Source organism: Deinococcus aquatilis DSM 23025 (assembly GCF_000378445.1).
GTDB classification, from domain to species: domain Bacteria; phylum Deinococcota; class Deinococci; order Deinococcales; family Deinococcaceae; genus Deinococcus; species Deinococcus aquatilis.
The window spans coordinates 113,883-166,461 of sequence record NZ_KB899698.1 but is presented as its reverse complement, the minus strand read 5'-3'; the positions used below and the strand labels follow the sequence as shown (position 1 = coordinate 166,461).

51 protein-coding genes (1 of these 51 running past the window's edge) are annotated in these 52,579 nt (G+C 62.6%); 34 read left to right on the top strand and 17 right to left on the bottom strand.

Annotation, left to right across the window (positions count from 1 at the left end):
- The 10 genes from F561_RS0104070 to F561_RS0104025 form a co-directional block, all read right to left on the bottom strand.
- Positions 1 to 1,125, bottom strand: a 1,125-nt coding sequence (locus tag F561_RS0104070; protein WP_019008670.1) for a peptidylprolyl isomerase, incomplete at its 3' end; no start/stop codon positions are given.
- Between the two features lie 348 nt (positions 1,126 to 1,473).
- The gene (locus F561_RS0104065; protein WP_019008669.1) at positions 1,474 to 1,896 is read right to left on the bottom strand and encodes a hypothetical protein; all 423 of its coding nucleotides are present in this window, start codon (positions 1,894 to 1,896) and stop codon (positions 1,474 to 1,476) included.
- Positions 1,893 to 2,267 carry an ArsR/SmtB family transcription factor gene (locus F561_RS0104060; RefSeq protein ID WP_019008668.1) on the bottom strand — a complete coding sequence of 125 codons (375 nt, stop codon included), beginning with the start codon at positions 2,265 to 2,267 and terminating at the stop codon, positions 1,893 to 1,895. Before F561_RS0104060 ends, F561_RS0104065 begins: the two co-directional genes overlap by 4 nt.
- Before the next feature lie 17 nt (positions 2,268 to 2,284).
- A complete protein-coding gene (locus tag F561_RS0104055; RefSeq protein ID WP_019008667.1) occupies positions 2,285 to 2,857 on the bottom strand; it encodes an SCO family protein in 573 nt (190 codons plus the stop codon).
- A gap of 84 nt (positions 2,858 to 2,941) precedes the next feature.
- Positions 2,942 to 3,829 (bottom strand): cation diffusion facilitator family transporter, encoded by an 888-nt coding sequence (locus F561_RS0104050; RefSeq protein WP_019008666.1) that lies wholly within the window; start codon positions 3,827 to 3,829, stop codon positions 2,942 to 2,944.
- The gene (locus F561_RS0104045; protein ID WP_040379740.1) at positions 3,822 to 4,409 is read right to left on the bottom strand and encodes a DUF305 domain-containing protein; all 588 of its coding nucleotides are present in this window, start codon (positions 4,407 to 4,409) and stop codon (positions 3,822 to 3,824) included. The genes F561_RS0104050 and F561_RS0104045 overlap by 8 nt, the downstream gene beginning before the upstream one ends.
- A gap of 11 nt (positions 4,410 to 4,420) precedes the next feature.
- Positions 4,421 to 4,921 (bottom strand): thioredoxin-like domain-containing protein, encoded by a 501-nt coding sequence (locus tag F561_RS0104040; protein ID WP_019008664.1) that lies wholly within the window; start codon positions 4,919 to 4,921, stop codon positions 4,421 to 4,423.
- Positions 4,921 to 5,418 carry a signal peptidase II gene (locus tag F561_RS0104035; RefSeq protein WP_019008663.1) on the bottom strand — a complete coding sequence of 166 codons (498 nt, stop codon included), beginning with the start codon at positions 5,416 to 5,418 and terminating at the stop codon, positions 4,921 to 4,923. The genes F561_RS0104040 and F561_RS0104035 overlap by 1 nt, the downstream gene beginning before the upstream one ends.
- A 62-nt stretch (positions 5,419 to 5,480) precedes the next feature.
- Positions 5,481 to 5,747, bottom strand: a complete 267-nt coding sequence (locus F561_RS27730; RefSeq protein WP_019008662.1) for a glutaredoxin family protein — start codon at positions 5,745 to 5,747, stop codon at positions 5,481 to 5,483.
- Positions 5,744 to 8,032 carry a heavy metal translocating P-type ATPase gene (locus F561_RS0104025; RefSeq protein WP_019008661.1) on the bottom strand — a complete coding sequence of 763 codons (2,289 nt, stop codon included), beginning with the start codon at positions 8,030 to 8,032 and terminating at the stop codon, positions 5,744 to 5,746. The genes F561_RS27730 and F561_RS0104025 overlap by 4 nt, the downstream gene beginning before the upstream one ends.
- 106 nt (positions 8,033 to 8,138) lie before the next feature.
- On the opposite strand from F561_RS0104025, the gene F561_RS0104020 reads away from it, so the two are divergent.
- Positions 8,139 to 8,384, top strand: coding sequence for a DUF2171 domain-containing protein (locus F561_RS0104020; RefSeq protein ID WP_019008660.1), 246 nt, complete (start codon positions 8,139 to 8,141; stop codon positions 8,382 to 8,384).
- 592 nt (positions 8,385 to 8,976) lie between these two features.
- Positions 8,977 to 10,539 (top strand): bifunctional metallophosphatase/5'-nucleotidase, encoded by a 1,563-nt coding sequence (locus tag F561_RS0104015; protein WP_019008659.1) that lies wholly within the window; start codon positions 8,977 to 8,979, stop codon positions 10,537 to 10,539.
- A 412-nt stretch (positions 10,540 to 10,951) separates the two neighbouring features.
- On the opposite strand, the gene F561_RS0104010 is transcribed toward F561_RS0104015, so the two are convergent.
- Complete coding sequence (locus F561_RS0104010; protein WP_019008658.1) at positions 10,952 to 11,377, bottom strand: response regulator; 426 nt, start codon at positions 11,375 to 11,377, stop codon at positions 10,952 to 10,954.
- Positions 11,378 to 11,583: 206 nt separating this feature from the next.
- Entirely contained in the window at positions 11,584 to 11,844 is a 261-nt protein-coding gene (locus tag F561_RS24740) for an HU family DNA-binding protein (protein ID WP_019008657.1), read from the bottom strand.
- Between the two features lie 170 nt (positions 11,845 to 12,014).
- Here F561_RS24740 and F561_RS24735 point away from each other — a divergent pair, with 170 nt between their 5' ends.
- The 5 genes from F561_RS24735 (at position 12,015) to F561_RS0103980 (ending at position 16,395) form a co-directional block, all read left to right on the top strand.
- Positions 12,015 to 14,033, top strand: coding sequence for an AAA family ATPase (locus tag F561_RS24735; RefSeq protein ID WP_019008656.1), 2,019 nt, complete (start codon positions 12,015 to 12,017; stop codon positions 14,031 to 14,033).
- A 71-nt stretch (positions 14,034 to 14,104) separates the two neighbouring features.
- Positions 14,105 to 14,773, top strand: a complete 669-nt coding sequence (locus F561_RS0103995) for a hypothetical protein (RefSeq protein WP_019008655.1) — start codon at positions 14,105 to 14,107, stop codon at positions 14,771 to 14,773.
- An 87-nt stretch (positions 14,774 to 14,860) separates the two neighbouring features.
- Positions 14,861 to 15,301: a type II secretion system protein gene (locus tag F561_RS29860; RefSeq protein WP_019008654.1), complete on the top strand. Its 441-nt coding sequence runs from the start codon at positions 14,861 to 14,863 to the stop codon at positions 15,299 to 15,301.
- 39 nt (positions 15,302 to 15,340) lie between these two features.
- Positions 15,341 to 15,814 (top strand): prepilin-type N-terminal cleavage/methylation domain-containing protein, encoded by a 474-nt coding sequence (locus tag F561_RS0103985; protein WP_026298582.1) that lies wholly within the window; start codon positions 15,341 to 15,343, stop codon positions 15,812 to 15,814.
- A gap of 119 nt (positions 15,815 to 15,933) precedes the next feature.
- On the top strand, positions 15,934 to 16,395 hold the full coding sequence (locus F561_RS0103980) for a type II secretion system protein (protein ID WP_157451542.1): 462 nt from the start codon (positions 15,934 to 15,936) through the stop codon (positions 16,393 to 16,395).
- Positions 16,396 to 16,888: 493 nt separating this feature from the next.
- On the opposite strand, the gene F561_RS0103970 is transcribed toward F561_RS0103980, so the two are convergent.
- Positions 16,889 to 17,842 carry a hypothetical protein gene (locus F561_RS0103970; RefSeq protein ID WP_019008650.1) on the bottom strand — a complete coding sequence of 318 codons (954 nt, stop codon included), beginning with the start codon at positions 17,840 to 17,842 and terminating at the stop codon, positions 16,889 to 16,891.
- Between the two features lie 201 nt (positions 17,843 to 18,043).
- Here F561_RS0103970 and F561_RS0103965 point away from each other — a divergent pair, with 201 nt between their 5' ends.
- From F561_RS0103965 to F561_RS0103945, 5 genes are all read left to right on the top strand, one after another.
- Complete coding sequence (locus tag F561_RS0103965; RefSeq protein ID WP_019008649.1) at positions 18,044 to 18,235, top strand: hypothetical protein; 192 nt, start codon at positions 18,044 to 18,046, stop codon at positions 18,233 to 18,235.
- Positions 18,236 to 18,420: 185 nt separating this feature from the next.
- Positions 18,421 to 18,675, top strand: coding sequence for a hypothetical protein (locus F561_RS0103960; RefSeq protein ID WP_019008648.1), 255 nt, complete (start codon positions 18,421 to 18,423; stop codon positions 18,673 to 18,675).
- A 298-nt stretch (positions 18,676 to 18,973) separates the two neighbouring features.
- Positions 18,974 to 19,351 carry a type II secretion system protein gene (locus tag F561_RS24725; RefSeq protein WP_019008647.1) on the top strand — a complete coding sequence of 126 codons (378 nt, stop codon included), beginning with the start codon at positions 18,974 to 18,976 and terminating at the stop codon, positions 19,349 to 19,351.
- Positions 19,348 to 20,010: a hypothetical protein gene (locus tag F561_RS0103950; RefSeq protein ID WP_019008646.1), complete on the top strand. Its 663-nt coding sequence runs from the start codon at positions 19,348 to 19,350 to the stop codon at positions 20,008 to 20,010. Before F561_RS24725 ends, F561_RS0103950 begins: the two co-directional genes overlap by 4 nt.
- Before the next feature lie 37 nt (positions 20,011 to 20,047).
- Positions 20,048 to 20,515 (top strand): DUF2227 family putative metal-binding protein, encoded by a 468-nt coding sequence (locus tag F561_RS0103945; RefSeq protein WP_019008645.1) that lies wholly within the window; start codon positions 20,048 to 20,050, stop codon positions 20,513 to 20,515.
- A 151-nt stretch (positions 20,516 to 20,666) separates the two neighbouring features.
- Here the strand turns inward: F561_RS0103945 and F561_RS24720 are convergent, their stop codons facing one another.
- Positions 20,667 to 21,215 (bottom strand): HD-GYP domain-containing protein, encoded by a 549-nt coding sequence (locus F561_RS24720; protein ID WP_169389487.1) that lies wholly within the window; start codon positions 21,213 to 21,215, stop codon positions 20,667 to 20,669.
- Between the two features lie 121 nt (positions 21,216 to 21,336).
- On the opposite strand from F561_RS24720, the gene F561_RS0103935 reads away from it, so the two are divergent.
- The 6 genes from F561_RS0103935 to pilO are packed head-to-tail and all read left to right on the top strand — an operon-like array spanning position 21,337 to position 27,815.
- Entirely contained in the window at positions 21,337 to 21,876 is a 540-nt protein-coding gene (locus tag F561_RS0103935) for a hypothetical protein (protein ID WP_019008643.1), read from the top strand.
- Entirely contained in the window at positions 21,863 to 22,774 is a 912-nt protein-coding gene (locus F561_RS28630; RefSeq protein WP_157451541.1) for a hypothetical protein, read from the top strand. The genes F561_RS0103935 and F561_RS28630 overlap by 14 nt, the downstream gene beginning before the upstream one ends.
- Positions 22,737 to 24,788 carry a GspE/PulE family protein gene (locus tag F561_RS0103920; RefSeq protein ID WP_019008640.1) on the top strand — a complete coding sequence of 684 codons (2,052 nt, stop codon included), beginning with the start codon at positions 22,737 to 22,739 and terminating at the stop codon, positions 24,786 to 24,788. Before F561_RS28630 ends, F561_RS0103920 begins: the two co-directional genes overlap by 38 nt.
- Positions 24,785 to 25,921: a type IV pilus twitching motility protein PilT gene (locus F561_RS0103915; RefSeq protein ID WP_019008639.1), complete on the top strand. Its 1,137-nt coding sequence runs from the start codon at positions 24,785 to 24,787 to the stop codon at positions 25,919 to 25,921. Before F561_RS0103920 ends, F561_RS0103915 begins: the two co-directional genes overlap by 4 nt.
- Positions 25,918 to 27,243: a hypothetical protein gene (locus tag F561_RS29445; RefSeq protein ID WP_019008638.1), complete on the top strand. Its 1,326-nt coding sequence runs from the start codon at positions 25,918 to 25,920 to the stop codon at positions 27,241 to 27,243. Before F561_RS0103915 ends, F561_RS29445 begins: the two co-directional genes overlap by 4 nt.
- On the top strand, positions 27,240 to 27,815 hold the full coding sequence (pilO, locus tag F561_RS0103905) for a type 4a pilus biogenesis protein PilO (RefSeq protein WP_019008637.1): 576 nt from the start codon (positions 27,240 to 27,242) through the stop codon (positions 27,813 to 27,815). The genes F561_RS29445 and pilO overlap by 4 nt, the downstream gene beginning before the upstream one ends.
- An 18-nt stretch (positions 27,816 to 27,833) precedes the next feature.
- Here pilO and F561_RS30290 read toward each other — a convergent pair whose 3' ends face one another.
- Positions 27,834 to 27,962 (bottom strand): hypothetical protein, encoded by a 129-nt coding sequence (locus F561_RS30290; protein WP_281166572.1) that lies wholly within the window; start codon positions 27,960 to 27,962, stop codon positions 27,834 to 27,836.
- A gap of 16 nt (positions 27,963 to 27,978) precedes the next feature.
- Complete coding sequence (locus tag F561_RS28625) at positions 27,979 to 28,122, bottom strand: hypothetical protein (RefSeq protein ID WP_157451540.1); 144 nt, start codon at positions 28,120 to 28,122, stop codon at positions 27,979 to 27,981.
- 436 nt (positions 28,123 to 28,558) lie between these two features.
- On the opposite strand from F561_RS28625, the gene F561_RS28620 reads away from it, so the two are divergent.
- The 12 genes from F561_RS28620 (at position 28,559) to F561_RS0103830 (ending at position 48,187) form a co-directional block, all read left to right on the top strand.
- Positions 28,559 to 29,749 (top strand): hypothetical protein, encoded by a 1,191-nt coding sequence (locus F561_RS28620; RefSeq protein ID WP_157451539.1) that lies wholly within the window; start codon positions 28,559 to 28,561, stop codon positions 29,747 to 29,749.
- Positions 29,746 to 32,067, top strand: coding sequence for a type II secretion system protein GspD (locus tag F561_RS0103890; protein WP_019008634.1), 2,322 nt, complete (start codon positions 29,746 to 29,748; stop codon positions 32,065 to 32,067). Before F561_RS28620 ends, F561_RS0103890 begins: the two co-directional genes overlap by 4 nt.
- Before the next feature lie 60 nt (positions 32,068 to 32,127).
- Positions 32,128 to 32,919 carry a hypothetical protein gene (locus F561_RS0103885; protein ID WP_026298580.1) on the top strand — a complete coding sequence of 264 codons (792 nt, stop codon included), beginning with the start codon at positions 32,128 to 32,130 and terminating at the stop codon, positions 32,917 to 32,919.
- Between the two features lie 117 nt (positions 32,920 to 33,036).
- Entirely contained in the window at positions 33,037 to 34,254 is a 1,218-nt protein-coding gene (locus F561_RS0103875) for a type II secretion system F family protein (protein ID WP_019008632.1), read from the top strand.
- A 475-nt stretch (positions 34,255 to 34,729) separates the two neighbouring features.
- Positions 34,730 to 35,050, top strand: coding sequence for a hypothetical protein (locus F561_RS0103870; RefSeq protein WP_157451538.1), 321 nt, complete (start codon positions 34,730 to 34,732; stop codon positions 35,048 to 35,050).
- An 11-nt stretch (positions 35,051 to 35,061) separates the two neighbouring features.
- Positions 35,062 to 35,361 (top strand): hypothetical protein, encoded by a 300-nt coding sequence (locus tag F561_RS0103865; protein ID WP_019008630.1) that lies wholly within the window; start codon positions 35,062 to 35,064, stop codon positions 35,359 to 35,361.
- Between the two features lie 392 nt (positions 35,362 to 35,753).
- Complete coding sequence (locus F561_RS0103855) at positions 35,754 to 37,814, top strand: hypothetical protein (RefSeq protein WP_019008628.1); 2,061 nt, start codon at positions 35,754 to 35,756, stop codon at positions 37,812 to 37,814.
- Positions 37,815 to 37,819: 5 nt separating this feature from the next.
- The gene (locus tag F561_RS0103850; protein ID WP_157451537.1) at positions 37,820 to 40,129 is read left to right on the top strand and encodes a hypothetical protein; all 2,310 of its coding nucleotides are present in this window, start codon (positions 37,820 to 37,822) and stop codon (positions 40,127 to 40,129) included.
- 41 nt (positions 40,130 to 40,170) lie between these two features.
- On the top strand, positions 40,171 to 43,818 hold the full coding sequence (locus F561_RS24715; protein WP_019008626.1) for a C-terminal helicase domain-containing protein: 3,648 nt from the start codon (positions 40,171 to 40,173) through the stop codon (positions 43,816 to 43,818).
- 65 nt (positions 43,819 to 43,883) lie between these two features.
- Positions 43,884 to 45,785: a hypothetical protein gene (locus tag F561_RS0103840; RefSeq protein WP_019008625.1), complete on the top strand. Its 1,902-nt coding sequence runs from the start codon at positions 43,884 to 43,886 to the stop codon at positions 45,783 to 45,785.
- Positions 45,786 to 45,790: 5 nt separating this feature from the next.
- Positions 45,791 to 46,525: a phospholipase D-like domain-containing protein gene (locus F561_RS0103835; protein ID WP_019008624.1), complete on the top strand. Its 735-nt coding sequence runs from the start codon at positions 45,791 to 45,793 to the stop codon at positions 46,523 to 46,525.
- A 219-nt stretch (positions 46,526 to 46,744) separates the two neighbouring features.
- The gene (locus F561_RS0103830; RefSeq protein WP_019008623.1) at positions 46,745 to 48,187 is read left to right on the top strand and encodes an ATP-binding protein; all 1,443 of its coding nucleotides are present in this window, start codon (positions 46,745 to 46,747) and stop codon (positions 48,185 to 48,187) included.
- A gap of 71 nt (positions 48,188 to 48,258) precedes the next feature.
- Here F561_RS0103830 and F561_RS0103825 read toward each other — a convergent pair whose 3' ends face one another.
- A complete protein-coding gene (locus tag F561_RS0103825) occupies positions 48,259 to 48,807 on the bottom strand; it encodes a hypothetical protein (protein WP_019008622.1) in 549 nt (182 codons plus the stop codon).
- A 291-nt stretch (positions 48,808 to 49,098) separates the two neighbouring features.
- Between F561_RS0103825 and F561_RS24705 the strand changes: the two genes are divergently transcribed.
- The 4 genes from F561_RS24705 to F561_RS0103790 form a co-directional block, all read left to right on the top strand.
- A complete protein-coding gene (locus F561_RS24705) occupies positions 49,099 to 49,995 on the top strand; it encodes a hypothetical protein (RefSeq protein WP_019008621.1) in 897 nt (298 codons plus the stop codon).
- Positions 49,996 to 51,225: 1,230 nt separating this feature from the next.
- Positions 51,226 to 51,615 (top strand): type IV pilin protein, encoded by a 390-nt coding sequence (locus tag F561_RS0103800; protein WP_019008617.1) that lies wholly within the window; start codon positions 51,226 to 51,228, stop codon positions 51,613 to 51,615.
- Positions 51,612 to 52,214, top strand: a complete 603-nt coding sequence (locus tag F561_RS0103795; protein WP_019008616.1) for a pilus assembly FimT family protein — start codon at positions 51,612 to 51,614, stop codon at positions 52,212 to 52,214. Before F561_RS0103800 ends, F561_RS0103795 begins: the two co-directional genes overlap by 4 nt.
- On the top strand, positions 52,214 to 52,579 hold the 5' portion of the coding sequence (locus tag F561_RS0103790; protein WP_019008615.1) for a hypothetical protein. The gene runs 21 nt beyond the window's last position; the window shows 366 of its 387 coding nt (coding positions 1–366); the start codon lies at positions 52,214 to 52,216; its stop codon lies beyond the right edge, outside the window. Before F561_RS0103795 ends, F561_RS0103790 begins: the two co-directional genes overlap by 1 nt.

Sequence of the window (52,579 nt, the reverse complement as noted above, 5' to 3'; positions counted from 1 at the left end):
GATACCGTTCACCAGTTGCGCGGCCTGATCGGCAGGAACCTGCTGCAAGAGTCCGGTGAATTGCTGGTTGCCCACCACCTGTCCGATCACTTCCGAGTAGGGAATGTTCTGGCCCGCGACCTTGGCGACGGTGGGGTCTTCGGCCTTCCAGTTCAGGTCGATGTATTCCAGTTTCATATCGGCGGCCAGCTTGTCGCCCCACGCTTCCACGGCAGCGTTCTTCTTCTGCTCGTTCACGGCGGTCAGGACGTCGGTCTTGGCCTCGGCAAATGGCTTGGGCGTGGGCGCGAGGTACTTCTCGACTTTCACGATGTAGAACTTGCCGCCGCTCTTGATCACGTCGGTCACGCCGCCGCTGGTGAGGGCAAAGGCCGCCGTTCCTACCTCTGCGGGCAAAGCGACCTGCGCCACAGGGCGGGGTGCGCCGTTCTCGATGGGGCCGAGTGCGCCGCCCCGGTCTTTGCCTTCGCTGCTGTTGGCCGTTGCCAGCGCCGCAAAGTCGCCGCCCGCCTTCACCTGGGCCAGCAGGCTTTTCGCCTTGTCTTCATCGGCCACCACGATCTGACGGCCCACGATCCGGGCGTCGCTCAGAAAGTTGGTCTGGTTCAGCGTGTAATAAAGCTGCGCTTCGGCGTCGGTGGCGGGCGCGGCAGTTTTTTGGATGGATTCCACTTTGCGCTGTACGGCCAAGCCGTCACGCACCTGCTTACGGAAGGCCGCGTCGGTCAGGCCCGCACCTTGCAGGGCGTCTGTCCACTTTTTGTTGTCGGTGAGCTGGTTTTGCTCACGCACTTTGGTCACTTCGGCATTCACGTCGTTCTTGCTCACGTCAATGTCTTTGGCGGCCTGAATGTAGAGCACCTGACGGGCCTTCTGGGCCACCACGTAGGTCTTGAAATCGTCGCCCAGCAGTCCGGTGTCGGTGCTGCTCAGCACGGGGTTGCCGCGCCTCAGGGCTTCCAGGTCTTCCACGGTCACGGTCTCGCCGTTGACCTTCAGGGCGGGCGTTCCGGTCTGGCGGTTAAACAGGCTGCCGAGGTTCGGCGTGAACTGGTAGGCCATGCCCACCACCAACATCAATGCCAGAACGCCCAGCAGGACGTTCACGAACTTCTTGTTCTTCACTTGATCTCCTTCAAGAACGGATAATGACCTTCGTGTATGTTCTGTACGGTGTTCGTTCTTCAACCAGCGCAGCAAGGCTTTAGAGTCCAATTGGACTGAAGTTTCTCGGATCGCCCATTGTTTGATGAGGGCAGGCATTCCATAAGAGCTCCAATCTATCGATAGAGGTGTAAATTTGAGGTGTGGGATCAAGTCAGCTCTTGTGCTGGAGGTGTCCTAGCGTGCTGCCTCGACCTGAAGGCAAGTCTGATTTCTACCGGAATCAATAATCTTAGAGTCTCCAATTCATTGGGTCAGAGAAGAAAGACCTGCTGAAAAAACTTTTCCTCCAGTCTCTCAGGCATAGGGTCACGGTTTCCCGCTGATGGTGATCAATGTTGTTGTCCCTTCCTGGGTGGCCAGATACTGCAGCTCCGCTGTTCCCCGTCCCAGAAAGGCCGCGTAATTGCCCGGCGCGATGGGATCGTCGGTGAGTTGCCGGTACCCTGCGGCGCGGAACAGGGGCAGTAGGGCTTGAGGCTGCCACCCCGGCACCCGGTACATCTCCACCCGGCTGAAACCCGACCGAATTTCATCCCGGTAGCTGGCGCTGTAGGTGGGGCATTCTGGGATGAACCCTTCGGGCAGCGGGGTCATGCCGTTCCACAACGTTCCAGGACGCTCGATACAAAACAGGGGACTTTGCCAGCGACGTTCATTGAGGAACCACCAGCTGCCGAGCGCAGCCAAGGCGGTGGCGGCAGCAGCCACCAGGATCAGCACCGACTTCATTCCCGGGCGTGTTCCAGAGCATTCTGGATGAGTCCAGTGACGTGGTCATCCAGCAGGCGGTAATACACCACCCGGCCTTCTTTCCGAAAGGTCACCAGCCGCTGGGTACGCAGCAGGCGCAGCTGATGGCTAACCGCGCTTTCAGACAGTCCGATCACGGCCGCGAGATCACCGACACACAACTCCTGAACATGCAGGGCGCTCAACAACTGCAGGCGAGTGGGATCGGCGACCATTTTGAGCAGTGCGCTGGCGTCGGCGACGCACATGGGGTCGGGCAACTGTTGACGCAGTTGCTCCACCGCACTGGGCGGCAGGCGACCGTCTTCAACAGATTGAGAATTGGTTCTCACCTGCACACCATAGCGCACGGGCCAACAGTTCAAAGTCACTCCATTACCGCCCGAACATCGCGCGCCACGCGCTCGACGTCCGTGAGCTGGGTGTAATCCCAGACCACCCGGCGCTGACCGGCGGCGTCAATGAGATAGACCCCTGTGGTGTGATTGATCTGGTAATCGGTCGCGCTCTTGACGTCTGTTTTCTGGAAGCCCACGCCCCAGGCAGCGGCCACGTCGTACAGAGCAGGTTGAGGCACAAAGACGCCCTGGGCCGACGGACTGAAAAACCGGACGTACTCGCGTAGCCGCTTCACATCATCCCGGGCCGGATCAAGGGTCACCAGGACGCTGCGAAACCGTTCCCGCTGATCAACGGGCAGGGCAAGTCTGACCCGTTCCAAAGCGGCCAGGGTGGTTGGACAGACATTGGGACACTGCAAAAAACCGAAGAAAACCGCGACAGTTTGCCCTCTGAGGGTGCTGAGATCGAAAGGGCGCCCGTCTTGCCCTGTTCCTGCCAAGGCAGGCGCAGAGGTGTTTGGATCGTAAGTGGTGCCGTAAAACGCAACAGGACTCTTCCAGCGGGTGTACCCCCAGGCGCCGCCGAGCAGCAGGGTCACTGCGACGACGCTCCATAAGAGTGAACGCCACCAGGGCCGGGCAACAGGGGCGGTCGATGAGCACTCAGTCATACAACAATTCCTTTAAGGATGAAGGTGGGCCGCGTGATCTCCATGGCGGTTGGCCTCCTCCAGTTGAAGCGTTACGTGCTCGATGCCGTAGCGCTCAGCGATGGTTTCTACTGCGTCCTGAACGCCTGCGGCTGGAGGGGGAACCACCAGGTGGACAGTGAGATTGTGCTCGCCCGTCGTCACGCTCCAGACATGCAGGTCGTGAAGTTCGGTGATGCCGGGCACCCTGGCGAGTTCGGTTCGTAGGGCGTCAAGGTCCAGGCCTTCCGGCACGCCTTCAAGCAGCACATTCACGCTAGCTTTGAGCAGGGCCCACGTCCGGGGGAGCACCCACAAGCCGATCAAGGCCCCCAGAACAGGGTCAAGCCACGTCAGGCCGGTGAAGCGGATCAGCAGGGCGCCGACAATGACGGCCACCGACCCCAACAGGTCGCCCATGACTTCCAGGTAGGCGGACTTCATGTTGAGGCTGTCCCCGCTGCCGCTCACCAAGATGCGGGCACTGATCAGGTTCACGATCAATCCCAACACAGCCACAATCAGCATGGGTATGGTCTGCACGTCCACCGGTTCTTGCAGGCGCCGGTACGCCTCCACCAGGATATAAATACCGATGGCGAACAACGCCCCTGCATTCACGGCGGCGGCCAAAACCTCAGTTCGTCGGTAACCGAAGGTGCGCTGGCGGTCGGCAGGGCGGGCCCCAATGCGGATGGCGAAGAGCGAGAGCGCCAGCGCCATCACGTCGGTCAGCATATGGCCAGCATCAGAAAGCAAGGCCAGACTGCCAGAGATGAACCCGTAAATCACCTCCACCACCAAGAAACTACCGGTCAAGGCCAGAGCGGCGGTCAGTTGCCGGGCGTTGGCCTGCCGTCCATGGCTGTGGGCATCAGTCATGGTTCATCTGGTCCATCGGAGCAGGGTCGGCAGGCAAGGGGACAGTGGGCCGCTCACCCCGCTGGGCCAACAGGGCGTCAATGGCCCGCAACTCGCTGGTCTGAGCCACCACTGTTCGCTCAGCAAAGGCCCGAACTTCAGGCCGTTTTACGCGGTTGAGAGCAGATTGGGCCATCGCCACCCCTCCCTGGTGGTGCTGACGCATCAGAGTCAAGTACTGACGTTCAGCAAGGGCCACAGGCACGCTGTTCAGCTGCCGCACCTCATCTGGACTGGCCAATCCCATCTCTTTCGGGTTCATACCGGCCATTGGCGCCTCTGACCCAGAGAGCGGCTGTCCCCAAGCCATCAGCCAACCGCTCATTTGCCCAATTTGGGCTTGCTGGGTCAAAGCGACATCCTGGGCCAGCAATTTCACCGCTGGATCCGCCGCCCGCTTGAGGAGGGTCACGCTCATGGTCACGGCCTGGGTATGGTGGGCACTCATATCCCGAGCAAATTGCACGTCTGGGCTGGTTGAACTGGGCCACTTCGGCCAGGTTGCGGCAGCGGCAGCCACCAGCACGAGACCTGAGAGCACAGCGTACGAGACTAGACTGTACCGTTGTACGCGCCGCTGCACGAGGCTCCGATCTCTGGGGCGTCCCCACCTTGTTCATATTTCGCGAGAAAGGTCTTGATCCGGGGGTCAGAAGCATCGTTGAGTGCTAGTTGTTTATTCCACGCAGTGACCACAACCGGCGACTGCTGACTTTCGTGTGGCGACACCAGCGTATGTGTGCGGCCATCGGCCAACTGCTTGAGCTGTGCGACCTGATCGCCAGCGAGACTGGATTGGTAGGTGATCCAGACAGCGCCGTGCTCCAAGCTGTGGACGGCATACTCGTTGTAGAGTGCCCGGTCGTAGACCCCGCAGTTTTGCCAGGCGGGATTGTGGGTGCCTCCAGTGGGTGGGGTCTGGGCATATTTGAGCTGCCCCTCTTGATGTTCCCCTTTGTTCTCAAACGACTTCACGCCTTCAATCTCTTTCTCGCCCTGGGAACACGCAGCCAGCACCAGGGGCAACAGAACAACCATCCAACGTTTTTTCATCATGACTCCTTGGAAATATCACGGCGGGCAGAGGCCAGATGTCCGGCTTTCCGATCCTGCCAGAGCGTCTGCACCGCCAACCAAAAGACTCCAGCACATACCAACACGTCGGACAGGTTGAAAATCGGAAAAGGACGGCCTGTCAAGACGCGAGAACCCACATCCAGCAGCGGTGAGGTGAGGTAATCCACCACCGCTCCCCGCAGGAGGCCATCTAAACCATTGCCCAGCGCACCGGTCGCAATGAACGAGAGCGGCCACCACAGCTGACGGGTCACCCGGCGTTTGAGCAGGCCCCACAGCAGGCCCGTCCCCACGGCCACTCGCAACAAGGCCAAAGGCAGGGTCAAGCTGCCCAGGAGTCCCCAGGCCATGCCAGTGTTCAAGGTAAACCCCAGATGCAGCAGACCCGGCAGAACCACACGGTCAGCCCCTGGAGAGAGCGTTTGAACTGCCCAGTACTTCAGCCCGGCCTCTAAGCTTAGTAGGGCCACCATGCAGGCCACGACAGGCCAGAGATGTACATCTCTGGACGAAATTTTCCGTGGTGACGTGCCGCTCACGGACTCGCCGTCCGCCGTGCCAAGGCCGCGAGCACTTGAGGCCGTTGCTGCTCAAACGGTCCGAACAGTACTTGACCATCAATGACGGTCACTGGGGCAATTCTCAAATCGAAGCGGCGCTGTAATTCAGGAAGGGCCGTCGGATCGGTGCGGAGATTTCGTTCTATAAAGGCTGCTCCCTGCTGGGCCAAGAGCCGCTTCATCGCTTCGCAATCCGCGCAGTTGGGCACGGTGTATACCAGCAGTTCAGGGACAGCGGTCATGCGCGGAGAGGGGCAGCCACGGCGGGTGGCGCGGCCTGGCCTTCCGGGGTTCCTTTCCAGCGCAACAGCCTCAGGGCATTCGCAGTCACCAAGACAGTGGCCCCCGTATCCGCCAGAATCGCCATCCACAGGTCGGTGTACCCCAGCAAGGTGGTGACGAGGAAGATGGCTTTCAGTCCCAGAGCGAAGGCAATGTTGGCCTTGATGTTGCCCATCGTGGCGCGGGAAAGGGCGACCAGATCAGCCACGCCCATCACGCGTTCACGCAGCAGAGCGGCGTCAGCAGTCTCCAGCGCCACATCGGTACCGCCCCCCATCGCGATGCCCACGTCGCTCTGCGCCAGGGCAGGGGCATCATTGATGCCGTCACCGACCATGGCAATGCCCCCCTGAGCTTTGAGGCCGGCGATGATCTTCAGCTTGTCTTCGGGCAGCAGGTCGGCTTGCACGTCGAGTCCGAGGTCACGGCCAATGGCCTGCCCGGTGCGGGCGTTGTCGCCGGTCAGCATCAGGGTGTTGACGCCCAAGCGTTGAAGCTGGGCCAGGGCGGCTCTGGCATCGGGGCGAGGCTCATCCCGAATGGCGATCAGGCCCAAGGCGCGGGTGTCGTGCAGCACCACGACGGTTCGGCCCTCGTTTTCTAGCGCGGCAATCTGGGCTTGGAGCGTCTCGTCGAGCGTCACCAGCGTTTGGGCGTAACGCGGTGAACTGACGTGGACGGTCTGGCCGTTCACCGTGGCGGTCACGGCCTTGCCCGGCAGCGCCTGCGCGTCCGTGATGGAAAGAGGCGTGATGCCGCGCGTCTTGGCCTCATTCAGGATGGCTTTGGCGAGGGGGTGGCTGCTGCCTGACTCCACGCTGGCCGCGAGTTGCAAGACGTCCATTTCGGAGCCTTGGAGCGGTACGATCCCCGTGACCCGGGGCTTGCCGGCAGTGAGGGTGCCCGTCTTATCAAACGCTACGGTTTTCACGTTGCCGATGCTTTCCAGAGCCGCGCCGCCCTTGATCAGCAGACCACGGCGCGCCCCAGCGCTGATGCCGCTGGTGATGGAGGCAGGCACACTGAGCACCAGGGCACAGGGACAGCCGATCAGCAGCAGGCTGATGCCCTTGTAGATCCAGGGGTACCATTCGGCACCGAAGAGGAGGGGTGGCACGACCGCGACCAGGGCAGCGACCGCGACGACGCCTGGCGTGTAGTAACGGCTGAAGCGGTCAATAAAGCGGGCGGTGGGCGCCTTGCTGCCCTCGGCTTCCTCCACCAGATGGATGATGCGGGCGATGGTGTTGTCGCTCGCGCCCTTGTCCACGCGCACGGTCAGCACTCCATCGGTATTGATGCTGCCAGCAAAGACGGAGTCACCTACTGTCTTCACGACGGGGACGCTCTCCCCAGTGACCGGGCTGTCATCCAGGTTAGAGGTGCCGGTCAGGATGGTGCCGTCAGCAGGCAGGCGGGCACCGGGATTGACTTGAACCGTCTGGCCCACCTGCAGGGCGTCGGCGGGCACTTCGCGGGTCTGGGTGCCTTCGAGCAGCAGGGCCGTTTTGGGAGCCAAAGCGGCGAGGGCCTGAATGCCAGCGCGGGCCCGACCTGCCGCCACGCCTTCGAGCAACTCACCGATGGCGAAGAAGAACACGACGACGGCGCCTTCGGCTGCTTCCCCGATCAGGACTGCACCGATGGCCGCGATGCTAACCAGAGTGTTGATGCTAAAAGGGTCGCCCAGCCTCGCGCTCGCATAGGCTTTCCGAGCCAGCGGCCAGACGCCCAGCAGGGTGGCAGCCACGTACCCGTAGACCGACCACTGAGGTTCAATAAACCCGAACAGCCAGGCCAGGGCGAGCAGCAGGCCAGAGGTAACGACCAGCTTGCCCTGTCCGGTGCGGTACCACGGGGTGCCTGCTGGCACGGGCTCATGGGTATGGCCGGGCGCATCATGATCGTGGTCGTGGCCCGGTGCCGAGTGATCATGGTCAGGGGCAGCTCTGGATGGGGTGACGGCTCCGGGGACAGCGGGCGAGGGGGCAGGAATCAGTGAGGGCGTGTAGCCCAGCAACTTCAGGTTGCGCTCAATGGTGGCCCGGGGGGTCTGGGTTTCGTCCAGCGCCAACGTGAGGGTCTGCTTGCTGAAGCTGGTTTTGACCTCTGCCGTTCCCGGCAGGGTGGCGATCATGCGCTCGACCTTCTGGACGCAGGAAGCGCAGTCCATGCCGTCGACAAAGTAGGTCAAGGGCAGGTCGTCGGTGTGGGGAGGCGAGGCAGTCATAGGAAAAGTATACATGAGTACTTACTCATATGAAAGTCCATTCAGAGATGAAGATGAATTGTGCTTCTGTTCACGGAGGATGGTCCATGGGCTTCTAGGCTGAACTCTCAGGAGGCAAAACATGACGATGCAATCCCAGATCAAAGAACACATGCCCGTGATTTGCGCAGAGGGCCACACCCACGGCCAGGTGGATCACTTGGACGGCGACTATCTCAAACTCACCAAAGACGATGCGGGCCAGCATCACTGGCTGCCACTGAGCGCCGTGGATCATGTAGACGAGCATGTCCATCTCAACCTCAAGCATGACCAAGTGCAGCAGCAGTGGCTGAGTGAGGATCCGCATCCAGAGCACCGGCAATAACGAGGATTGACCGGGGGTCCATGATGGGCCCCCTTTCTTGTTGTCCCCAGTGGCAGGAACTCTAGGAGGCTACGGAAGGTGACAGTGCGTGCTGAAACTGTTCAATCCTCGTTCAAGCGCGGTGTTTTCCTGAATTCCCTCATCCTTCCCAGTGGATAACCCTAGGCATGTCCAGAGTTATTCTCATCCTGAGCCGCACCGTCTGAGTTTCTCACGATTTCTTGGTGTCGAGAGTTGTGATCCATTCAGGGTATGGGTATGTGGCCGCCGGTGCCCTCAACGCAACGCGGGTGGTCTTGCCTCAGGTGGTGACCACCCTCAGGGAACGGGGCCGGACCTTGGCGAATTGGATACGGACTGCAGGAAAGGTTGCCGCCTCAACCCGGCAAGTCCAGAGCAGAACGCAGATGACATCCGTAGGGGGTAGATTGGGCAGTGGGCCTTGCTCAACAGGGGCTCGTTTTCATTCAGGGGCGTCCATTGGGGACGCCCTTTCTTCATGCACGCTGCGGCATACCCGTCGCGAGAACGGATTTTGGTACACCGGACGGACAGATCTCTAGTTGACATCGCACAGGTTAAACTGTGGCCTATGACCCTCACTCGTTTGTTCTTCCTGACAGCCAGCTTGTTAGTGACGGCCTCAGCTGCGCCCTTGACCCTCACAGTGCTGCACACCGACGACCTGCATGGCCGGCTGGAACCCACTACCATCGGGCAAACGACCTACGGCGGCTATGCCCGGCAAGCCACCTTGGTCAAGCAATTCAGCGCCCAGGACCCCAATCCCCTGGTGTTGTCGGGCGGCGACACCTTTCAGGGCACGTTGTTCTACAACGTGTATCAGGGACTCGCGGACGTCTTGTTCATGAACCTAATGGGGTACAAGGCGATGGCCGTGGGAAACCATGAGTTCGATAATGGCCCGGAAGCGCTGGCCAAATTTGCCCAGAAGGCGAGCTTTCCACTCCTGGCCGCCAACATCGATATCAGTGCTGAGCCGCTGCTCAAGGATCTGGTCAAACCGTACGCCGTGCTGGCCGTTGGTGGAGAGAAAATTGGTGTGGTGGGCGCCGTCACGCCCGACCTCCCCCTGATTAGCAGTCCCGGAGCGAACGTCAAGATGCTGGAACTGATGGACAGCCTCAAGAGTAGCGTCACGGCGTTGCAGGGGCAGGGCATCAACAAGATCATCTTGGTTTCTCACCTCGGCTACACACTGGAGCAGGAGGTGGCCCGCAGCGTGCCTGGCATCGACTTGATCGTGGGCGGGCACAGCCACACGCTGCTGGGCACCTTCACCAACAAGGATTTCCCCGCCAGCGAAGGGCCGTACCCCACCATCGTCAATAATCCGGACGGCAACCGCACGCTGCTGGTGGCCGCGTGGGAGTGGGGCAAAGTGCTGGGCCGCCTGAAGGTCACGTTCAGTGACGCCGGAGCGGTTGAGGCGTGGGAGGGCAACCCGGTCCCGGTGACGGCTGACATTGCCGAAGACCCCACGGCCAAGCGCATGATCGAAACGTTGAGCGTGCCGATTGCCAACTTGCGCGGCCAAGTGATTGGACAGACTGTAGCTGGACTGAACGGCAACCGCGAAATCGTGCGCAAGCGAGAGAGCACGATGGCTAATGTTCTCGCCGATGCCAGCCTCGCCGCCGCCCAGCGTGCTGGAGCCACCATCGCGTTCGTGAACGGCGGCGGTGTGCGGGCTGGCATCAACCCCGGCCCGATCACGTTTGAAGAAGCTATCACCGTGCAGCCTTTCGGCAACTCGCTGTCCGTCCTAGACTTGACGGGCGCTCAGATCCGGGCGGCACTGGAACACGGCGTGGCGACTTGGAGTGAGAACAAGGGGCAGTTCCTGCACGTCTCGAAGGGGGTGAGCTACACCTTTGACCTCGCCAAACCCGCGGGCAGCCGCGTGACTGCTCTGACGCTGAACGGGCAGTCCTTGGTTGACACCCAGGTCTATAAAGTCGCCATGAACAACTTCACGGCAGGTGGCGGCGACGGCTTCACCATGTTCAAAGACGCCAAACGCCTCGACACAGGAACGCTGGACGTGGATATTCTGGTCAACTATCTGAAGGCCACTCCAACCGTTGATGTGCAAAACGAAGGCCGCATCGTGATTGTGAATGAACCCAAGTGAGCGCTGACTGACGAGGGAAATTCTAAAAGGTGTCGCGCCTGAAGTGGGCTTGAAGCAATTTGCGGGCAGGGCTGGCCTGTGATTAGGTCACCCTGCCCTCTTTTGCAGTCGTTCACTCCGTTTGGGACATGAAGTTCTGACTGGTCGTCACTGTCGATTAAGCTGGGCATCTTCCCAAGCACAGTGCCTGCATAAGGCGACCTAAGGACACTTTGGGAGATCTGGGTCGCACCTTCTTTCTCTAGGCACACAGAACCTGTACTGGAGAATAAGACTGTGCAAACTTCACAACTCAGCGCAAGGAACTCGATAGGTGTTGATCATTGGGTGATGGAGTGCAGGCCAGCGGGCCAGCTGGCGCCGGTTTCATCCGACTGGAACGGTTGAGCTTTCACCTTCAGAGCTTGATTATTTACAAGCGGGTGGCCAACTGGGCCTTGACCCAGAATTCGACGAAACTCTTGACCTGTGCCAAGAAGGCCTCAAAGGTCACCGCCTTCGTCAAATAGGCACTCGCCCGCTGCTGGTAAGCCTGCTGAACATCTTGCTCACTCTGTGAGGTGGTCAGCATGATCACGGGAATGTATTGGACGAGCTCTTGCTCTTTGAGCACTTTCAAAACCTCGAACCCGTCCATGCCCGGCATCTGTAAATCCAGCAAGATCACATCCGGCAAAACGACGCCTGGGAGATGGAGTGCCGTCAGCGTGTCTAATCCACTGGCAAAGGTGGTCAGATTGCAATCTGCACGGCACTGCACGAACGCTTCTTCGGCCAAGGCCCGGTCAGCAGGACTGTCATCTATCAGCCACACCTGCAGCTTCCGCGGGTAAATCATTGTGCGCAATCCAGGCTGAACTGGTGACGCCTAGAAGTCATTTGAAACATGCCGGGAGTGTACACCCACGCTTTTGGCCGCATGAGTCGATTTGCCCGGGCACACTTGACTCTCAGCGAGACTGACTCGATTCCCCAGAGGAAGAGACCTCGAATGGACAGGGCAGAGGCGGGGATCTTGAATCCTCGCCCTTTCCCCAACTGGACTTACAGACGAGTTTTTAAGGTGGCGGCTACTTTAAACGCCACTTTCTTCTCCGCTGGAATCTGGATTGCTTCACCCGTACTGGGATTCCGCCCTGTTCGAGCCGCCGTCGCTTTCACACTGAACGTTCCCAAGTCCGGCAAACTCACCGTGTACTCTTGTGTCAACGCCTCTACCACCGCCTGCAGCAGGGCGTTCACCACACCGTTACTCTGCGCTCTGGTCAGCCTCGCCTGTGCCGCCACCTGCTCAATCAACTGCACTTTGGTCCGTTTTCCCCTTTCCGTACCTCCGTCAGAAGGGGAGACTTGCGCGGCATCTGAGGCTTTGAGGGCACGCTTTGGTTGGCTGTTTCGTCATGCCTGCAGTGCGCCCGCCGTAAGCGTTCTGACGCAACCTCCCCGCGTCACCCCCAGCCCGACCATCCTGAAGCATGACCCTGCCCGACTCGCCCGTCACGCACACGGGCCGCGTCCTGCGTTCCTGGCACACCCCCACCTCCACCGGCGCTGAACTCTTGCTCAGCAGTCTCACTCATCTCCTCGTCTACGGCCCTCTGCCGCCCGTCACGCGGGGCGCCACCCTGAAGGTCACTGGCACCTTGAACCGCAACGGCAGCCTGGATCTTCAGCACGCCGAACGCTTGATTCCCGCCCGCGAGATCGCCTTCACGTTCTATACCCGTGCCCCCGGCTTGGGTGGCGCTGCTGCAGCTGCCGCCGTTGCCGCGTTCGGCGACGACACGCATGACACCATCCGCACCCATCCCGGGGTGTTGCGACACACCAAAGGTGTCTCGCCCAGCGCGGCCCGGTCACTGAGCAAATTCGCGCGCAATAAACACCGCCTGTATGTCGCTATGACCCAGCTCGCTGTCCAAGGCTTGCCACCAGAACACGCGTGGCCGCTGCTGTACCGACATGGGGCCGCCGCGCCAACCTTCCTGGCTGCCCACCCGTATCACGCCGTTTTACTCGGCACCCCGTTACCCGTCCTCGATGACGCGGCCAAACGCGCGGGCCTGAGCCTCTTCAATCCCAGAAGAAATGCCGCCCTCGTCGGGGTGACGCTGCAGCAGGCCGCCACTCAGCACGGGCACACCTGCCTGAGTCGCCGTGACCTCGCCGGCGTCCTGCGCGACGAACATGCCCTAGATGAAATGGAGATTGAGACCGCTTGCCTGGAGGCCGTCAACTCCAACATGGCTGTTCCGGTGGGGAACGCGCTCTACCACCCCGCTTGGTACCAGGTTGAACGCCGCCTCGCCCGCGATGTCGCTCGGCTCTTAGCCACCGATGTCGCCCCCCTCCCAGCCCAGGTTCCCGCACACCTCACCGCCGAACAAGCGCACGCCGTTCACCACGCTTTACGTTCCGGCCTGATGGTGCTGACTGGCGGCCCCGGAACAGGGAAGACCACCACGCTCAAAGCCATCATCGACTCCTTTGAACAGGCTGGGCTCACCCCGATCCTCTGCGCACCCACCGGGAAGGCAGCCTTTCGCATGACCCAAAGCACGGGCCGCCCCGCCACCACCCTGCACCGCTTATTGAAGTCAGACGGCAAGACCTTTCACCGCAAGGGCTTGCTCGGGCAAGTCTTCATCCTGGATGAAATCAGCATGTGCAGTAGCGAACTCTTGAGCGCCTTCCTGCACTGCCTTGAAGCCGGTACTCGCGTCATTCTCGTCGGCGACGAAGACCAATTGCCCCCGATTGATCCGGGCTTTCCCCTCGCTGCCCTCATTCAAACTGTCCCCACCGCTCGGTTGACCCAAACCCAACGGCAGGCCGCAGGCAGTCCCATCCTCAAGCTCGCACAACAGCTCATCAGTGGGGAAGCCCCAAATCGAACCGGCGTGCCCTTTCATGCCGCTCAGGGAGCAGATGACGTCGCCCAGCTCGCTAGCAGGGGCGCCCGACCCATGGTGCTCACCGCAGGCAAAACCGGGCCGCTCGGGGTCATCGCCCTCAACGCTGCTTTACAAGCGGCCCTGAATCCCGGCGAAGGTGGCCTCAAGACCCCAGGTGGCCTCTTGCGTGTCGGTGATCCACTCCTGATCACCAAGAACAACCACGCCAGCGGCCTGATGAACGGCATGACCGGACAGGTCGAACACATCGTCCCCGCCAACGCGAAAAAGAAACAAGCCCTCGAAGTGCACTGCTTGGTCGAAGGTGAACCCCGCCTGTTCAGCACGCTGGATCTGCCCTTCCTCACCCCCGCGTATGCCATCACCATCCACCGCGCCCAAGGCAGTGAATGGCCGCACGTCATCGTCGTCCTCAGCGAAGACCACGAACTCCTGCTCACCCGGCAACTCGCGTACACCGCTGTCACCCGCGCCAAGGAGAGTCTGATCGCGTGCGGTTCCCGGCAGGCCTGGGGGTGGGCCGCCGAAACCCCCACACCCCCAAAGCACTCCCGGTTGCTTGACCTCTTGCGGGCTTGACCACAAGCCGCGTCACCCCCAGCCCCCTCACTCTGAAGACCGGGCCACACCCGAAGGAGACGACACCCACCATGACTTCACCCCTGTTCCCCGCTGACCCCCTCACTGCCGCCCTCGATCACCTCTGGCCTGTCCAGCAGTACGCCCAGTTCCACACCAACACGCATACCCTCACCCTCAGCGCCCCCGACCTCCGTTCAGCGCTGGACGGCCAGCCGGTCACCGCCGGCGTTTCGCCCCGCCTCACCCTCGGGGCATCCCAAGCCACCATCGTCTCGCAGCGCCTCCCCGCCACCGCCATTCCCCTCACCGCTCGCCTGGGCACGCACTTCATCCAGTTCTGGCCGACGTCCGAACCCGGTGACACTTCTCAGCCACCCACGCAGTCCTTCGGTGAACTGCCCATCGGGATCGTGAACGGCCTCTTGCGCGACCTGGACGGCCTCCGCCAGCAAGAATGCCGCACCTTCTTGCAAGGCTGGACGGTGCGCCTGAACGACCTCCCCAATCAGGCCGGCGCCCTGCTCTCTACCTTCAGGCAGGCCCAGTTCCCAGAAGCCGTCAAGAGTGTCATCGCGGCCATCAGCTCAGGCCAACCCTTCTTGCAGACCGTCTGTCTCGGTCCCGAGCTGCTGATGATCGGCGGCACTCGGGGTTACCTGACGGCCACCACCTCGGCGGATCACCTGCCCTTGACCGGGCCTTCCAACGAATTACGGCGGTTGTTCAGCCTGCCGTAATTACCCCCAGCGGGGGGATGGACACCCGCGTCACCCCCAGCCCCTTCACCGTACAAGCACGGCTCAACCGCCGACAAGGAGTTCCGTATGATCCAGTCTCGCCCCCCATCCACCCAGCACACGTCCGGCTTCACGCTGATCGAATTATTGATCGTGATCGCCATTATTGCCGTCCTCGCCGCCGTCCTCATCCCTACGTTCTCCGGCGCGCAAAAACGCCCTCGGGATGTGGCCGCTATCCAATGCGCCCGCGCCATTCTGACCGCCGTGGGCCCGTACCGTCTTCAAGCCGGCACGTCTCCCAACAACGTCAGCTTGCTGGGCGAGGACGTCTCAGAAGTGTGTGCGGGCCAAGGCGTGCAGGTCCGCCAGTACGCGGGCGCTACCCCAAAAGCCGCCACTGTTGGCGACGGCACCATCACCGCGAACGGCAACAGCGTCGCGTACTGGGTATGGCATCCCGGGGGCACGGCTGCGTACTACACCAGCCCCCTCGACGGCATCAAGTTCGGCAAAAACCCGTACTGAAATCCATTCCGACCCTGAGTTGCCCTTGAAGGAGCCCGCATGACCCCCCTACACTGTTCCAGACCAGTCACCTCGACTCAAGGCTTCACGTTGATCGAATTATTGATCGTGATCGCCATTATTGCTGTCCTGGCGGCGATTCTCATTCCCACCTTCGCGGGGGCACAAAAGCGCCCGTACGATGTAGCCGCGTTGCAATGCGGGCGCGCCATTGTGACGGCGCAGCAGACCTCCAAGCTGGAGCGCGGCACCTACAGCACCACGCTCCCGGCGCTGGGTGAGGACGTGCAGGAGGTCTGTCAGACTGCCGGTCTTCGCATTGATATTCACAGTGGGATCGTGTCAGATCCGGCGGCGACGACCCCCATGGTGATGAGCGGGAACGTCGACGACTTTGCGTTCCGGGTCTACCATCCGAATGGCAGTGGGTTTTACCGCTACTGGCGGAATTCCCCGACGCCACAGACGGGAGGCGACCGCTTGAATCGCCTGTTCAAATGGAACGGGAGCTGAGGATGAGGCTCGTGCAGCCTGTCATTCGAGCAAGCCCCAGTCACGCAGTGTGGACACTGCGTGACGAATACTGCTCACCGCCCCACGTCAGCCTATTTCAATTTCCCCCAGGAGTGCTCATGCTATCCCCATCCCGTCGTACACCACCCGTCCACACTCAAGGGTTTACCTTGATTGAACTCTTAATCGTGATCGCCATTATTGCTGTCTTGGCGACTATTTTGATTCCCACGTTTGCAGGGGCTCAGAAGCGTCCCTTCGATCTCGCCGCGGCACAATGCGGCCGCGCCATCGTGACCGCTCAATTGTCGCTCAAAGCCGAAGGTGGGGCCTACATCAGCCCCGTCGCCAGCCTCGGCGAAGACGTGCAAGAAGCCTGCACCGCCCAAAACGTCAAAGTCGCCATTGATTCGGCCCCAGCCAACAATCCCGCCGCCACCGTCGGGAATGGCGTCTCCGTGGCTGCAGACAATTTTGCCTTTCAGGTGTTTCATCCCAGTGGCACAGGCTACTTGCTCTACAACAAGAAAGACGGAACAGCGGCGAGCGGCTCACGGCTGAACCGCGTCTTCAAATGGTGAGCAACGCCCAGTGGGCTGAGTGAGTACGTTGATGCCATGAAGAAGCCGCCCCTAAGGGCGGCTTCTTCATGGCATAGCCAGGCGCGCCTCTTCAAGGAAGGACGCAGTCGAATCCAGGAATACCCAACTGGACCACCCTGGAGGCTGCGTGCGGTCTGGAGTGGAGTGCCTGCGCGCCCGCGGATGCTCAGGATGCTCTAGCGCCGCAACGACGTGAGGTGGAGTTGGAAGTGGCCGAGCCGCAGGTGAGTCTGGAGCGCTTACGTGCGTTCACGCAGGGGTTGAAGGTGGCGGGCGCTCGGCACTGAGTTGTTGGTTCCTGTTGAGTTGACGCGGTGGGGGGTGGCGCGTGGCTTGGGGGTAATTAGAACTAAACAAGATTAGTACCACGGGATAGAGAAAAATTCGGGCCAAAATTGGGAGCTGGGAAGGCGTCGCTTAGCTAAAAGTCAACCTATCTCCGTTTCGAGATCCCTCTTTTGCTCTGTATCCTCTATCGCCTTAGCACCCTGAATTTGACTGGAGCGGGCAAGAGATAGGGCTGAGGAGAGCCGACCCCAAAGAGCGCTCCAAAGGTCGCACGGAGTTCATATTCACCTGGCGGCAGCGTCTTCCAATCCATTGTCTCCACCTTCCATTGACCCGAAGCTAACGTCTTGCTCTGCCCCGGTTGAAAGCTCGCTTGGTAGCCAATGGAGATACAGACCTCCATTGAAGGTACGGGGAGAACAATCTCCTTCGTGGCAAGCCTCCGAATCTCCATGTGGAAGTCGCAGGCACCATGTTCAAACGCCACCACGCTTGAGCCAGTGTTCCGTACGATCAGTGAGATCGGCAGGTGTTGACCTTGCCGAACGGTGGCAGGGAGGCTCAGCTTCGCTTCCAGAGGTGCGTTCAAGGCTGGTCCCGTGGGCAAAGCGTGAGGAGGCACGGTCACGATCACCACCGCATCGAGCGGCACACCAGCAGCGCGAAAGACGGCTTCGGCTTCATCCCGTTGAGAAGGATCCCGTAACCCAAAGACCAACCGTTCAAGTCTGGATCCTGACTGAGAGAAGGTCTGGCCTCGGACAGCCTTAAGCGCCTCATAGGCTACCGCCAGAAACTCCACCCGGCTGCCCTGAAGGAAGCGAACCTGACCTGGCTGTGCACCGAGCACCTGAAGAAATGAGGCGTGACCCGCCTGAACTGCCCTCAGAATCTGGAGACGAACCACAGGATCAGTGGAGTTGACCGCTAGGTACAGCGTGCCACCGTAGACCTCGAAGCCGATGTACTCCGGATACCTTTCATGCAACTGCTCTTCAGTCCCTGGGAACGGGTTGATGTCTTGGGGTTGAGTGCGCAGGGAGGAAACAGCCGGAGGAGCAGCGAGAGACTGGGCCGAGGCCGTCAGTCCCTGACACATCAGGACAAGACTAGTCTGAATGACGACGGACTTCAGCATGCTTCAGGGTGGGGCTTGGATGCTGACGTGGGATGAGCAGGGAAAGCGAAGTGCGAGAGGTCTTAAAAAACTTGATATGCGGAGAGGATCTTTCCTAATCGGTTTAGTACTAAAAAAAGAAGGGGGAAAAGCGCCCACACCCCCCGCATTCTTGAGACTGACTGAAGGGTAGATTTTGCCTCCAGACCTCACACTGAGAGCATGAACGTGCTCCCTTCTGTCTTGATGGGCAGCGCCGGCGCGCTGAGCGTGGTGACGTTGCTGCTGCTGTTTACTGGCAACCTTTTGGCCATGGCGGCCACCGCCGTTGCCGCCATCCTGCTGGCCGCTCTGGCCATCCCCAAACTTGACCAGCTACAAGAAGACGAGTTCCCTCTGCCTCTTGACGGCTAGACCGACGCCAATACTTGGGCCAAGAAGTGCGCGTGCTGGCGCGTCATGCTCAATCACTCGCCAGACAGATCATTGGCGCTGTGGCCTTAGCGTGCCGAAACAATGGGGGCACAAACCCCCCATTCCGTGAGCACCCTGCCTCATTTCTGCCCACACCAGCCCTGATCTTTTTCTAGGCTGCAGCGATGCGCGCCCTCCTTGAAGTGTTCACTGATGTCCCTGGAAAATCCGTGCTTCAGCGCCTGGCTGAACGCCGCCTCAAGAGCCAAATGGAGTACTGGCCCGAAATTCACGGCCCGCTGTTCCCCGACATGGTGGCCGCCTACATCGAGGGCTTCAAGAACGGCAAAGTCCCCACCGAATTCGACACGCCGGTCGCCGTCGCCTTGGCCTTCATGATCGGCGACGGTGACCGAATCAAAGACAAGAGCCTGGACTAGAAAAGGGAGCCGCATAGGCTCCCTTTCTGCTGCTCTGGATCTGTTCGTTAGATCTCCTGCAGCACCCAACCCAGAAAGTGCGTGGGCTGGCGCTCGATGATCAAGCATTCCCAGGTGTTCTAACCCTCAAGCCCCCTTACCCACCCCTTCACGGCCTTCCTGTGACCACGCCCGTTTTTTGCCGTCTAGCACGGCGTCATTTTCCATGCCTTTCTGAATTAGGCGAACTCTAACCCCGTGTACTGCTCACAACAGAACACGCCCCCCGCGTCACCCCCAGCCCCCTCACCATTCAGGTATGCCCCCACCTCGCCACACCCAAGCCTTCACCCTCATTGAACTTCTGATGATCCTCGCCATCATCGGCATCCTCGCCGTCGTCCTCATCCCCAACCTCCTGAACGCTCGACGCCCCGCTTACGACGCCGCTGCCCTCATCTGCGCCCGCACCCTCTGGCAATACGCCATCGCCGACCACCTCGACACCCCCGCCGCACCCTTCGCCACCGCCCAAACCCTCATCCCCCGCGCCCCCGCCTGCCTCGCCACCCCACAACTCACCATCCAGACCCAGACCACGCTTCCCACTACCTTCGAGTACACCGTCTTCCATCCCGGCGGCCGCAACCTTGTCACCGCTACCCGGCAAGGCATCCAGGTCACCCGGCGCCCATGATCGCCCAACGCCACACCGACGCCTTCCTGGCCTCTCCCTTTCTCGACCTCGTGCATCTGCATGCGCGGCACTTCATCCCACCTGTTCGCCTTCAGTTCACCACCCCGCACGGCGCGCTCACCCTGAATCCACGACAATTCCGGCAAGGATTGGCGCTCGCGCGGCCCACGGTGCCCGCTCGCCTCGGCACCACCCCAGTCCACGTCCAGCTCACCCTCTCCACCAAGCACGTCACCCTCACGCCACATCCTCACGTTGCCCCCTGGCTTTCTATTTCCCACCGGGAACTCACGGCCCACCTCCACGCCCTCGATCAGGCTGTCTTGCAGGCCTTCATCACTTACTTGACCAGCACCTGGAATATCACTGCCACGCTCTTCAGGCAGCATTACCCGAGTCCACACGCTCTCCCACACCTGCTCCACGCCTGCGAACACGCCCTGATCCACGAAGCCTTGCCTACCCTGTTCGCCTTGCTGTTTCACCCCGGCTCTGTCCCTTTCGTAACGCAGATGTGTCTGGGCCCTGACTTCTTGGTTCTGGGTGGCCACCCGCTGCAACGACAGCTCCACTTCACGCTCAGCCCGGAAGTCCACATGCTGGACGCCCCCATCCAAGCCCTTCGGCAGCGCTACCCGAACGCTCACCCCGGCATGTGAACCCCCGCGTCACCCCCAGCCACGGCATCCTGAACGCATGCATGGCTGGCAACATACTTCAGTGAACCTCAGCGCCCTGCTGCCCAGCACGGGCGCACTCCTGTGGCTCGGTCACCCCGATACGGCCCTGGCCTTCAGTGCCGCCTTCCTGTTCGGCACGCTCCTCGTCACGCCAGATCTCGATTTGCACCTCAACGACGCCCGACGCCGCTGGGGGCCCTTGCGCTTCATCTGGGCTCCGTATGCCGCCCTCAGTCGGCACCGAGGAACCAGTCATACCTATCTTTCTGGCCCGCTGATTCGCCTAGCTTACCTCGCGCTCTGGGCCTTACCGGTGGTTGCCCTGATGCTTAGCCTCCAGCTCGACGGCTTCCCACCCGTCATCCCGCTCACGTGGGTGATCACGGCCTTGCTCGGTTACTTCACCAGCCAATGGCTGCACCTGCTCTGTGACGGCATTTTGCCTTTCCAATCCCGTAACCCGAAGCGGCGCAGGCGCTCGTGAGATGCGCTCGTGTTCGGCGTCTGGCCTTGCATGGCCTCCCCCGACGCCCGTTCGTGCAGCTGCTCGATCGACACTTCGCCGCGCTTGACCGAGGCCAGGTCTTCACGGCCAGATGCCTGGAATGGCGTCTGGCGCTGCTCTTGTTAGCCCCTCACCAGCCTTGCTCGGCCACGATGCGCCGCACTGCTGCTTTCACCTGATTCGGCAAGGCTTCCGCCTCAAACTCGATCCCCGCGTCCGCCACGCTCAACGCAGCCCGATACGCTCGAGGAGAACGCAAGGCATCCCACACGTCCGCTGCGGCCACCAGTGCCGTGAGCGGACTTAATTCGCACGCCCCGAACGGGTATCCCGTGCCCGTCACCCGCTCGTGATGGCTCCGCACCGCGAGTTGCACAGCCGCTGGACACTCCGGCCAGACTTGAGCGAGCAGCGTTGCCCCGATTACGGGGTGATCCTGCATCACGCGCCGCTCTGCCGCCGTCAAGGGCCGCGGGGCCTCCAAGACCGCTATCGGCACCCCAAGCTTACCAATATCGTGCACGTAGCCCGCAATAAACGCCTCGCAGGCATTCACTCCCAACAGGGGCGCGACCGCATGCGCTAACAGGGCCACACGGGCAGCATGAATGGGCACCCGCAACCGAACCAAATCGTGTACACCATCGGGAACAGCGTCGAACAAACTAGGGGCAGACACGGCACTGAGCATGCCTCAGAGTGACGCCTGTTGGGGTGACGCCCCTGTCAAGCGCGAGCGCCCCCCCATCAGAGCGGCACGCCTTGCCCCGCGTCACCCCCGGCGCCCTCACCATCCAGGTATGCCGGAACCTGCCCAGACTGCCCTGCTCACCCTCAGCCTCCTGGTCGCCAGCGCCCTGAATGCGCGCACCGCTGGACGCCACCCCCTCCCCACCCTGCTCCTGCCTGCCGCCCTCGGTCTACTCACCACTGTCTTCCCCAGCACCACCGGACTCTTGACCGCCCTCACCCTCACGCTGCTCTTGACGATCCTGAACGCACGTGGGAACACGCACGCCCTGCCTGTCGCACTGACCTTCGCGCTGTACGTTGCCCTCACTGCTGGCCTCGTCAGTCTCGCGGCCCTCGGCCTGCCCGTCCCCGCACCCCTCCTGGCCACCACCGCAGGCGGCTTCCTCGGTCTCGCTGCTGGGACTGCCGCTCTGCACCCCACCTTCGCGGCCCCCCGGCTGCAGTGGTTGCTCGCAGGCGTCATCGGGCTGAACGCTTACGTTCTCACCGCCCTGCTCAGCACTCCTGGCTCAGAACTGATCGCCGTCATCGCCGCGCTGGCTCCCGCCCTGCTTCACCGCATGGGAGGGAAGCATGTCGCTGCCTAACAGCGAGTGTCAACGCTTACTGGACGCCATCTCTGAGCAACAGCCTCAAGCGACAGACGATGGTCACAGCGATCTCAGTCTGACGCTCACCGCTCAACACCATGGATTCCCAACCCTCGCCCGGCCCGCGCTGTTTCACCTCCTGCATGTCTATCTCGGCGTGCCTGCGCTCCACACCCCCCGTTCCGAACTCATTGCCAGTTTCGGCTTCCTCCGGCAGCTGACCCGCGACCGACTTCAGTACCCGCACGCCACTGATATCGAGCTCTATCTTGCACCACCCCCACATGGGCGCTGCCTGTTCGTCACCCTCCCAGCAGGCCATCCCTCTGCCCATCTGTTGACCCGAACCCTGCCCCCAGAGGGCAAACGCCTGGGTCACACCCTGGTGTACGGGCTCAGCGCCGCGCCCGCCCTACAGGAGTGGGCCACCGCACACCGCATTCCACTCCCCTTTACACCCGCCGACGTGCAGGCCGCCCGGGAACGCTGTGGCGGCACCGTGACCTTCACCATGCAGGCTCACCATTTCGACCACGCCAATGATGTGCTGATCCAGGGCTACAGCTCGAGTGATCTCGACCGCCTCCGGGACACCATCCACTTCCCCTGCCGGCAACCCCGGCCCGATCGGTGGGAATACTTCACCGCCATTGCCCTCACCGATGTCCTGGAACTGGCCTTCCAACATGCCTTAGATCTCCGAGTTCGAGGCCCTGAGCTGGGCACTCCCCCACGCCTGATCGCGGCCGCACCACACCACCGCATCTCGTTCGCTGCGTTTCTTCAGCAGGTCTGGGCACCTATTCAGGACTCGTCTAGACATTTGCACGACCCCCATCCCCCGTACAAAGGAAGCAATGACCCCCATCCCACCCCCGCTCAACCCCTCCATTGAACCCTTCCTCACCGCCCTCGCCCGCTTCGGACACGACACCAACCGCCTGCTCGATCCTGACCGCTCCCCCATCGCTCTGGCCCGCCGGTACGGCATCCCCGAAGCCGACCTCACTGCGGCGCTGCAAGCCAGCGAGTACCCCGTCGTCTTCACCCTGTCCGAAAAAGATGTTCAACCTGGCATGCATCACGCCGAACACCAAGGGGGGCTGATCTGGGCTGCCGATGATCCCTTCGATCCTGAGAGTCAAGCCGTCGCGGGCGGGAATGCTGGGTTCTACGCTCTCGCGCAACCCCGGATTCTCCCCGCCATCACGGCCCCCTCTGTTTCCCCCCAACCCCAAGAGCAAGCCACCACCATCATGCAAGCCCTGAACAATCTCGGGTACGGCCAGATCCAACTGCCCGAGCTCTACCTTGCCAATTACCACAGCACCCTGCTCTCCCAGGGACGCATCACCGAAGAAGAACTCGCCCGCGCGTACGCCCACCTCACGCAGCACCCGTACATCGACGTCCGCCGTGATCCACCCCACCAGGACGCCCGACACCTGCTCAGCACCGCCATCATCCGCAAACAACGCATCATCCCACACACCCTGCGCCCGGACGGCACTCTCGTTGTCCTCACCAGCAACCCCACCGACCATTTCGGCCTCTCCGCCGCTGAAGACGAATACCAGCACGGCATCCACCTCGCCGTCACCCCCGCGCCCGACTTAGAACGCCTCATCAGCGAACTCTATGACCGTCCTGAACAGGAAGCCGCCCTTGACCGCGAAGCCGCTCACCGCCGCCGTCAAGGCCCGAGCACCAGTGACGACTTCAATAACGACCCGGACAACGCCATCGTTCAGCGCGTCGAAGCTGCCATCCGGGATGCCGCCGCGAACGACGCCTCCGACCTGCACTTTCAGCCCGAAAAAGGTGGCATGAAAGTCCGCGAACGCATCCACGGCAACCTGATCGACCGCGGCATCATCCCGGAAGAACTCGCCCCACAAATGATCAACCGCATCAAGCTCATCGCGGGCATGCCGCAGGAACTCAAAATCCCGCAAGACAAACGCATCGTCATGAGCCTGACCGGCCCCCGCAACCAGGAACTGCGCTTACGTGTCAGTTCCCTGCCCAGCAATTACGGGGACTCCATCGTCATGCGGCTGTTGCGCGACGTCTCCACCCTGCCGGACTTGCACACCCTGCCGTTCAGCGAGCGCAACCAGGAAGCCCTCACCGACGCGTTAGCTTCCTCCAGCGGCATGGTGCTCGTGACTGGCCCGACCGGGAGCGGCAAAACCACCCTGATGCATACCATCCTGCGCTCGAAAAACGATCCCACCATCAAGATTCTCGCCATTGAGGATCCCATCGAGTACGAGCAGCCCGGCATCGTGCAGACCGAGATCCGCCTCACCGACGATCCCACGACCAGCCTGACCTTTGCGCGAGTCCTGCGTTCACAACTCCGCCAAGACCCAGACATCATCTTCGTAGGCGAGATCCGCGATACCGAAACCGCAAACGTGGCCGTGCAGGCCAGCCAGACCGGGCACCTTCTGCTCAGCACCCTGCACACCAATACCGCCCTCGCCACCGTTTCTCGTCTGATGGATCTCGGTCTCCCGCCTTACCTGATTGCGGAGAGCTTGCGGGCCGTCGTCGCCCAGCGCCTGGTGGGGATGCCCTGCCCCGATTGCAGCGTCATTGAGCCGATGCCTGAAGAATTCCGTGAGGCCTACGGCCCAGATTTCAAACGCGGCACCGGTCTACGAGCCAGTGGGGGCACCGAACTCTGCCCGGTGTGTTACGGCACCGGCACGCACCGCCGCATCGCCATCCATGAGGTGTTACGGATCACCGATGAAGCGCGGGCTGCTATCCATGACCGCGATCTCCTCCAATTGCTGAACGTGGCCAAAGGGGACGGTTTTACGTCCCTGCGGCACGACGGCCTCACCAAAGTGGCCGCGCATCAGGCCGATCTCGCCAGCGTCCTGGAGGCCACCCAATGATTCGTATCGAACCCGACCACATTCCGACCATCCTTGATGACCTCACCGCTCAGGGCGCCAGCGACATCCAGTTCCGCACCAATCAGCCGCCTCTGATCTGTCTGCACGGCTTGTGGAAGCCCATGAGCGAGTACGCCCCTCTGACGGCTACGGATATTGAGGCCATTCACGCCAAGATCTGCCGGGATGACCGCTGGCAGAACTTCCCCGAGCACGGCCCCTGGGACGCGGATTACCGCACCAGTAGCCAGAAGAACAACTTCCGAGTCTCCGCCGGGAAAGAACAAGGCCGCCTATACCTTGTGCTGCGTCCACTGCCCCGCGAAACACCCACCTTCGAGCATCTCAAGACGTTGGACGATCTGATTGGCGCACCCGACCGCTCCAGCCACATCCAGGGGGCGTTTATCCGCGCGCTGAGTGCCAAACGCGGTCTCGTGCTCGTCACTGGAGCGACCGGCAGTGGAAAAAGCACCACCCTGGCGGCCTGCGTCGAGTACTTGAACCTCCATCACCACTACAACATCATCACCATTGAAGATCCCACCGAATTCACCTTCCGCTCTAAAAAGAGCCAGGTCATCCAACGCGAAACTGGGGTCGACACCGGGTCATTCTCCAGTGCCCTGCGAGCTGCATTACGCCAGAAACCGAACGTCATCCTGGTGGGCGAAATGCGGGATGCCGAAACCATGGAAGCCGCTTTCCGTGCAGCCAGTACCGGCCACCTTGTGCTCTCCACCATGCACAACAACGAAGTCGTGCAGGTGATTGAGCGCATCACGAACGAGTTCCCGCCTGAACAGCAAAACCGCGTGAAATTCCAACTCAGTGAGGTCTTGGTGGGTGTGTTCGCCCAGCAATTACTGCCGACCCTGACCGGCGGGCGTCAAGTCGTGCACGAAGTCATGTTGCTCGATCAACCTACCCGTGCCCTGCTCCGAGGTGAGGACTATCAGCAAGCGCTTCGGGACGCCTTGCGTGTCAAGAACGATGTCGGTAACCGCTTGATGGACGAAGAGATCCTCCGCTGCTACCAGGAACAGCTCATCAGCGAGGACGTGGCCATGGAGTTTGCCATCAATCCCATGCAACTGGAAAAAGACCTACACAAACCACAGGTCAGCCGATGAAGCTCGTCAATGCCCTGTTCATTCAAGAGGATACGTTCACCCTGCTCAGTCCAGCGGGCCTGCTCACTGGCCCCTTGACCGAGCTGCGCGCGGCCGCCACCAAACTGAAAGCGAGAGGGCCAACCGCCCTAGTGATCGCGGGCGAACTGAGCACCGTGAAACTGCCCCCCGGCCTGCCCCTGAACGCCTTACGGCCGTTCGTGCAGGCACAGTACCCGGAACAGGTCATCCTGTTCCCGCCCCTGGCAGACGTACAGCCTGACCTGACCATCGCGTTACTGGGGAAGCCTGCCCTGGAGCGTGCTCGCGGCGCTGTGCGCGGCACCGCCCTGAAGCTCGTCCACGTGCTCACGCTCGCAGATGCGGCTCAAAGTGCCACAGGCTTACGCGCACCTCTGGCTTTATTACATGACACCGGATTGGAATACGACCTCACGGTGCATGGGGTTGATAAAGCCCAATCTCGCCGGAGCAAACGGGCTCGGGGCGATGAAGCAGAAGTCATTGAGCAGCTCCGGCGCGTCACACAGCCCTTGTTGATCGCAAGCGTCACCCCAAGCGTGATCCTCTCCGGCCCAGCGGCAGAGTTCGCATCAGCGGTCGAAACCGCCCTGAAGCTGCCAACCCTTCCCTTGACCTTGGAACAACTCCTGACCGGGGCATTACAACCCGCCGAGCACATCGCGCTGCATGTCTTGCACACCCCGCGCACGCTGGACAAGCCATTGCTGGGCACCCTCGCATTCGCCCTCCTGGTCAACGGGGCGCTCTTCGGTTGGGGCGCCGTGGAAAGTCGCCGTACTGCACAATTGGAAGCTCAAGCTCAGCAATTAGAGCCCCAAGCCGTCCTCTACCGCGCCCTGAAAGCCGCGAACGACACCCTGCAAACCCGCAATGACCAGGCCCGCCAACTCACCGGCGAGAAAGGCCCCTTAGCCGTGGATCTTCCCTTGATCGCACAACAGACCGTGCTCTCTGGAGGCCAACTCACCGCCCTGAGTGGCCCGAACGTCCCGGATGCCGATGCCATTCGGCAGTACGGTCGGGCCGTCAGCCGCACGTACAACATTGAAGCCCGTACTCCGGATGCCCAGCGCCTGATTGACGGGTATGGCCATGCCGGACTGGCTGTGCACGTGAGCGAGGTGGCGTGTACGGCAGACGGCTGCCAGGTCAAAGCGAATGTCGGCCCCGTGCTCCCCACTCGTCCCCCCAGGCCACCCCTGCCCGACAGCTCCGGTGGCATCTCAGGCGTCACTCCCACCACGACCAGCACCCCTGTGACCAGTCCCTCTGTTCAGACGACGGGAGGCACACCGTGAAGCTCAAGACCATCCTCCCCAGCCTGCTCACCCTCCTCCTCGGCCTGGGCGTGGCCGCTCGCGTCACCCTCCCGAACGCGCAAAATCGCGCTGCTGAACGCGCCGACGCTCAGACCCGCGTGACCGCTTTAGAAGCTGAGGTCTCACAGCTTCCCACCGAGCGCGCTCGTGAGACCGCTCTGAAGGCCGATCACGCCCGCTTGCAAGCGACCTTGCCGGACGCTGAAGCCTTACCCAGTGTCCTGAACACGTTCTCCAGTGCTGCCCGCGCCTTAAATGTTCAGCTCGGGCCGATCAAGCGCACCGTGAAAGCCAGCACCGTGCCTGGTGTGACGGCCGTCGATCTCGAAGTCGCCCTCACGGGCACGTACCCACGTGTGCAAGCCCTGGTTCAAACCCTCGGCCAACTTGACCGCGCGTACACCACGCAAGGGGTGACCGTAGGCGTGGACGACGCTGCACTGGTGAAAGCGGCGTTAAAAGTCACGACATACACACGGGATGCCACCCCACCTGCCGCACCGGCTCAACCGGTCACCAGTGTGACACCCACGACAGGAGCCACGCCATGACGAAACCAACTCCCCCGGTCACCCCCGCCCGACCACAGCCCGCACCCGCTCGCGTGGGGGCGGTTGCGCCTGCAGCTCCTGTTCGCGCTGCTGCACCCGTCCAACCTGTACCAGTGGCTCCAGTACAGGCTGCCGTTGTGTCGCCAACGCCCGCAGCAGTGCCTCAGGTGCCTGTCACCGCGCCAGCCGTGCCAGTGAGCGCCGCTCCTGTACCCAACCTAGCCACGCCCAGCCCGGTGGTCGCCACTGCGTCTGTCCCGAGCCAGCCAGCCGCCGTCCCGGTCACGCCCACTCCCGCTGTAGTCAAGCCGGTGGAGGCAAGCCACCCTGAACCCGCAACGCCACCCCTTGAGCGCCCTGTGGAACCCTCTGCCTCTGCTCAGCCCTCACCCCCTCCAGCTGGCGTCAGTGCAGAGGCCGATCCCTGGGCTTCCTCCACACCAGACCAGACTTCAACTCCATCTGAACCCGCTCTCCGTGACTTGATTCCAGACGCGGTGGAGAGCGGAACCACCCCAGACCCTCGTGTGGATGCGAACGTCGCAAAGACGCCCTCCCCTCGCTTTGGCTTCAAGAAAAAAACTGCTTCAGGCCCTTCGACCTCCACCAAGCCAGAGCGCCCCAGCCCCGCTATAGGGTCAACGCGGGCCGCCACCGCCTTGAAGACTGCACGCCTTCGACTCCCCAGCTTCGGGCGCATCAAGAGGCCCCTCGGAAACACGGTTCCACCTGCTGATGATGCCGTGCCCGCACCCCTCGTCCAAACGAAACGCCCGTTGCCCCGTGCAGCGCTGTTGGGCTTGACAGCGGCACTCCTGATGGGGGGGGCCTTGCTGGCGAGGCAGCTACTCACCCCGGCGTCGACCGATCTGGGCACCACCCCGCTGGAACAGCTCACGCCTGCTTCACCCACCGTCAGTGCAGGCGAGCCGACGGGACAGACCACCCCAACGCTACCGGGTGATTCAGCAGCCTCTCGCCCGTCATCCCAACCGAGTGACGCGCGCTCGAATCAGGGATCAGACCCCCGTTCGGCTCAGGCGACGACCGCGTCACCCCAAGCTTCCGCGAACACGCCGGCCACGCCCACCAAGCCGGTTCAAGTCAAGCCTCGCCCGGCGACCACCCCGACCACGAACCTCACGGCGTCCAACACCAACCCGGTCGCGGGACGGATCGTGCGGCCCGACCCCCTGCTGGCACGCACGTTCGGCTCAGCGCGGACTGCGAATGCGGCCAGTGCCAGTACGACGGTACAGGGTGCCGCTGCCAGGAGCTTCCAAGGCACCACCCCCACGAACGCTGTCGAGGGCCAGCAGACGGGCACACCCCAGCAGACTGCGAGTGTCGCTCGCGTGTCGGCGGTGGCCGCACCTTACGGCTCTCCCCCACCCGCCGCACCAATTCCGGTGTCCCGTGTGCCTCAGGCCCAGCCCGTCCCGGCTCCTGTCCCCGTGTCTACTCCCTCCCTCCTGCCCCCCGTCACGGCGCTGCCCGCAGTGAAGGCTCAAGTTTCACCGCCCCCGAGCCGTCCAACCACGATTCGCTTGCCCGACCCGACCCCGCTGCCGCCCATCACCCTCTCGCGGCCCACCCCCCCCAGCACCCCACCCTTCGTCACCCCCAGCAGTCCAACCACGCCGCCCAGTTCGCCGGTGTCCATCACCCCACCGACAACAGTTGCCCCAAGTGCCAGCACACCGTCTGTGACCTCGACACCCGTCTCGCCGACGGAGGGGATTCGCTATCTCGGCTACGTCTCTGGCGAGTCTCCAATCGCCATCATCGATGTGCAAGGCCGCAGCGAGACCGTCAGTGAAGGCCAACCCATTCCCGGTACCACCCTGACCGTACACCGCGTCACCCCCAGCGCCCTCAAGGTAAGTACACCGGACGAGGCGCCTACCTCGCTGCCCCTAGAGGTCACCCCATGAAACGATTCCCTGTTCTCCTGCTCACCACCGCTCTCCTCCTCAACTGCGCCGCTCAGGCCCAGACCACCCCCAGCGCTCTAGGCACGCCCGCACTCCAGAGCCGGGCCCTGGCTGTGCAACTCCCCGCCCACCCCAAGCTCAAAGTCAAGCTCACCGTCACGCTGCCTTCCGGCGCACCCCTCGGCACCGTCCTGACCGCTATCACCAGAGCCAGCGGCCTGACCCTGGTCACGCGGGATGTCCCGGCATTGCCAGTCACCCTGAACCTGAAAGGCCTGACCGCGAAAGCCGCCCTGGAACAACTGCTCAGCCTGTATGCCGATCAGGTCAGCGCTCAACTCATCGGCGACACCTTGCTCGTTGCTCCTCCCGCCGTGCTTGCCCGCGCACTGCCCACTGCCGCGACCCGGAGCGTGCTTTCGCTGCTGGTGACCGAACAGAACGCGACCCGCATCAATGCACTTACAGGGGCCACCGTGACGCCCTTGGAGAACGTCACGATCCTCTCTGGTACGACCGAAGCCGTACAGGACGCCACCCGCTTGCTCCAACCGGATCGTCCGACGAATGAAGCACTCGGATCAGCTACGGAACCTCTGGGACGACTGGAGCCGGACATCGTGATCCGCACCTTGAAGGATCTGCACAACGTGCCTGCCACCATCGCATACGGCCGGGTCTACCTCACCGGGACAGCGGAAGGTTTGCGCGAAGCACGGGCGACCTTAGTGCAGTTGCGGCAGGATGCCGAACAGGCCGCGAAGACTGCTGAAGCCGAACAAGCCAAGGTCGCCGAAGCGGAACGAGTCAAAGCGGCGGCAGCCGTGACTGCGACTCCAGCAGCCACGCCCGTCGTCACCCCACCCGCTCCTACCCCTGTCACCCTGGTGCGGCGCACGTTCACTACCCCGCTGGCTGACGCCCTCGTGACCCGCATCGTGACGGCCGTCGCGCCCGAGCTGTCTCTCGCTAATCTCGGCAACGGTACGTACGTCGCTCGGGGAACACCCGACGATCTGGAGGCCGCCCAGGACGCGCTCACCCAAGCGCAAGCCCGTGAAGCCCGGCGTGTCACCATCGTTTATCCGGCAGCCGCTCCACATGCCGCTGGGATTGCGACCCTCCTGCCCTTTGCCACCACCCGTACGGTGAACGGTGGTCTGGAAGTGCGCGCCACACCGGATGAACAGCTGCGGGCCAGTGCGTACCTACAACAAGCGATCCGCACCACCCCCACGCCAGAGCCTGACCTGACCGTCACGGTGCGCTTGGCGAGTGCCGATCCCGCTACAGTCGCAACACAATTGCTCGCCCTGTACGCTTCGCCTGCCAGCACCACCCCAACCGCCACACCGGAAGCCCCCGCCACGAACACGTCCAACACAGCCGTCGCGGGTGGCACGCTTACCCTGACTGCCACGACCACCCCGACTGGGACACCGCCTGCCACACTGGAAACCCCAGTCACTACCCCCACGGCTGTCCAAGGTGTCCGCGTTATCCCCGACCCCCGCACTCGCAGCGTGATGCTTACCGGCCCAGCCGCGACCGTCACCCGGATGCAGCGCACCATCCAAGACCTTGACTTGCGCCTTGCCGACGTTCGTATGGCCCTGCGCGTCGAACAACTCGATGACTCCACCGGCCAGAACCTCGGCGTGAACTGGAAAGCAGGTCTAGGCGGCGTCACCTTCGGCCAGAACGACGGCGCGCTCACGGTTGGTTACGCCCCAACCGCGAGCCCCCTGACCTTAGAAGCCAGCTTGAACTTGGCTCGTTCACAGGGCAAGTCCAAGACCCTGCTGAACACCACGTTTGTGGCTCAAGACGGCCGCACAAGTGCGTTTGCGAGTGGGGGACAACTGCTGTTAAGCAACGCCACCACCAGCACCGGGAATGGTCAAACCACGACCAGTACCACCCGGCAAACCTACGATTACGGCTTAAGCGTCAAGCTCACCCCCCGCCTCGCACCAGATGGCCGGGTCGAACTACAGGTCGATGTCCAGCTGGGCGGCAAACCGACCACAGGCGTACAGAACAGCGTGCAGGTTGAAACCCAGTCCCTGACCACCGTGGCCACCCTCACCCCAGGCGAGACCTTGGTCTTAGGCGGGTTGATTACGACCAGCACGGGCGAGTCCCGCACGGGCGTGCCGTTCCTGAGTTCCCTGCCGTTGATCGGGCCGTTGTTCGGAACCACCAAGCAGAGTCAGCAGCAGAGCACCCTGCTCATCACCTTGCAGGCCGCAGACCGCCAGAACGCCAGTGCCCCAGTGGCCAGCAGCGTTCCGCCTGTGACGCCACCCGAACGTTAAACCCCTCACCCAAGTCGGCATCACCCCAAGCCCCTTCACACTGTTTTCCGAGGTCTCGCCATGAAATCACTGCTTCCCCTGTTCGCCCTGCTCACCCTCGCCGCACCCTTCAGCCTGGCCCAGACGGTCAGCCCCAGTACGCCCAACACAACGACGAGTGCTGCCCTTAACACGCCCACGCCGTTTCAGGTTGACCTCTTGCCATTCGGCACGGTCACCCTCGCCGATGGCAGCTACTACATCCCGGATTACCAGGGCACCGGGATTGGGGTCTACGTTCAGAGTCCGGCCCCGCTCAAGATTGCGACCTTGGAAGAGACCGTGCAGTTGCAGACCCGCTGGACACGCTTCCTCAATCCCCCCACCGCGAGCACGCCCGCGCCCGTCACACCGAGCCTGGCCGCCTCGTCCACACCCGTCGCCCCAGTGGCACCCGCCAAACCGCTCGTTCAGGCTGTTGCCTCCGCCGTCCCAGTGGCACCCGCTCCTCCACTCCCTGTGGCGCCTCGCCCAGCCACCAGCACCTCTCCCTTGCCCGACGCCCTGAAACTCGCGTTCCAAACGCGCAAAGCAGGCAACGCGTACGTGTTGACCTACAGCGTCACCAACACCAGTCAAACCAGCGTGACCTTCGATCCAGCCCAACTGGTCTTGACCCAGGACGGCAAACCCCTCGCTGGACAGCTCTCCATCCGGAATGATTCCGGCACGGGCCAAGTGCTGCCCCGCACCGCCCAGATCGGGGTCATCACGGTGCCTGCCCGCAGCACCACCCCGATCACGCTGAACTGGAAGATCACGGACGCTCAAGGCAAGCAGTGGCCCATCACCTACGCTTGGAAGCCACAGTAACCGGCGGACAGGCATGAATAAGCTCTTAGAAGCACTCACGGCACCCCTGGTCATCGGTTTGATCTCCGTCACCCTCACGGGCTTCCTGTTCGTGCTCACTACCACAGTGGTTACGCTGTGACCCAGTTCAATTACGAGGGCTACAGCGCCTCTGGCAAACTCCAGAAAGGCAAGGTACGGGCCTCGTCCCTGGATGACGCCCGCACGGAAGTCAAAGGCCTGGGCGTCACCGCGACCAAAGTCATCAAGAACCAGGACATCACCCTGCCTTGGAACAACCGCAATCCCAGCCTGAAAGACCGCGCCATGTTCACTCAACAGTTCGCGCAACTCATTGGGGGTGGCGTGCCACAACGCGTGGCCCTGGGCATCGCCGCCCGGACGATTACGAATGAACGCATGCGCACCGCCGTGGAGAAAGTCCGGGTAGCCGCTGAAGCCGGAGAAGCGCTGGATGATGTGTTCGCCCGGCAAGAGTTCAGCACTATCTTCGATCCGGTCTTCGTGGCTTTTATTCGCATGGGCCGGGAGGCAGGCGGGCTGGCCAAACCCCTAATGGAACTCGCGGACATGTACCGCTGGCAACTCAAGATTCAGGGTATGGTCAAAAAAGGCCTGATGCTGCCCGGGATCATTGGGGCGCTGTGTCTGGTGGTGACGTACTTCATCATGGCGAAAATCGTCCCCACGTTTATGCAAATCCTCGATCAGTTGGACACACCACTGCCCCCCCTGACCGCTGCTGTGAAAGCGCTGAGCGATCTGCTCTCCAATCCCTACTTCACGGTGGGATTGCTCCTCGCCTTGGGAAGCTTGATCTACGGTGGGATGCAGTACCGCAAGACCCCACGCGGCAAGTTGCAGTTTGACCGCCTGATGTTGCGCCTGCCCGTGGTCGGGCCGCTCTTGAAAACCTTTACCCTGGCTCGGTACAGCAAAGCGGTCGCGGTGATGCTCAAGAACCGGATTCCGTTGCAAGACACGCTGACCATCGGCTCTGGCATCGCCTCAAACGAGGTCTACCGGGCCTTAGTCCTGGAGATGCGGGCGCAGGTGATCATCGGGGAACCGATGTGGCACATCATGCAAGAACACCCCAAAGCCTTCCCAGAACTCTACTGGTCGCAGTACCGCGTGGCGGAGGAACAACAATCCCTCCCGGACACCCTGGCGTACCTAGGTGCGCTGTATGACGACGAAGTCAACAGTACAGTCGAAGGGTTGACGACCGCGATTGAGCCATTCCTGATCATGTTTCTAGGTGGTGTGGTGGGCGTGATCGTGGTGAGCGTCTTCCTGCCCATGGCGACCATGATCAGCTCCTTGTCCAAGTAAGTTGTCAAATCCAGTTCAGTCTGTCCCCGTAAAGCTCAGTCTGTCCTGACCCGAAATGACGCTCCTCACAGAGCGTCATTTCCCGTTGTAGACGGCGCTCCTCCACTACACCGCCGCCAGGGCAAGCCTACGCCCCCGCATATTTCGATGCATGGACAGACTCAGTTGGATGACTTGCCCCACACGCCACCCAATCCTGCTGTCTGGAACGGCATTTCTGCCCCCACATCTTCCCTGTGTCCTTCATCAGGTCAGTCTGTCCTGAGACCACCGGCTATTTTCCCCCGCCAGCACGCACTGGATTCCCAAAACGCCTCCATGCCGCACCATTGAGGACCTGCTCCACTGGACGGGGCCGGGAAGGGGGCGCCGTCCTTTCCGTCCCTGATGGGTCAATTTCACCTGAACCCGTCTCTGGACCAGGGCGCAGCGGGACGCATCCAACCCTCCCGGTTGCCCAAAGGAAGGTTCGGTCATGAACGAGTCCACCCCAGTCCAGATGGAGTTCAGCACGTACACCCTGATGCTCGCCACCGGGCGGGAAGGCGACCAGGTCCTGGAAGTCATGGTCACTCTGGCCCGCAGCTGTGAAGAGGCCCGCCGCGACTTCCTCAGACATTTCTATCCCGATGAATGGGGCATTCAGCAGCGTCTGGCCCCCAGCGTCTATATCTGGTCTGGTATTGACCACCACGCCCTGGGCCGCATCTTTACCGAGCATTTTTTACTCGGCCTGGAACAGGACGGCATCCGGAGCGGCACCTTCCGGATGCGGAGTGACCAGCCCGCGGGCTGAGAAGGAGAGAGATGAGCAAGTTCACGGTGTACACGGTGTCCCTGAACCACTTCGCCACCGGAGAGGGTGTGTTAATGCAGGTGGTGGTGGCCTGCGCCCAGAGTGAAGACGAGGCGCTGGAGGTGTTCTGGCACGCGTTTTACCGTGGGGAGCCGCTGCCGAAAACCTTCTGGCCGACGGTGCGGCGGGGCGTGGCCCGCGAGCTGTTGGGGCACTGGTGCACCGCGGGGGCTCTCGACCACTTGGAAGCGTTGGCACTAGCCTCCGACAATTTGAACTTCAGTCTGAGCTGTTCGTACGACCTGGAATGAGGAGCGCCCCGCGCTGCCGGATCGACACGCTGTCGTTGCGCGTGGTCACCCCAGGGGAGCCTACCCTGCAGCAGCTGCTGGTGACCCAGGCCACGAGTCTGAACTTGGCAGAAGAGGCTTTTGGGAACGTGTTCTATGCGCATGATCCGCTGGCCTGGGTACTACGATCCTCAGAACTACCTGATGTTCGGCCTTGCCTCCATTCTTCTGACAGACCCGTGGTGAACCTTTGAGGGAGCCCTCAGCCTTAGAGGGAAGATGCGATCATGGAGGATCAGACGAGGCAGATCAGAGCGCCGCAGACTGCTTGCGTATGCGTCAGCCACGCATCCTCTTTCCCGAATACGGATTGCCCCTGGTTCTCCGATCCGTCCGAATTGAGAACGCTAACTATGGAAAATGATGAGTCAAGCCTGAGCTTCATGAACATGTCTCGGCTTGGCAGCGGCACAGACAAGCAGTCTCGCCGTCAGGTGCCGCAAAGTTACACCACGGCGTCGACAATTTTCTATAGCATCATGGGAACCACCATGACTCACGCCCCTCAACCTGTTCCTTTACCTGCGCCTTCTACCCTGGGCAACATCGTCTGGGAAGATGTGGAGGCAGCCGTAGCCCGGGAACAGTCGAACCGTGAAAAGTACACCCCCTCTATTTCGGTGTTCCGCTGGTGGGCCAGGCGTCCCCACAGCCTGATGGGGGCGATTATTGACGCTGCTGCCCTGACGACTGGCAACAACGACCTGTGCCTGTCTGACCCCTTCAGTGGCGGGGGCACTGTCGCGGTGGAAGCCGCCCGGCGCCACCTGCGCATGTACGCTCAAGACCTGTATCCCTGGCCAATTACCGGGCTGATGACCAGCGTGGCGCCTGCCGAGCTGGAGGAGTTCGACACCGCCGCTCAACTGCTGCTCGAGCGCCTCGAGCCCTTGAGCAGCCATTACCAGCGTGACGACGGCCGCACCCTCTCGCATGTCATGCGCGTGCGCGTCGGTTGCTGCCCCACCTGCACCAAAGACGTCTATCTTTTTCCCGAACATCTCCTTTCCAAAGCCTCACGACACCCCGACGAGCAGCTCGGCTTCTACGGTTGCCAAGGCTGCGGACACGTCCACGCCCAGAAGATCAAGGGGGCCAAAGTCACCTGCCCCGCCTGCAAGTTGATTCATAAGCCGCAAACGCGTGGCACAACCCTCAAGCGGTGCGTTCACTGCAAGCATGAGGCCATCACCACCGCTTTTTACGGACGCACGCCGCGCTGGAAAGAAGTCCTGGTTCAGGAAGTCACTCTTGACCCGCACGGCCGTGCCCGCGCGAAATTGCGCCTGACCGAAGACGGTGATCCTCTCACCGATCTGACCACGGCTCAGCCCGCTGCACTGCACGTCCCGCTGCAGGCGGGGCAGGAGACCAACCGTCTGATGAACGTTGGCTTCGAGACCTGGGGCGACCTCTACACGCGGCGTCAGGGCGAGACCATTCTTGAAGCACTCAAGCAAGTCGCCGCACTCGAGGTCTCGCCAGGTTGCCGCGACCGGCTGGCCCTCGCGGTGATCGGCATGGCCGAGATGCCCGCCTATCTCTGCCGGTGGGACCGTTTTCACCAGAAGGTCTTTGAGGGAATCGCCAACCATCACTTTGCGCACACCACCTTCGTGGTCGAGACCAACCTGCTGTCCCCGGTGGGTCGCGGCACTCTGGGTCGCCGCATTAAGGGTGCCCGCAAGGCGCTGGAATGGCGCAATGAAAAAATGACCATGCCAGGCGGCGCCCTCAAGGTCAAGCCTCAGGAGCGCATCGCCACCCTGCCCCGGGGGCTCACCGTGGCGATCGGCAGCAGCGAACAGCAGGCTCTTCCGGACGGCTGCATTGATTTAGCCCTCACTGACCCTCCCTACTTTGATGACGTGCAGTACGGCGAGCTCGCGCGCCTTTTTCACTTCTGGCTTGCCCAATACACGCCGTTGTCCGCCTACGACGAGCACCAGGAAGCTGTGCCGAACCGGGTTCGTCAGCAGGGCGCTGACCACTACCAAGACGCCATCATGGCCTGCCTGAAAGAGACACGGCGCACCCTGAAGCCTGAGGGGCGGCTGATTCTCACCTTCCATAACCGCAAGCTCGCTGCATGGACAGCCCTGGGCAGCGCCCTGCATGGTGCCGGCTTCCGCATCAGTGCTCTGGCCGTGACCCACGCCGAGAACAGCGCCGACCACTCCAAGCGGGGCGGCAAGGGCATGCTGCACGACCTGGTGATCGAGTGTGTGCGCGACGATCAGCCCGGCGGGCCACCCACCGTCGTACACGCGGGTGAGGGGCAGGAAGCCCGCGAGCTCGTCGCGATGGGCCGGGCACTCGCTGAGGCTGCTGCAGCGGATCAGCCAGGCCAGGCGGCCACCATCTTCCAGTTGCACCTTAAAAAGCAAGACCTGAAAGGCGAGCGGATCACTTGATGTGGGTGCGGGCGTTCCTGCAGCTGGCGCAGATGGAGCGCAGCGCCGCACGCGGCATGCTGCACCACCAGGTCCTACCGCGCGGAACCACGCCTGCCCAGAAGGCCACGGCTCTTCTGGCCTCCCAACTGCTCACTCGCCCCTCCGGGGAGCGGCCCCTGGTCAACATCGTGATGCCGCCAGATGGAGCGCAAAGCGCCGTGATAGCCGCTACCGGTCTACTGGTTACCGATTTCTTGCATCAACATCTGGGAGGCCAGCGCCTGAGTGGCAACCTGTTGCTGGTCACCCACGCCATCACCGGGAGCCTCGAACACCTGGAAAACCTGGAACTTGAGGGCAGCGATATTCGGTTCAGTCAATTCTGGTCGGTCGAATCGTTCTCTCGCTACCACCCTGTCGTGGATGACCGCCCCCACGTCATCGTCGCCAACCCTGGCTGGATCACTCGCTTGGAGGCCCTCCCCAGCAACATCGGCGCAGTGATCGTTGACGCCACGCACCCACGGACGTTCTCGCGCCTGGGTGAACTGGAACGCGCCACGCGGGCCGCGCCCCTGCGAATCTTTCTCACGCCGCCGCTCGGGGAACGCCTTCTCGCTGAGCTGGGGAACCCTGCCGCGCGTCTGACCTGGCTGTGGTCCCCCGGCCCGCAGCAGGCCGTGGCAGAGGAATTGCGCGGTCCCGCTCCAAGCACCACTGCCCCTCAGCGCCGGGTCTACGTGTGTCAGGACGACCCAGCATTCGACCGTGCGCTCGCTGAGGTGCGCGGGTTGCTCGTGACCCTGATGGGGCTCGCGCGCAGCGCCCCCGCCCTGCTGGACGCCTGGAGCATCTACCACCGAATGCGCCAGCTGGCTGTGCCGCTGCTGCAGTACGAAGCGCTGGCCCGGAAAGGCTGGGGCGGTCTGATGCTGCGTGAGCAAATCGACCAGCTGACGGGCATAAGCCTGCCCAACGCCGCCCTGCAAGGCCCCTGGGTGCAGCTCACGGCCTTGTTGCGGGAAGCTTACGACCTTCTCAGTCAGCGCCAGGAGCCCGTGAAGCTCTACGCCCTCACGCAGCGGATCGAGACCCTGCTGGGCGAGCCTGGCCCGCCCCTGATCGTGGTCGCTCCCAGCCGGGCCGAGACCGAGCTGCTGCGCCGGGCCGTCACCCTCCTCATTCCTGGACTGGACAGGCACGAACTCAGCGGACAGATCGAGTTCCTGCATGCCCGTGAGGAAGCGCGCCGTGCAAGCGCCGGCCAGACTTGGCGCAGTGTCCTGCCTGGATACCGCCACGGGACGCTGCGCTACCTTGACGTCTATCCCACCGTCGCCGCGGAAAGCATTCTTTACCCCCACGAAGTGCCGCTTGAACAGGGCCTGCACCACCGCAGCTATGCGGAGCTGGAGGCTTTGGAAGCCACCGATCACCTGCGCTCGACCCTGACGTGCTTGGGTATGACCTGCCCCCCCGGTGACCTGATGACTTCCTCGCCCCGCCCTGAACTGCACATCGAAGGTCTGGATGGTCAGCCGATTCGCCTCCTGCAAACTGTAGAGACCCAGGGCCTGCACCTGGACATGGACGAGCTCGTGAGCGCTGAACTGCGCCGCTTGGACTTGGAGCCAGGCGCACCGGGGATCCGCCCCTCGCCCCTGCAAATGTCTGGGGGGCAGGTAACAGTGCGCTACGAAGACGGTGAAGTGCAGACTCTACCTGAGAAACGCATCGTGGACGTGTTCTACCCCGATACCGGGCAGCTGGTTCGGCACTGTGCCAGAGATGTGGCCGCAGGCATGCACGTTGTCAGCATGGTGGACGACGCTTACAGCACATTGTTCGAACGCCTGGTGGAGGTGCTTGACGCACGGTCTTCGCGCGGGCATCAGATCGCCCTGCAGCTGTGGCGGCACGCCAAAATTATCCTGCTCGATCAGTACCCGAGTATTCGCGCCTTGGAGCGGGCGCTGCAACAAGACGGCCTTGATGTCCACTACACCACCCTGCGCAGCTGGTTGACCGAGTTCGGCAACGAGCCGCAGAGCTTTTCCCACATGCGTCTGCTTGCGCTGCGCAGTGGGCTGTACCCGAACGAGGCCATGATCACACACACCTACGAAGCGATTCAGGGGGTGCGCAACCGCAACCGGTCCGCCGGTCGGGCGCTGCACGCCGTGCTGCGTGCCATCGCCACCGGCGAGGGGTACAAAGCCGCTCTGAACAGCTCGCGCCAGCTCGACGCACACGTGAGTGAAGTGCTCGCAGCCGTGGAACTGCGCCGCGTGACGCAAGTCACACGCCTGCAGCCCACTGCTTCTGTTGCTTGACCGCCCCTCTGCCCATCCAACTTTTCCGAAGGAGAAATTACGTGAGCGCTCCCCCCACCCGTTACCCACAGGAAATCGAGATCGTCAATCACTTTATCAACCGCCTGGAACGCCGGCTCGCTGGCCGGGAAGAACTGACCCTGGTCAACCGCCTCCCCATCGACGAGTGCCATCTTGGTGTTCTGGCGCCCTGGCGCAATCCTGATGAGGCGGAGCCTCTCGATGCCGGGGAGATGGCTGAAGGCGAAAGCCCGGCTGCCCCGCTGAAGGTGGCCAGAGCAGTTCCCCTCGCGGCACCCAATCCCAAGGCGGAGACTAGCGGCGAAGCAGACGACGAGGAGCCGGAGGTGCGCCGAGCTCCAGTAGAGCGGGTGGACGACCAAGATGTGCCGCGCCGCCCCCCCTCGGCTCTGGGGTGCGAGCTGATGCTCACCCCTGTGGACGGGAAGGTCAGCGTCACCGTGAACCTGTCCTTCGCCTTTTACACCACGCACCTGCCAACCTACCGCCAGCAGCTCGAGTCTCTCGGCGGCACCTACCGGCCGGGCACCGCCCCCAAGGCCCCAACGCCCCCTACTCCAGTGCCGAAAGGGAAGCGCGGCAAGCAGTCGGATACGGCGATGACCCTGGCATACGCTCTGCGGCGCAACGCGGTGCAGCTCGAGAACCTAACCTTCACGCTGGACGCGACCAAGATGACCGAGCAGCGGGACGCTGGCCGAATTCAGACTGCCCTGGACGACGCCATCACCCGCGCCCTGGTCGACCGGCCAGCCCCGGAGAACACGATGGCCACCCGCGCTGGCGCGCAGCTGACCGAGGCCGATTTGAAAGACGAGCCGGCCTTTGAAAAATTCATTGCCGCGCACATGCGGGACAAGAAGCCCGGTCGACCGGATCCAGCGCTCCAGGCTTCTCTAATGATCCGAACCGAGCCCCAGGCGAACGGCAACGTGCGGGTCAGCCTGTACCTGTCCAACGACACGCTGCGCAATGATGTTCGCACCCAGGACAACGTCAACATTCTGGCCGACGCGCGCTTGTGGGGCGACGTGACCCAGGGGATGGTCGCCCCGATCGAAATCCTGCCCATTCCCCGCGACTACCAGTACGACCGGCGGGTCTGGGGGGTCGGGCACAACACGTCCGTGACCATCGACCAACACACCGGGCACTTCGAGACCCATGCCCTTGCGCGTTTCGACCAGCCCCGCCTGACCACCAAAGATCATCTGCCCACCGAGTTCGGCCGCTTCGCTGAGAACACCTTCGATGTGCTGGCTGAAATTTACGCGGCGATGGAGGCCGAGGTCACCCACTGGCAGGACAAGGTGTTGGGCGCGAACAGCGAAGGCCTGACGCCGGAAGAACTCATTGAATGCCAGACTGACTTTGAGAGATTCCAGGGAGAAGTGCACCGCTTTGCCGCGGGCATCGCGGCGCTGCGCGCGCAACCTGAGCTGCTGCGCGCTTTCCAGGCAATGAACCGGGTGATGGGACGGATCGCGGCCAAAAAGGGGTTCGACCGGTGGCGCCTGTTCCAGATTGCCTTCATCGTCACGCAGCTGCCCGCGCTGGCGCTGCGGGAGAACGTGTCTGAGGGCGAAGATCACCTGGGCCACCACCATGACTGGACTGGAGATCTCGACATTGCGGATGTACTCTGGTTCCCCACCGGCGGCGGCAAAACCGAGAGCTATTTGGGGCTGATCTGCTGCGCGATCCTGTACGACCGCCTACGGGGCAAGACCATGGGAGTGACCGCCTGGCTGCGCTTCCCCCTGCGGATGCTCAGCGTGCAGCAGCTGCAGCGCGCGGTGACGATGATCCATGAGGCGCAGATCGAGCTTGACGGGCTGGGCATCCAAGGCGAGCACGACAAGCTGCTGCTCGGATACTTTGTGGGCAGCAGCACCACACCGAACACACTGGACGACAAGTTCTTCAAGGATCACGCCACGCCAGAGAGCTGCGAGAAATTCAAGATGATCGCCGACTGTCCCAAGTGCGGGGGGAAGGGCACGGTAAAGATGGAGCCCCGCCCCAAGCAAAGTCGGCTCTACCACCGCTGTCAAGACCCGAAGTGCATGTATTACCTGCCCGTGGTGATCACTGACGCGGAGATCTACCGCACGTTGCCGGCGCTGATCGTCGGCACGGTGGACAAGGCGGCCACGCTGGGCATGCAGGAGCGCTTCGGCATTCTCTGGGCCGGGCCCCGCTGGAAGTGCCCGACCCACGGGTACGGCAACATCGACTTTTGCATCTACGGCTGCGACCTCAAGATGCAGGACATCGCTAAACTGCCGCTGATTCAACCCAAGGACCCCTCGCCGACCTTGCACTTGCAAGATGAGTTGCACCTGCTGCAAGAAGAGCTTGGCGCCTTCGCCGGTCATTACGAGACTTTGATTCGCTATTGCGAAGAGCAAGCCGGCGGTAAAAAGTCCAAGGTCATTGCTGCCACAGCTACCATTGAGGGCTTTGAGCACCAGACCCGTCACCTCTATGGAGTCCGAGACGCCCGGCGCTTCCCGAGCCGCGGCTACAAGCGGCACGAGAATTTCTACGCCAAGATTGAGGAGACCGCGCCCGGCGTGGCGAAGACCGCGCGCGTGTTCGTGGCGTTCCGGCCCAGCGGGCTTTCTACGGAAGCGGCCGCCCGCTGCGCGCGAATTCTGAATTCGACCGTCACGAAACTGTTCGAAGAAGAGGCAGCCACCCTCGCAGCGCTGAAGGAGACAACCACGCCCGGGGAGCTCGCCGCCCTGCGGCACTACTACTCCATGTCGCTGACCTATGTGGCCAGCCTCACCGGCGGCACCCGCGTCAAGGACTTCCTGAACGACGCCAGCAAGGAAATTCTGAATGGCGCGCGGGATCTGGGCGTCCGCTATCTCTCGGGACGGTCGAGCACCGGGGAAATTGCGGGGGTGATCGAGGAGATTGAGAGCCCGGAGGACTGGAAGTCCGCGTTGCACGTCGATGCGTTGGTCGCCACCAACGTGATCAGCCACGGGGTTGATTTGGAGCGTTGCAACCTGATGGTGATGGAGAAGTATCCCGCCGAGACGGCCGAATACATCCAGGCCTCCAGCCGCAGCGGCCGCAAGAAAGTCGGCCTGGTGGTGGTCGTGCTGCCGGTGCGCAATCTGCGGGCGTCCAGCATCTACAGCCGCTTCCAGGAATACCACCAACACTTGGACCGCATGGTCACGCCGGTGCCGGTCAACCGCTTTGCCAAGCAGGCGCTGCGCCGCACCCTCAGTGGCACCGTCGCGGGGCTGATCTACGGCCTGGCTATGCCGACCGAGAAGGACAAGCCGCAGAAGACGAGAATGACGCAGCTCAAGAACGTCACCCAGGCGCTGAAATGGCTTGACCGGCCACTGACACCCGGCGGCGCGCACCTGTGGATCACCGACCACCTGCGCGGCGCTCAGGCGCTCGGTGATAGCAACTACGACGCGGAACTTGAGTCTGGCCAGGTCGCGCTAATTGATGAAGCCTACGGGCTGCTGCATGCCCGCCTGGTGCAGCACACCAAGACGGCTGCACGCCAGAACCTGGGAGACGCGCTCAATCCAAAGCCGATGACAAGTCTGCGCGATGTGGAACGTTCCATTCCCTTCCGCCCCGATAGCGTCCCCTACGACACGCTGGACTGGTTCGAGCACTCCGGCAAATAAACCTTTCCCCGGGGTAAGAGGCTGAGCGAGCCACCCCCGGAAGCTCTGCCCATTTTGAGGACTTCATGCCCAGAGAACTTCAGCGCGGCCAGACGCAGGTCTTGTACCGGTACCTGCCGGAAGCGATCTTCGACCACGACGACTTCGGCCTGTGCCGCGTCACCACCATCGAACTCGACCCCCTAGAAGAAGACAGCCTCAACGACATCGCGCTGTTCGACGCGATCGGGGACGCCGTTGGCCAGTGGACTGACACCTTCCGCACCCGTTTCCCAGACGTACGCGACCCCGCCAAGCGGATGGGCCGCTTTCGCATCGGGCAGCCGCGCGCTGTGGGTTTCACGCCCTATCCGGAGAACGTGCAGTGCCGCAAGTGCGGCTACGTGACGGCGTACGCTGACGTGGAGCGCAAAGGGAGTCGCCGCGCCCAGTGTCCCCGCCATGGGTGCAGCGGCACGATGAAGCAGCTGCGCTACGTCGAGGCACACAACTGCGGGCGCGTTCAGGAACTCAACCTCCCCCGCAACGAACGCTGCCCCAGCTGTGGAGGGACCGAGGCAAAGCTGTACGATCCAGGGCGTACAGCCCTTGCCCGCTGGGTGTGTGTGAAGTGCGACGGGCAGATTCGTTCCCTGCGCATGACGCCCTGCAAATGCGAGTACAGCGAGGACGCCAAGAAGCAGAATCGGCCGAACCACGAGCGCTACATGCGCGTCTATCCCACCGGCGAACCGGGCCTCTACAACCCGCTGGTTGTGACCTTCATCAATTTTCGCAAGAGTGACGAGCAGCGCCTGCGCGATACGCCAGATGCCGAGAGTCTGCTGCTCGCCCGCGCCTGGGGCGTGCTGGACGGGAAAGTTCTGGATCTGGCCCGCGAGCGTGAGCAGTGGGTTGGGGGGAATGCCGCGAAGGACGAAATGAACCGCCAGATTGTCGAGGCGCTTCGTAAAGCGGATCCTGGGAATGCGTTGGTGAAGCAGTACGATGATAAGGTTAACAACCCTCCCGGTCAGGATGCCATCAATCAGGTGACCACCCATCTCGGGATGGCGCTGGGCGGCGCCCCTTCCCGGCGCTTGATCGAGCATGTGGCTCTGCGCGACAACATGCGCCTGACCACGCCGCAGTTGGTGGCAGAACGACTCACGGACCGCGGCGAGGCAGTCCGGGGCAGTGAGTTTCTGGATGGCGCCCAAAAAGCCATGCAGAGTCTGGGACTGTGCACGGTAGAGGCGGTGGAGGACTTTCCTATCGCGCAGGCTGCGTTTGGCTACACGCGGGTGACCAAGGATCCTCGGCGCAGCTCGGTCAACCCTTTCATGGCGGACGAAGACGGCCGACTGCCTCTGTACACCCTGCCCACAGAAACCGAAGCGCTGTGGTTCCAGCTGGATCCGGTAAAGGTGGCCAGCTGGCTGGTTCGCAACCAGATCGTTGCTGGGCCGGCGCCGACGGACCCGACTGCCGCTTGGGCGTGGCTTTGGCGAACGGCGCTGCGGGATCCCAACGTCGCGCCTGGAGAGCTTACCCCCGCGGCAGAAGCGGTGCAGACGCTGCTGCATAGCATCAGTCACATCATGCTGCAGCGCATGGAGTGGAGCGGGTACGCATCGTCGAGCATCGGCGAATACCTGCTGCCAGAAACGCTGTCGTTCGCGTTGTATGCCAACCGCTTTACCGAGAGCAAGATTGGTGGGCTGCTGACCCTCTTTGAACAGCGCTTGCCGCTGTGGCTGCATGAGGCCGGTCAGCAGGGGCGCGACTGCATTTATGACCCGATCTGCGCCCACGACGGCAGCAGCTGTGCGGGCTGCTTGTACCGCGAGCACAACTGCGTGCATTTCAATAAGTACCTGTCGCGTGCGCTGCTGTATGGCGGTCCGTTGCCGCAACACGCTGGCTTCGGCAAAGGGCGCATCACCCACGGGTACTGGACGAGCTGGACAGAGTCCGGCGACCGTTGATGTCTATGAACCTGACCGACCATCAACTCAGCCGCATGGCGGGTGCCCTCTGGGCGCGCGTGGGTCAGCACACTGATTACCACGACCTGGTGTGGGCAGACGACCTGCTGGGGTCGGGGGGGCGCGACATCCTTTGGGCCGAACTGCAGGCAGCAGGCGCCCTCAAGGAAGGGGAAGTTCAGCCTCGCCCCTTGGCTGGCTACCTGGCGCAATGCAGCGCTGCGCTGGAGACGCAGTTGCTGTGGACGCTGCCTCAAGGGCTTCAGGGTCAGGGCCTGAGCTATGTGGAAGGCCTGGCGCAGACCATCCAAAGCGCGCAGCGCGAGCTGCTGTTGATGTCCCCGTTCATCGCGGCGGGCGGCGTTCACGTGATGGAGCGAGACCTGCGTGATGCCTTACACCGGGGCGTCCACGTTACTCTGATCGGCCACGACCTTGGGAACATGAGCAGCGCGCAGAGCAGGGCGATTGAGGCGCTGCGGCAGGAGGCCGAGCGCATGAAGGCCGCCTTCAGAGCCTATACGGCTAATCATCAGAGTGGTCTGCTCCACGCGAAGCTCGCGGTGGCCGACCGAGAGCGGGTGGTGCTGGGCTCGGCGAACATGACTGGGCATGGCTTGGGTATCAACTTCGAGGTGGGGGTGGTGCTTGGGGAGCCCCATGCGGGGCATGTCGCGCGCACCTACGATCAATTGTTGAACAGCGCGCTGGTGAACCACGTGTTTACCACTCGCGTCTAATTCCGGCCAGCGGTAAGCCCACCCTGCCTAAAGCTCGACCCGTGTCCAAGGTCGGGCTTTTTCGGCTCTTGAAGTCTGCCCCTAGGGGCTACCCAGCGGCTGGCAACAAGCAGAGCGGCCCAAAGAGATCGCTTTTAACGTCTTGAAAAGCGCAGGATGCGGATACCCTCCAAGCGATTCGGTTAATATACGGTACTCAGAAGTATCGTACTTTGAAGTATGTCTCCCCGCTTCATTGGCCGCCAGCGCGAACTGGGTGCGCTCCAGGCTTTTTACGCCTCTGAGGGCACGCCTTTGGCGACCGTGCGTGGCCGGCGCCGTGTGGGCAAGAGCACCCTGCTGCTGCACAGTCTCGAACCCGGTCAGAGTGCCTACCATCAGGCCGCCCAGCTGACGCCAGAGAACAACTATGCGCGTTTCCACGACGACATGACCGGGGCGCTCACCCCCCTGGTGCAGCCGGGAAGTGCCAGCGACATCAGGCACGCGCAGAACTGGCGTTCGCTGATTCTGGCGCTGGGTCAAGCCGCCACCGAACTGGGACGCCTCACCGTGGTCATCGACGAATTTCCCCACCTCAGCCGCGGTGACTCCACCCTCGAATCGGTGCTGCAAGAAGCCCTGGGCCGGATTGAACGGCTGGATCAGCCCTTGAAGCTGGTCTTATGCGGCAGCTCTCTCCGCCCCATGGAAGCGCTGCTGGAACGCAGCGCCCCACTGCATGGCCGCAGTGCGCTCAATCTGGTGCTGCGGCCCTTCGATTACTTGGAAAGCGCCCAGTTCACGCCGGCCTGGACGCCCGAACAACTCGTCCAGGCCCGCACCGTCTTCGGCGGCATGCCCCAGTATTTGGGCCAACTTCAGGACCAGCTGAGTGTCGGGGAGAACTACGAGCGGCTGGTTCTCGACCCGGATGGCCCGCTGCATGAAGAGGCCCACTGGCTGCTGAGTGACGAACTGAACGAACCGCGCATCTACGCGTCCATTCTGAGGGCGATGGCCAGAGGCCACAGCAAAGCGGGCGAGATTATCAGCGCCGCGGGCATTCACGCCAGCAGCTTACAGAAATACCTGGGGCGTCTCGAAGAGTTGGGCTTGGTGCGCCACATCCGCTCGGCGCATGCCACGCCCAAGACCCGCCATCAGCGCTACAGCCTGGCCGATCCCTTCATCGCGAGCTGGTTTCGGTACGCGCTGCCTCACCTGAGCGCCCTGAAGATCCGCGGTGGTAAGGGGGCCTGGGATCAGCTGGTCGCGCCCGGCATCAATACGGACAAGAATGCAGCGCCAGGAACCTTCGAGGACATCTGTCGCCATTGGACTGCACTGCATTTGGATGACTTTTGGGAAGGGGAGCACGGTGAGGTCGGCCAGCTGCTGCAGGGGAAGGGTGAGCACGACGCGGAGATTGACGTGGCCTGCCGCCTGGGCCGGGGCCAGCAAGTCAGCTGGTTACTTGGGGAGTGCCAGTGGACGGCCCCGCCCCAGGGTGGGCGCGCGTTGCAGCAGTTGCAGGAAAATGCCAAGAAGCTGCTGGGCGAAGCCTCGGTGCGCCAGTGGCTGGTCTTTAGCCGTGCTGGCTTCCAGAAGGAGTTCAGGGCTGTCCCTATGGAACACACCCGCCTGATTGATCTGGCTGAGCTATACCGGACGTCTTGGTGAGGGTGCAGCGAGCTTCCTGGCCGCTGCTTTCGTTGGGCGTCTGCCACTCGATCTGGCGGTGGAGCAGCCTGTCACGGCCGCTGCGGAAACTTGTGCATATCTGCGGGCAACTCCACCGCGCCAAACCGATTTTCTCCGTACAGCACGTACCGCTTGGCAGCAACCACCTCGTAACCAAGGGCCAGGTGTGCACGCTCGACCCGTGGCCAGGTGGGCCACGTGAAATCCCGCAGGTTGATGGTGGCCACGAACGCCGTTTCCACCCAGTCGTGCATCGGCAGATGCCCGCGGCGCGCGGCGTCCAGCGCCGCCGGATCCCCGACAGTTGCCAGGATCGCTTCGGCGCATTCTTGCAGCGCGCGCGCGTCCTGCTGCAAGTGTGCCTCCGCGTCTTCATCCAGCGGTGGTGGACCGATTGGATCATTGATCTGCTCCAGCAAGGCGTCGTGCGCCTTCAGGGCCGGAGCGATCGCCTTCGCCACCAGATCCAACGCCGCCACAGCGTTGCCAGCCTGACCCAGCAACGCCAGGGCCTGTTCGATCTCGTCGCGGGTGGCGTGGAGGGCCAGCATCAGCCTTTCGCGTTGCTCAGAGCCCAGTGGGGGCAGTTTGAACGTCATGGTGGAGCAAGGATAAGCGCTCCTGGCTGGCCACCCTCATCCTGCCTCAGGCGGCTCTCCTCATGTCGAGTTGCACAGACCCTAGACGCCACAAGTGCATGCACGTAGAGAGTGCCAGAGTGCCAGCAGGACCGCGAAGTTGCCGCTCACGTCCTGATGGTGCGGCCGGAGCGGCCTTCCCCCTGCCGCTTGCGGCGAGCGACAGGGGCTCAGGTTGGGCTGGGGGTTGAACCCCCGCACCGCGCTCAGATAAGGAGGCACACCCAGGAAGGAAGTGGCACACTCAGAGTGATGAAGCTCCCGCGTGCCCGACTGGCCCTGCCGCTGCTCTCCTGCACCCTGCTGCTCACGGCGTGCCCGGGCGACACAACTCCGCCTCCCCCCGCTCCACCGGTGGACGAGGCCACCCTAATCGCAGCCATCGACCGCACCCCAAAGCCCCTGCCTGACCTGCGGCCTGCCGGGCTGGGTGAGGCGGGCACCCTGGGAGGGGCGACCTCCGCTGCGTTCCCGCTGGGGCAGGCCATCTCCTTGGAGGCCCGGCTCACCCAGTTCTCGCCTGGGCCGGCCTTCCGGCTGCCTGACGCGGGCCGCATCACAGCGGCGGGGCGAGCTGAGGTCCGCCTCCCTGCCGCCCCTGACCTGGCAGGCAGCGAGCGACTCACTGCCCTGGAGTGGGCGCGCGAGTTCAATGCCTTCGAGCCGTGTGCCGTGAACACCCTGCAGGTAGATCCCGGTCAGGAGGGCGTGCGGATCACCCGTGTGGACGCGGTCACCCGCAACCCAGCGGCGCGGACCAGGGCACCAGGCGTGACGGACATGCGGGCGGGAACTTCAGATCCGCGACCTGACTTCTCCCCGCAGCCGGCCTTCGCGAACGTCTGGCCAGTCAAGCTGACCGACACCTGGGACATCAGCGAGGAGACCGGCTACCTCATCCACGCGGACGGGAACGTGCGCCTGCGGGGGGAGTTGCGCTGCGTGTTCAGCTCCGTGACCCGCCTGCAGGACGCCACCCAGTACAACCTGTTCGTGAATCTGGACTTGCGCCGGGGCTGGAATGTGATCCGCCGCCGCCTGGACGGGAGCGTGCCGCACGGGACCCTGGAGATCGTGGATCTGGCGCTGAGCGGGGGCGCCGGTGACTTTACCTTCGGGATCACGACATCAGGGGTGGGCCAGGACTGACCCTGAGGGGAGCAGGCCTGGCGTGAAAGCCCCAGCATGGGCGTGAAGCCAAGAGGCCTGTTGGCTTCACGTGCGGGTATGCAAGCGTTTTCCTCTTCATTCCCCCATGCGCCTGCCGTACCGATCTCGGTCATGTGCCGCCCGGTGAAGTGCCCCCGCACGGGGCTCGAGTCTTGGGGCACAGGGAGGCGTAAGGCCGAGTCAGCGCCTCCTGGGAGCGGAGACAACTTCGCGCACGCCATATAAGAAATATTCTTGAAGCTGGGTCCTCGTTCCGTTGGGCCACCAGGGGTGCATCGGCCAAAAGCGCTTTAGCTCAAGAGGATAGTCAGAATTGAGGACACGCTCAGCTGGATTACCCCCAGGACAGGCTGCTTTATGCATAAGCAAAAGCCCGTGCTGAACACGGGCTTTAAGACAGACTCAATTTGAATTGACATAAGTTCAACGTTCCTTCCAGTGCCCTGCGGGGCACTGTTTTTTGGCCCCTCACCCGAGCTGGAGACGCCCGCATCACCCCAATCCCCCTCACCCTACAGGCATGCCGCTTCCTTCTTCACCCGTTCGTGCCCTGTCCTTGCACTGTTTCCGTGTGCCGCACCCGTTACGTTGCCCGACTTGCGCCACCATGTTGGTCGAGGTCTTCCAAGACGGTGTTCAGGTCAAGCGCGGGCGAGATTGGCTGCGAAACAGCGAAGCTCTGTCTGAACTCTCCGCGTTCCTGCAAGCGCAAGTTGCCTCACCCGTCACGGTGTACACAGGCGTTGATTTCGGCATCTGCCCAACCTGCGCGGCAGGCTATGGGATGCCTGAGCTGAAAGTCATTCACGCTCAAGTGGATCTGGCTTTCATGGACACTTTTCTGTATGACGGGCCTCCTGGCCCACTGCAGCTCGCAGGCGTCACGCATCCAGCGGTGGCTGCCCCTTGGGTGGCCTCACAGCACGTCACCCCAAGGGGCGTCCTTCACCACCACGTTTTTGGGCCCTTCCACTGACCGGGCTACGGCTCAGGGCAGAAACAATATTGATGTCCCTCTGGCCGGCCTTGCATGACTTCGCCCGTCAGGAACAGCACTGGCCCATAGTCGGCATTCGGCAAGCGGTTCGGGCCCCTCACCTGGTGCAGCACTGGGACGATGTCCTGGACACCGCGTTTTGAGTCGGGGCCTGCACCCCTGATGGGGGGGGTCAACACTCGCGTCACCCCCAGCCCCCTCACCGTAAGCGTATGCATCCTCTTGCCCCACCCCCCGGTTTCACCCTGGTCGAACTGTTGATCGTCGTCGCCATTGTGATCGTCCTGGCCGCCATCCTCATCCCCACCTACGCGGGGGCGAGGCGCAAAGCCAGCGAGTCCGCCGCCACCCTGCACGCCCAAACCGTCCGCACGGCCCTGAACACCCATCTGGCGGTCAACCCTCAACTCACGGCCACGTCGCTCGGCACACTCAACTGCACGGCCGCCACCACCCTGACCGCTTCTGGTCTCACGAGTGGCAGCACGGGCAACGGATGGGACGCCGCACCGAACGGCAGTACCTGCACCGCCCAGCCGAGTACCGCCCGCACCTACCGCGTCACCGTGACCTACAGCGGCGGGACGGTGACCGTCCCATGAAGCAAGCAGCCATCCAGGGCGTGACCCTGACCGAGGCCTTGATCACCATCAGCATCCTGATCGCGTTGATCACCGCGAGTGCCTTCCTGATCCCCCGGTATGACCAGCCGCTTGATGCGGGGCAATTTACTAACCAACTGGCACTGCAAGTCGAAGCTGCTCATGCTCAAGCCAGGCAAACCGGGCAGGTCGTCACCCTCACCGGGCAGGGTGAACAGGTACTCAGCACGGGCGGGGACACGCCACCTCTGACCTTCCGAGGCAGCGCCCTCTCCGGCCAGCTCACCGTCACCCCGACAGGAGACGCCAGCGGCAGCCTCATCCTGCGCGCTTCAGATCAGTGCGCCCGCGTGGGCTTGGCCCCCTACGGCACGGCCCGCCTGAGTGCGTGCAGCGATCCAGAACCCACCGAAACCGCCGGAACCACCGCCGCCCCACCCGTCGCGACCACCCCTAGCACTCCAGCGAATCCGACCCCCCCAACCGCCTTTGAGCCAACAGAGGAACCCACAACATTCCCCCTCCCTGGCACGGTCAAACCCCCGAAAGGCCCAGTCGGCCCGGGCACCACCCCGGATCCACCCGTGGACTTGCGCTGATGCGCCGCACAGCCGGCCTGTCCATCGTCGAGGTATTGCTCGCGGCCGCCGTCCTCCTGCTCGGCGTCCTCGGCTTCACGCTCGTCACCCAGCAAAGCGCCGCCAGTGTTGCTCGCGGCTACCTCTCCAGCGCCGCCGCGACTGCCCTTCAAAACGTCAGTCAGCAGATCCAGAACGGCCACCCGGACTACACCCGCACCCGCACGCTCACCCCCACTGACCTCACCCAGCTCGCTACCGAGGGCGGTGTACGCCAGGAACAAAGCGCAGCCCTGAACGGCACGATCACCGCCCTTGCCAGTGATCCCCCCACCTACCGCGTCACGCTCACCAGCCTGGATTTCACGCTCTCCGCCCTCGTGAAC

What these genes read in the sequence shown, in the direction of transcription:
- F561_RS0103945 (WP_019008645.1), top strand. Translation starts at nt 20,048, where the DNA reads ATGCATGGCTGGCAACATACTTCAGTGAACCTCAGCGCCCTGCTGCCC.
- F561_RS24725 (WP_019008647.1), top strand. Translation starts at nt 18,974, where the DNA reads ATGCCCCCACCTCGCCACACCCAAGCCTTCACCCTCATTGAACTTCTG.
- F561_RS0104025 (WP_019008661.1), bottom strand. Translation starts at nt 8,032, where the DNA reads ATGTATACTTTTCCTATGACTGCCTCGCCTCCCCACACCGACGACCTG.
- F561_RS0103980 (WP_157451542.1), top strand. Translation starts at nt 15,934, where the DNA reads ATGCTATCCCCATCCCGTCGTACACCACCCGTCCACACTCAAGGGTTT.
- F561_RS28630 (WP_157451541.1), top strand. Translation starts at nt 21,863, where the DNA reads ATGTCGCTGCCTAACAGCGAGTGTCAACGCTTACTGGACGCCATCTCT.
- F561_RS0103965 (WP_019008649.1), top strand. Translation starts at nt 18,044, where the DNA reads ATGAACGTGCTCCCTTCTGTCTTGATGGGCAGCGCCGGCGCGCTGAGC.
- F561_RS0104050 (WP_019008666.1), bottom strand. Translation starts at nt 3,829, where the DNA reads ATGACTGATGCCCACAGCCATGGACGGCAGGCCAACGCCCGGCAACTG.
- F561_RS29860 (WP_019008654.1), top strand. Translation starts at nt 14,861, where the DNA reads ATGATCCAGTCTCGCCCCCCATCCACCCAGCACACGTCCGGCTTCACG.
- F561_RS0104035 (WP_019008663.1), bottom strand. Translation starts at nt 5,418, where the DNA reads ATGGTGGCCCTACTAAGCTTAGAGGCCGGGCTGAAGTACTGGGCAGTT.
- F561_RS0103830 (WP_019008623.1), top strand. Translation starts at nt 46,745, where the DNA reads ATGTCTCCCCGCTTCATTGGCCGCCAGCGCGAACTGGGTGCGCTCCAG.
- F561_RS0103970 (WP_019008650.1), bottom strand. Translation starts at nt 17,842, where the DNA reads ATGCTGAAGTCCGTCGTCATTCAGACTAGTCTTGTCCTGATGTGTCAG.
- F561_RS0103865 (WP_019008630.1), top strand. Translation starts at nt 35,062, where the DNA reads ATGAGCAAGTTCACGGTGTACACGGTGTCCCTGAACCACTTCGCCACC.
- F561_RS0103855 (WP_019008628.1), top strand. Translation starts at nt 35,754, where the DNA reads ATGGAAAATGATGAGTCAAGCCTGAGCTTCATGAACATGTCTCGGCTT.
- F561_RS0103870 (WP_157451538.1), top strand. Translation starts at nt 34,730, where the DNA reads ATGAACGAGTCCACCCCAGTCCAGATGGAGTTCAGCACGTACACCCTG.
- F561_RS0103960 (WP_019008648.1), top strand. Translation starts at nt 18,421, where the DNA reads ATGCGCGCCCTCCTTGAAGTGTTCACTGATGTCCCTGGAAAATCCGTG.
- F561_RS0103890 (WP_019008634.1), top strand. Translation starts at nt 29,746, where the DNA reads ATGAAACGATTCCCTGTTCTCCTGCTCACCACCGCTCTCCTCCTCAAC.
- F561_RS0103995 (WP_019008655.1), top strand. Translation starts at nt 14,105, where the DNA reads ATGACTTCACCCCTGTTCCCCGCTGACCCCCTCACTGCCGCCCTCGAT.
- F561_RS0103985 (WP_026298582.1), top strand. Translation starts at nt 15,341, where the DNA reads ATGACCCCCCTACACTGTTCCAGACCAGTCACCTCGACTCAAGGCTTC.
- F561_RS0103935 (WP_019008643.1), top strand. Translation starts at nt 21,337, where the DNA reads ATGCCGGAACCTGCCCAGACTGCCCTGCTCACCCTCAGCCTCCTGGTC.
- F561_RS27730 (WP_019008662.1), bottom strand. Translation starts at nt 5,747, where the DNA reads ATGACCGCTGTCCCTGAACTGCTGGTATACACCGTGCCCAACTGCGCG.
- F561_RS0103840 (WP_019008625.1), top strand. Translation starts at nt 43,884, where the DNA reads ATGCCCAGAGAACTTCAGCGCGGCCAGACGCAGGTCTTGTACCGGTAC.
- F561_RS24735 (WP_019008656.1), top strand. Translation starts at nt 12,015, where the DNA reads ATGACCCTGCCCGACTCGCCCGTCACGCACACGGGCCGCGTCCTGCGT.
- F561_RS0104020 (WP_019008660.1), top strand. Translation starts at nt 8,139, where the DNA reads ATGACGATGCAATCCCAGATCAAAGAACACATGCCCGTGATTTGCGCA.
- F561_RS0103950 (WP_019008646.1), top strand. Translation starts at nt 19,348, where the DNA reads ATGATCGCCCAACGCCACACCGACGCCTTCCTGGCCTCTCCCTTTCTC.
- F561_RS0103920 (WP_019008640.1), top strand. Translation starts at nt 22,737, where the DNA reads ATGACCCCCATCCCACCCCCGCTCAACCCCTCCATTGAACCCTTCCTC.
- F561_RS0103885 (WP_026298580.1), top strand. Translation starts at nt 32,128, where the DNA reads ATGAAATCACTGCTTCCCCTGTTCGCCCTGCTCACCCTCGCCGCACCC.
- F561_RS0104040 (WP_019008664.1), bottom strand. Translation starts at nt 4,921, where the DNA reads ATGAAAAAACGTTGGATGGTTGTTCTGTTGCCCCTGGTGCTGGCTGCG.
- F561_RS0103825 (WP_019008622.1), bottom strand. Translation starts at nt 48,807, where the DNA reads ATGACGTTCAAACTGCCCCCACTGGGCTCTGAGCAACGCGAAAGGCTG.
- F561_RS29445 (WP_019008638.1), top strand. Translation starts at nt 25,918, where the DNA reads ATGAAGCTCGTCAATGCCCTGTTCATTCAAGAGGATACGTTCACCCTG.
- F561_RS0103835 (WP_019008624.1), top strand. Translation starts at nt 45,791, where the DNA reads ATGAACCTGACCGACCATCAACTCAGCCGCATGGCGGGTGCCCTCTGG.
- F561_RS0104010 (WP_019008658.1), bottom strand. Translation starts at nt 11,377, where the DNA reads ATGATTTACCCGCGGAAGCTGCAGGTGTGGCTGATAGATGACAGTCCT.
- F561_RS0103795 (WP_019008616.1), top strand. Translation starts at nt 51,612, where the DNA reads ATGAAGCAAGCAGCCATCCAGGGCGTGACCCTGACCGAGGCCTTGATC.
- F561_RS0103915 (WP_019008639.1), top strand. Translation starts at nt 24,785, where the DNA reads ATGATTCGTATCGAACCCGACCACATTCCGACCATCCTTGATGACCTC.
- F561_RS0103800 (WP_019008617.1), top strand. Translation starts at nt 51,226, where the DNA reads ATGCATCCTCTTGCCCCACCCCCCGGTTTCACCCTGGTCGAACTGTTG.
- F561_RS24705 (WP_019008621.1), top strand. Translation starts at nt 49,099, where the DNA reads ATGAAGCTCCCGCGTGCCCGACTGGCCCTGCCGCTGCTCTCCTGCACC.
- F561_RS0104015 (WP_019008659.1), top strand. Translation starts at nt 8,977, where the DNA reads ATGACCCTCACTCGTTTGTTCTTCCTGACAGCCAGCTTGTTAGTGACG.
- F561_RS0104065 (WP_019008669.1), bottom strand. Translation starts at nt 1,896, where the DNA reads ATGAAGTCGGTGCTGATCCTGGTGGCTGCTGCCGCCACCGCCTTGGCT.